Source organism: Colwellia sp. MT41, from assembly GCF_001444365.1.
GTDB lineage: Bacteria > Pseudomonadota > Gammaproteobacteria > Enterobacterales > Alteromonadaceae > Colwellia > Colwellia marinimaniae.
Window position 1 is genome coordinate 2,768,228 of sequence record NZ_CP013145.1, and the last position, 57,671, is coordinate 2,825,898.

Sequence of the window (57,671 nt, forward strand, 5' to 3'; positions counted from 1 at the left end):
ACCCCAAGCAACTGCTCTAAGCCGCTCATAATATCGGTAAGGTTTAATGCAAAATAAACACCACACAGCGCGCCTAATAGACTACCAACTACCCCATTAACCAAACCTTGAAAAATAAAGGCCAACATTATTGTTTGTGAGCTGGCACCCATGGTTTTTAAAATAGCTATATCACCTTGTTTCTCATTAACCGCCATGATCAAGGTTGAGACAATATTAAAGCTAGCTACCGCGATAACCAGCACCATGACAATAAACATCACCATGCGCACCAACTGGATATCATTAAATAAATGCCCTTGGCTACGAGTCCAATTATTAATATAAACATAATGGTCAAAATTATAGGCAACCTGTCGGGCAATTTTAGGGGCAGCAAATACATCGGCAACTTTCAAGCGTATACTTTGTGTTTCATTACTGGCATAGCCCATAACATCACTGGCCAGGGCCAGGGGAATATAAGCTAAAGTTTCGTCTATGGTGCCGCCAAATTTGAATATAGCAACCACTTCTACCTGACGAGTGATAGGTGAAGAAAAGACTTGTTTAATGTCATTACCCGCTTGTGGTGGTGGTAACAATAACTGTATTTTATCGCCAAGTTGCACGGATAATTTTTTTGCCACGCCGCTACCGATTATGATGCTGTTGCTATTATGATCAGTGACCCTTAAGCCCAACCATTTACCCGCAATAATATAATCATCAATACTCGACACCTGCATTTCAAGCTCGGCATCAACGCCACGTACTTCTACCGCTTTAAGCTGCAAGCCATGTTGCAACATGCCGGTCATTTTTATTACCGGCGCAGCAGCGAGCACTGCTTGCTCATGTTGTACTTTCTTTATACTTTGTCGCCAATTCCTTATCGGCTCGTTAACACTGACAAGCTCAACATGCGGAACAATCGACAGTAGTTTTTGTGATAACTCTCGCTCAAAGCCATTCATCGCGCTGAGCACAATAATAAGTACCGTCACCCCTAAAGCAATACCTAGGGTAGAAGAAGCAGAGATGAAAGCAGAAAAACCATTACCATGTCGGCTACGCACATAACGCCAGCCTAAAAAAATACTTAAGGGTTTAAACATATTTATCACTTACTGGTCGACTATTTTGACTTAAAACACTGTTAGCGTCATCGGTGACTAATTGCTTATTACCCTCATCGAACAAGGGTGATAATTGCCCCTGTACCAACTTCACTTGCCTATCCATACGTTTTGCCAAGACAAGATCATGAGTCACAATGACGAAACTTGTCTGAGCCGTCTTATTTAGCCTACGGATCAGTTGATAAATTTGCTCGGCGGTATCACTATCTAAATTCCCTGTTGGCTCATCAGCCAAGACTAAAGAGGGTTTGGTAACCAAGGCTCGAGCAATCGCCACGCGTTGACGTTCGCCACCTGATAATTGTGAAGGCCGGTAATCAATTCGATGACTTAAGCCAACCTGGTCAAGCATATTCTTGGCGGCTAACAATGCATCTTTAGGTTTGTCACCTCTAATCATCAATGGCATAGCAACATTTTCTTGAGCGCTAAATTCCATCATCAAATGGTGAAATTGATAAATGAAACCAATATGCTGATTTCTAAATTTAGCTCTTTCTTTGTCTGATAATTGGTGAATATCGATGCCATTGATAAGCACCTTGCCTGAAGTAGGCGTATCTAAAGCGCCGGCAAGGTGTAAGAAGGTACTTTTCCCGCAGCCCGAGCTACCCACAACGGCAAGAAGCTCACCTTTGTCAACACTGAGGTCTAAGTCTTTTAATACCTTAGTTTCGATGTCACCTTGCTTATATGATTTAGTTAGTTGACAACACTGTAATACTTTACTCATTAGTTCATAACCTTATTCATTTCGTAACACCTGCGCCGGCTGAGTGGTCGACGCTTGATATGCCGGATAAAGTGTGGCAAGAAAACTCATGACCAGTGCTGATAAAATAATAGTTAGCACATCAAAGAACTCCAACTTTATCGGTAAACTTTGTACGCCGAAGCCAAATAAATTAACCCCTATCACCAGCATTATATCGTTGAGATTCAGTGCTAATATCACGCCAATAACCCCACCTAAGCTAACGCCCCACAAACCATTAACCATGCCCTGAGTGATAAAAATCTTAATCACATCAGTACGCGCCAAACCTAATGTTTGTAATATGCCAATTTCAGCTTGTTTATCAACAACAACCATCACCAGCGCCGAGACAATATTAAAGGTAGCAACAGCAACAATTAAACTAAGCATTAACCACATCATATTTTTTTCCATTTTCACTGCGGAAAATAATGCCCCTTGGCTTTCATTCCAAGTGCTAAAACTAACGGAATGCAGAGGATTGCCTGTTTGCTTACGTAGTTGTGCACTTTGTTGCTTACTTTCAAGTGCGGTTACTACTTGCTGGGCATTAAAGGCGTCATCTAAATAAAGGCGTAATTTATCAATACCATCGCCCGTTCGCCTGAGTAATTTTGCGCCATAGCGACTGTCCACATAAACCATGGCATCATCAACTTGTGAGCCAATATGAAAAATACCTGCCACGGTAAAAACACGTTGTACCGGTATACGCCCCATGGGGGTAAAAACGCTCTTATTGGGCAGTACCAAACGCACTTCATCACCCAGGCTCACTTGTAATTTATTGGCTAATGACTGCCCTAATACTAAGGAGTAGCTTTGGGTCGAAAGATTTGCCAGACTACCGGCAACCATATGACTGCTAATAATATTTTGTCTTTCAAATTTAGGCATAATACCTTGTAGTAAAACGCCTTGAAGACCTGTTGTCGATTGAATTAAGGCCTCACTTTCCAGAAAAGGTGTCACTTGCAGCACATGAGGCTGGGTAAGAAGTTCTTTGCGTAAGCTTTGCCAATATGAGTTTTCCGTAGCACCAGTGCCTTTATCAGCATCTTTATCAGGAAAGTCACTGACAATGACATGGGGGACAATACCTAAGATGCGTTTTTTTAACTCACCTTCAAAACCGTTCATCACGGAGACCACGGTAATCAGTGATGCCACCCCTAATAAAATACCGACAGTGGAAAAGAAAGTAATAAAAGAAACAAAGCCAGTGGGGCTTTTACTACGACTATAACGTAGCCCGATGAAGATGCTAATAGGTTGAAACATTAGGTATTATTATTTTATCTGCGGCCAATTTAGAATGGTCTGTAGCATAACACAGTCACTATAATTGTCTGAGATAAATAGCCGGAGGGATAGGTATAGTTACAATTTTCTGTTATAAGTTTCAGCTATGGTATTATTTTTTTTGAACTTTTACCTTATTTATGAAAAGCACTCTCTTTTAAATGGAAACTGATCCGATGATTACTCATTCCCTTGAACAAAAATTAAGCCTATATCATGAGTTTTTTGCCATTGAGCATGACTTCTCGGTAAATATTACCACCATAAAAAAAGAGGAAGCCAGTAGTTTTGCACAATTTATGAGCCGTATGCCAATGCCATTTAAACTGTCAACTGAGATGAACTCAATCGATCAATCCGCGTTAAGATCATTACAAAGTTTAGGCAATAGCGCAGCTCAACTAGTCAGCTTCCTTAATCAACAATCACAGAAAATTGATTTACTGGTCGGCTATATTCTTAGTCAACAAGATGAAGTTCAATATAGGTACCAAGGCATAAAGTTTGGCGGTGGCGGCATTAAATTTATCGCGCCAACTGTATTTAGTATTGGCCAAATACTTGAGCTAAAAATATTTTTACTGGAAAATAATTGTGCTATCTATTGTTATGGTGAAGTAGTCGAGGTTGAGTCGGCTAATGAACAGTTTGCCTACAAGGTAACTTTTCACTTTATACGAGAAGAAGATAGAGAGATATTGGTGCGTGCCAGTTTACATGAGCAATCTAAACAATTACAAAAACTGGCGAAATTACGCAATCAAGAAAATGATCGATAAAGCAAACACTTATCTTATTTAAAGTAAAACATCTGCGACTCATTTAGAACATAAAAACTAAACACAAATTCTATTGATAGCCTGCTCTACTTCTTTGGACGTTTGTTGCTGCTGCTCGGCATGTGCGGCAACAGAATTTAAACCACTGTTGATATCATGACTTAAGGATACTACCGCTAACATAGTGTCATTAATCGATGACGTTGCGCTTTGTTGCGCCAACGTTGTACTGGCGATTTGTGATGTTAAATTATCAACATCTTGACAAGCATAACCAATTTTATCTAATGCTTTAACAACGTCAGCGGAATACTTTAACGAGTCTTGGGTTAACTTATGGCCTTTACTGATACTATTGACGGCATTGCTTGATTTAGTTTGTAAGCGCTCAACCATAGCTTGTATTTCTACCGTTGACTCTTGAGTTCGGTGCGCTAAGGCTCGAACTTCATCAGCAACAACAGCAAAACCTCGGCCCTGCTCACCCGCGCGCGCAGCTTCAATGGCCGCATTTAAGGCAAGTAAATTGGTTTGCTCGGCAATACCTTTAATAACATCTAAGACAGAGCCGATACGAGCACATTCCTCTTGCAGTAAAGCAAGCTCTTTTGCCATATCCCCCACTTCACTCGCCACAGCCTCAATAGTTTTTTGACTAATATTAGAGGAATTGACTCCTTCGGCTAAGGTTTCCATGACTGAACTAGTTGTTTCACTTACTTGTTCAGCACTGTTTGATAAACTTGATGAGGTATTGGCTACATCCTCAATCGACTCTGCCATTTGCGCAATTTGTACGCTTGAGTTTTCCACCAACTTGATTGACTCGCTCATTTGCTGAGACAACGAAGTAGACCCTTGGCATAACACTTCTGACTCTTGGCGGATAACGTTAACTACATCGGCTAAACCAACAATAAAATGACTAAGCTCATTGGTTACTTGCGCAAGATCATCATTGGCAGGATCTTTTAATGGCTCTGCTGGCGCTTCTTCGGTACTGACAACCATATCAATATAAGCATTTAAACGCAGTAATCGATTGGTTAACATATGGGTGAAAAAAAAGTAGCTCACCAGGCTTTGTAACACCACTAAAGCACTGAATATTACCACCAAGGTAAAGTTACTCACTGAGTCGATCATAAAAAAAGTGCTAAAAATAAATACTAAGCCTATGGCTAAATTGGGTATAAGGAGCTTTATCGATAGTTTACTGAGCATACTATTTTCTCTTTTGTTTTTTTTATTCATACTAGGAATTTTTATACTAAGTATTTTATATAGTAGAATAAATTACCTGTACAGCATTATTTTTGCTAGTATTTTCATCAAAGTTATCAAAAAAGGTATTAGCATCTATGTCATTAATCGCAATAATTATTATAACCCTTGCTATAGGTATTATCCCTGGAGGAATTTTGTTATTAAGAAAATCGGCGAAAAAATTTAATTTAACACCAGAGCAACTGCTAAAAATTAAGCAGCGTAACGAAATGCTTGATAAAGAAGATCAAGAAGAACAAGACAAAAAATAAGAAGAGAGCAACAGGATTAAAATAATTCGTTAATTTCGGTATAGGGTTTTAATCAAATGATAGCCAAATTTTGTTTTTATCGGTCCGTGTACTTTTAATATCGGTCTTTTAAAGACAACATCATCAAAAGCTTTCACCATTTTTCCGCGGCGAAACTCGCCCAAATCACCACCTTTTTTCTTCGATGGACAAAGGGAATATTTTTTTGCTAGTACGCCAAAATTAGCACCGTTAGCAAGTTGTGCTTTTATTTCTATCGCTTGTTGTTCAGTTTTCACTAAAATATGTAATGCACATGCACTCGCCATAGCTGTTATACCTATTGAGTTGAGATTATTGTTGTTATTATACTAGATATACTAAGAGCAATGGCACTAATTATTTGCTGGTCTAAAAATGGTCTAAAAATGGTCTAAACTGCCAATTTTACCCTTATATTTACTGCCCTAGTTCGCTTTGACTCAAGTAAGCTATTGGCTTTTAAAAGGTCCCTCATTGAACATTGACTATTTAATGAGCTCAAATACCACAAAATTACAAATAATTACTTTTACTTACCTTTTTCATGACATAATATGTCAATGAATTTAACTACTCGGCGTGACTTATACTTATGAAAACAATCCAACACCTGTTTGATAATAATAAACGATGGGCAGAAAAAATTACTAAAGAAAACCCTGGTTTTTTTAAATCTTTATCTGAACAACAATCACCCAAATACTTATGGATAGGTTGCTCTGACTCTCGTGTACCTGCCAATGAGTTACTTGGTATGCAACCTGGTGAAGTCTTTGTACACCGTAATATAGCGAACCAAGTTATTCATACCGACTTAAACTGTTTATCTGTTATTCAATATGCCGTCGATGTATTAAAAGTACAGCATATTATCGTTTGTGGTCATTATGGTTGTGGTGGTGTCAGTGCCGCCCTGGATAATAAAAGCCATGGCCTTATTGATAACTGGTTACGCCATATTGAAGATGTTTACCGTTTCCATAAAGAAGAGATGGACAAGCTTACCGATGAGAAAGAGCGGATTAATTTATTATGTGAGCTCAATGTTATCGAGCAAGTAGCCAATATATGTAAAACCACCACCTTGTTAACAGCTTGGCATAATAAACAAGATATTACTGTGCATGGCGTAGTATACAACTTACACGATGGCATTTTAAAAGATCTTAACGTGTCTGCCAACAGCAAATAAACAGGAGTATATTTAGTTAACTAGACAGACAAGCAATAAAAAACCAGCAAACTTAACTCAGTTAGCTGGTTTTTAGCAAAATATATCCTTGCTTATTTACTATAAAACGCCACGTTCAATTTGATTTAATTCAATTGATTTAAACAAGGTTGAAAAATTACCCTCACCAAAACCTTGATCATTCACTCGCTGGATCATTTCAATAAATATGGGACCGAATAAGTTTTTAGTAAATATCTGCAATAAGTAAGTATTTTCACCTTGGCTATCAACCAAAATTTGATGCTCTTTAATCTTATCTTTATCTTCTTTTACCCAAGGTACGCGGTCAAATATATCATCATAATACTCAGGCAAAATATTTAGCGTATCAATAATGTCGCTATCTAACTTATCAAGTGAGCCGACAAGATCATCCGTTATAAAAGCTAAATGCTGCACGCCAGGGCCATTATATTCTTTTAAATACTCATCAATTTGATTATTGGTACTGCCTTTACCTTCATTAATGGGTATACAGAATTTACCACAAGGTGATTGCAGTGCATAAGAGATCAATGCTGTTTTAACACCTTTGATATCAAAATAGCGAATTTCGGTAAAACCAAAAACGTCTTTATAAAAATCAGCCCATTTATGCATGGTGCCTTGACGAACATTGTTAGTCATATGATCAACCGCTAAAAAGCCTTTGTCTTCAACGATAACGGGCTCATCAATATCTTCAAAGTCGGTATCATAGATCAAACCTTTATTTTTACCTGTTCTGGCAAAGTTATCGATGAAATAGATAAGGCTATCACCAATACCAAAAATTGCTGGATAGGGAAGTTTGTTGGCTTCATTTTCTGCAGATTTTGCACCACGCTTCACCGCTTCAGTAAAAGCAAAATCAGCATCTTCAACACGCCAGCCCATAGAACAAATGGCAGGACCATGACTTTTAGCAAATTCTTTAGAAAAACCTGATTTTTCATTATTGATAAGAAAATGGATGTCATTTTGATTATAGTAATCAACATCACGTCCTTTCATTTTTTTGGTTTTAGAAAAACCAAAGCCATAAAAAGCTTTTTCCATAAAATCAGAGTCGGGGGTGGCATATTCAGTAAACTCAATACCACAAAGTTTTAATGGGTTCTTACATTCGGTCATTGTTATTTCTCTTCCAATCATATTCTTATATTAAAGCTATTATCAATGGCAAAGCTTAGAAGCGAAAGAGCTGTTAGTACGAGGCCTAATCTATGGTTGTAACAGAAATTGTACGAGTATTTTGTTAAAAACCTTGCTCACTGCTAACAAGGCTATACTGATGCTAGTAGTCCACTGTATACATTTATGTACAGTGGTAATTTGCACTAATAGAATCAGCACTACTCACTTGATATTTACCTGATAGCAAGCACTGGTGTTACTGACCTACTATGCTTTCAAGCAATAAAACAGCAATTACCATGGTTGTATATAAAATAGCTAGTTGATCTCTCATGGATTTTTCTGGGCAATTACAATTTAATTCTATAAATTTCTTAGCAAAATCAGCCAGAACAACTAACCTTAAATTATAGCAGGTGCTTTTTACTTTACCTTTACAAGCTGTTAGGTACTAACTTTTGCTAATTTATCTTAAATGGATAGTTTTTCGCTCTTTTGGAGGTAGTTATGAGTATTTTTCAACATTATCAATCACGTTATGAACAAGCCCAACAAGAAGAATTTAGCTTGCAAGAATTTTTAACTATCTGTAAAGACGATAATCTAGCTTACGCTAGTGCATCAGAACGCTTACTTCTTGCCATTGGTGAACCTGAAATGGTAGATACCGCCACAGACCCGAAACTCAGTAGGATATTCTCCAACAGGGTTATTAAGCGCTATCCTGCTTTTACCGACTTTTACGGCATGGAAGAAGCCATTGAGCAAATAGTTTCTTATCTAAAACATGCTTCACAAGGATTAGAAGAGCATAAACAGATCTTGTATTTATTAGGCCCGGTAGGCGGCGGTAAATCATCAATAGCGGAAAAATTAAAATTCCTGATGCAACAAAAGCCTATTTATGTTTTAAGCGCCAATGGCATACGTAGTCCGGTAAATGATCACCCCTTCTGCTTATTTGATGCAAATTCAGACGGTAAAATCTTAAAAGAAGAATACAATATCCCAGAGCGTTACTTGAACAATATTATTTCTCCTTGGGCGGCAAAACGCTTACATGAATATAAAGGTGATATTGCTCAATTTAAAGTGATCAAAATTCATCCTTCTATTTTGGATCAAATTGCCATCGCTAAAACCGAGCCTGGTGATGATAATAATCAAGATATCTCAGCACTTGTTGGTAAAGTTGATATTAGACAGCTTGAGCATTTTGCTCAAAATGATGCGGATGCTTATAGTTATTCAGGCGCATTGTGTCGATCCAATCAAGGTTTGATGGAATTTGTTGAAATGTTTAAAGCACCCATTAAAGTGCTGCATCCATTACTTACCGCTACCCAAGAAGGTAATTACAACCCAACTGAGGGGCTTTCAGCTTTACCCTTTAACGGTATTATACTTGCCCATTCAAATGAATCTGAATGGCAAAACTTTAGAAATAACAAAAACAACGAAGCCTTCTTAGACCGGGTATATATTGTTAAAGTGCCTTATTGCATGCGTATTTCTGAAGAAGTTAAGATCTATAAAAAACTACTTGAAAACAGCGAATTAAAAACGGCGCAATGTGCGCCAGATACTTTAGATATTCTTGCGCAATTCTCGGTCTTATCTCGTTTAAAAGACCCTGTTAACTCAAGCATTTATTCAAAAATGCGTGTTTATAATGGCGAGACTCTTAAGGATACCGATCCAAAAGCAAAATCCTATCAAGAGTACCGTGACTATGCTGGTATTGATGAAGGCATGTCAGGACTTTCTACTCGCTTTGCTTTTAAGATTTTATCTCGGGTATTTAACTTCGATAGTGCTGAAGTCGCGGCAAACCCAGTGCACTTATTCTATGTATTAGAGCAACAAGTTGAACGAGAGCAACTGCCTAAAGAAACCGCAGAGCGCTATATGGAATTTATCAAAGGCTACCTGACCCCTCAATATATTGAGTTTATTGGTAAAGAAATTCAAACCGCCTACTTAGAGTCTTACTCCGAATACGGACAAAACATTTTTGACCGATATGTTACTTATGCAGATTTTTGGATTCAAGATCAAGAGTATAGAGATGCAGAGACCGGTCAGCTATTTGATCGTCAATCTCTTAATGATGAATTAGAAAAAATTGAAAAACCAGCAGGTATAAGCAACCCGAAGGATTTCCGTAATGAAATAGTTAATTTTGTCCTACGGGCAAAAGCCAATAATAATGGTCAAAATCCACTTTGGACTAGCTATGAAAAACTACGTACTGTTATTGAGAAAAAAATGTTTTCCAATACTGAAGATTTATTACCTGTTATTTCTTTTAATGCTAAAACATCAAGCGATGACCAACAAAAACATGATGATTTTGTTAAACGTATGATGACAAAAGGCTATACCCAAAAGCAAGTACGCTTATTATCTGAGTGGTATTTACGGGTTAGAAAGTCTTCTTAAGTCGTATCTCTTGCGCAATAGGGATAAGCTAAAAAAGAGATAAGGATAATATATGGCCAATTTTATTGATAGACGTCTTAACAGTAAAAATAAAAGTACCGTTAATCGTCAACGCTTTTTAAGGCGTTATAAAAATCAAATTAAAAAATCTGTCTCGGATGCAATAAACCAACGAGGTGTGACAGATATAGATTCTGGTGAAAGCATCATTATCCCCAAACAGGATTTATCCGAGCCGATTTTCCATCAAGGTGATGGCGGTATAAAAGATAGAGTACATCCAGGCAATGATCAATATTCTCCTGGTGATAAAATCCCTCGTCCGCCGAAACAGCAAGGCCAAGGGTCTGGTCAAGGGGATGCTAGTAATAGCGGGGAAGGCGAAGATGACTTTACCTTTTCCATTTCAAAGGAAGAATATCTAAACCTTCTTTTTGAAGACTTAGAGCTACCCAACCTTGAGAAAAATCAATTAGATAAGATGATTGAATATAAAACGGTGCGCAGTGGTTTTTGCACCCAGGGTGTGGCATCAAATATAGATATAGTCAAATCACTGCAAGGATCCATTGCCCGTCGTATAGTAATGACCTGCTCAAAACGTAAAAAGTTAAAAGAGCTTGAGCAAGAACTTTTAGCGCTTAGTCAAGATACCCATGATCATATTCAACAAGAGCGTGCGTTGCGACTTGAGATTAAAACACTAAAAAACAAAATAGCTAAAGTCCCTTTTATTGATACTTTCGACTTACGTTTTCGCAATTATGCTAAGCAAGCAGTACCGACGTCAAAAGCGGTAATGTTTTGCTTAATGGATGTTTCAGGCTCGATGGATCAAGCAACAAAAGAAATGGCAAAACGCTTTTATATTTTACTTTATCTATTTCTTAGTCGTACCTATAAAAATATTGATGTTATTTATATCCGACATCATACCCAAGCGAAAGAAGTCGATGAACATGAGTTTTTTTACTCCCAAGAGACCGGCGGAACAATTGCCTCAAGTGCCTTAGAGTTAATGAATGATATTATCTGCGAACGCTATAATGATAATCAATGGAACATTTATGGTGCCCAAGCTTCTGATGGCGATAACTGGGCAGATGACTCGCCCCGCTGTCAAACAATTTTAGAGCAACAAATACTGCCTAAAAGCCGCTATTTTAGTTATATAGAAATAACCCAAAGAGCACACCAAACCCTATGGAAACACTATCAAGCAGTGGAGCAGTCTAATACTAATTTTGCCATGCAGCATATCAAATCAGTCGCTGATATTTACCCGGTATTTAGGGAGCTTTTCAAAAAGAACACACAAAATGCCACGTAACTTATTAAATGGGGTGATAGATGACAAACACTAATGATGATACCGCTCAAAAAACTAAAGTAACGCCTTTAGACGATAGTCCAGATTGGACTTTTGACTTGCTTGGACAATATCAGCGAGAGATTGCGCGTGTTGCTGACTTTTACCGCCTTGATACTTATACCAATCAAATAGAGGTGATCACGGCGGAACAAATGATGGATGCATATGCCAGTGCGGGCATGCCTCTCGGTTATAGTCATTGGACCTTCGGCAAAAAATTCATTCAAACGGAACAAAACTATCAACGAGGACAGATGGGCTTAGCTTATGAAATTGTAATAAATTCAGATCCTTGCATTTCATACTTGATGGAAGAAAACACCATGACCATGCAAGCACTGGTCATGGCACATGCTTGTTATGGTCATAACTCTTTCTTTAAAGGAAATTATTTATTTAAATCATGGACTGATGCCAGTTCAATTATCGACTACTTACTTTTTGCCAAAAGTTATATTGCCAAGTGTGAACTAAAATATGGTATCAGTGAGGTAGAAGCTACTTTAGATGCCTGTCATGCCTTAATGAGTCATGGTGTTGACCGTTATAAGAGACCACAAAAAATATCACTCGATGAAGAACTTAGAAGACAATCTGAACGTGCTGAATATTTGCAATCACAGGTAAACGCTTTATGGCGCACTGTCCCTAAAAAAGCACAGCAAGACGATGAGAAAAAAAACATATTCCCCAAAGAGCCTCAAGAAAATCTTTTATATTTTATTGAGAAAAATGCCCCTTTGCTCAAACCTTGGCAAAGAGAAATTGTCAGAATAGTCAGGAAAATATCGCAATATTTCTACCCGCAGAAACAAACTCAAGTGATGAATGAAGGTTGGGCCTGTTTTTGGCACTACACTATTTTAAACCACTTATATGATGAGGGCTTAGTCACAGATAAATTTATGCTGGAATTTTTACACAGTCATACTAATGTCATTGCTCAACCTGAATACAACAGTAAATATTATTCAGGTATAAATCCTTATGCTTTAGGTTTTAATATGTTCATTGATATCAGACGTATTTGTGAACACCCAACAGAAGAAGATAAAGAATATTTTCCTGAAATAGCGGGCAGTAACTGGCTAGATACTTTACATTTTGCCATGGAAAACTTTAAAGATGAAAGTTTTATCAGCCAATATTTATCGCCAAAACTAATGCGTGACTTTAAATTCTTTCATATTCATGATGATAGTGACAATAATTATGTTGAAATTGGTGCTATTCATAATGAGCAAGGCTATAAAAAAGTTCGTCAAAACCTAGCAAATCAGTATAACCTCAGTAATATTGAAGTAAATATCCAAATAATTGATGCAAATGTTGATGGTGACAGAGCGCTAACCCTTAGATACACGCCACACAATGGGGTAGAGCTGGGGGAATCAAAAGATGAGGTATTAAAGCACCTGCATTATTTATGGCACTTTGACGTTAAGATTGTGCAAGAAATGAAGTCAGGTGAAGATAAGATCATTGCCAGCTGTCCACAAAAAAATAAAGACGACTAGCGTCGTCTTTATTTATGTTGATGAGCAAATCTATCAAACATTAATCATTAGATAATTCTTTTAATACGTCATCCTTAAGATCTGCCCACAATTTTCCTGATTCAATACCATACTTACGTACAGCCAAAATCGCTTCATCGAATTTATTAGCTTTAGCAAGCTCTATTAACGATTGATAATAAGCCCTAGATATCTCCCTGCCTTTAGGGTGAGCAAAATACAAACTACCAATACGTGAATATAAACCTCTAAAACCATTAAGAATTAATAAATAAATAGAGTTACCTGACGCTACCACTAATGCTTTATTTAATTCATAATCAAATTGTGCAAAGGCTTCACCCGTATCTTCTACATCTAAATAACCTTGCAGGCATTCAATGGCTTTCTCAGGGTTATTTTTTAATGCCCCACGAATATAAATAGCACTGATATTGGTACGCGCTGATAATAAGTTGTCAACTAAATCAGGAATACCCTCTTGATCTAATTGTGCCAGCGTTTCGAGGATATTTAAGCTTGAGGTTTCCCAAAAATTATTTACTTTAGTCGGCTTACCATGTCGAATGGTTAACCAACCGTCACGCGCTAAACGCTGTAAGACTTCTCTAAGGGTAGTTCGCGTCACTCCGATAAGTTCAGAGAGTTCACGTTCTGCTGGTAATATAGTGCCGGGAGGAAAACCACCATTCCAAATGGATTCAACGATATATTGTTCTGCAAATCCTGCTGGGCTTTTAGCTTTTATGACCATTGACTATAATTACCTGATAATAGTTGTAAATTGAGGATGGATTTTCAACAGATTGTACCAGAAGTATAGTTATGCACAAGAGCCTTACAATTACTCGCTGGTGAAAGTAAAAACTAAGCATTCGCTTGTTATAAGTCAAATAGATAATTACTATCAATAAAATTAATGAATTTCAAAGGCTTTGTTGTATCATTATGTTAAAAGTTTGATAGAATTCCAAGCTAATAATAATCGCTAAAATTGCATACAATTTCACAGCCCATTTAGAGAATTACATGAAACAACTTTTATACGTTTTACTGGCGTTATCTGCGGTGCTCTTTCCAAGCATAGCTTTCGCTGCCGAGGCAGCACACCAAAATATTGATTTAACTAGTCACTGGATTGGCTACACCGCTATAGCAATTTTTGTTCTAGCCTATACTCTGGTTATTTTAGAAGAACAGTTGCACCTGAGAAAATCAAAACCGGTACTGCTTGCTGCCGGCCTTATTTGGATATTAATTGCTGCCTATTATAACTCTCAAGGTATGCCAGACGCTGCTGCTGTAGCCATTCGTCATAATTTCTTAGAATATACCGAGTTATTCTTCTTTTTATTAGTCGCGATGACTTACATTAATGCCATGTTAGAGCGTGATGTTTTTAATGCTTTGCGCGATTGGTTAGTACAAAAAGGCTTTAGCTATAAAACGCTATTTTGGCTAACCGGTATTCTGGCCTTCTTTATCTCACCTATTGCAGATAACTTAACCACGGCACTTATTATGTGTGCGGTAGTTTTAGCGGTTGGTAAAGATGAGCCTAAATTTATTGCCATGAGCTGTGTCAATATTGTCATTGGCGCAAATGCCGGTGGTGCATTTAGCCCATTTGGTGACATTACTACCCTAATGGTATGGCAAAAAGGTATTCTTGAGTTTACTGATTTCTTTGCGCTATTCTTACCAGCGGTAGTGAACTTTGTTATTCCTGCCTTTATTATGCAATTCTTTATACCTACAGGTAAGCCAAGTGCTATTACAGGCGAAATGACGCCGATCAAAAAAGGCGGATTAACCATAGTCGGCTTGTTTATTTTGACTATTATTACGGCAGTATCTTTCCATAACTTCCTACATTTACCACCCGTATTTGGCATGATGTTAGGTTTATCTTATTTGAAATTCTTTGGTTACTATCTTCGTCAATCAGGTCTAGGTGAAATCGACAAATCAGATTCACCTACCGGACATATAATTAATGATGATTTTGATATTTTTGACAAAATTGCCAAAGCCGAATGGGATACACTGTTCTTCTTCTACGGCGTTATTTTAGCGGTTGGTGGTTTAGGCTTTATTGGTTACTTAGGCATGGCTTCAGAATTCATGTACGGCGAATTAGGGGCAACGAATGCCAATATTATAGTCGGTCTATTATCAGCCATTGTTGATAACATCCCGGTGATGTTTGCGGTATTAACCATGAACCCTGATATGTCAGACACCCAATGGTTGCTCGTTACACTAACGGCGGGTGTCGGTGGTAGTTTATTATCTGTTGGCTCTGCTGCGGGTGTTGCGCTAATGGGACAAGCACGCGGCTATTATACCTTCTTTAGTCACTTAAAATGGACGCCGGTAATTGCCCTTGGCTACGCTGCCAGTATTTATGTGCATTTATTAATAAACTAATCGTCGCTATTAAATGCTGACATTAATAATGTCATATTAATGTCAGGAGAAAGCCAATCAGCTTTTTCTTCATGGTACCTTTTAAAAAAGCTTCTATTTGGTTAGGAGCTTTTTTTTTACTCAATTTGTTAAAGGAGCTTTTGTGAATTACTTAAGCAATATCACCACACGTCAAAAACCATGGTTACTACTGGCTATCTCAGCTATAACCCTAGAGCTATCTGCTTTATTTTTTCAATATGTTATGGATTTAGCGCCTTGCATTATGTGTGTCTATCAACGCCTTGCTATCTTGGCAATATTTGCCGCCGGCGTTATTGGCACTGTCGGTTGTCAAAATGTATTTGCCAGAACATTGGCCTACCTATCTTGGGGGGGGAGCGCAATTTGGGGGCTAATCATAGCTTTAGAGCATGTTGACATGCAAGCGAACAGCGGTTCACTTTTTTTTAGCTGCGAGTTTATTCCTAACTTCCCTACTTGGGCGCCTTTACATCAATGGCTACCCTTATTATTTGAAGCAACGGGTGATTGTGGCGAGATAAGCTGGCAGTTTTTCGGCTTCAGTATGCCTCAGTGGATGGTGGTTATTTATGCTCTTTATACCCTAGCTTTCGCTGTTGTCCTTGTTAATCGTCTTATCTGTGCGAAAAAGCCATAAGACATAAGGCATAGGTCGAAGTGAAGATAAAAAGAGCAGATGCTAGCGTTAACAGTGTCTGCTCTTTTTCTTATACGGAGTTTGCTCGTTGCTGACCTTTTTTGAGTAAGGCTATTAAGTAAACCGCATTAACGCCTGCCCATACTCACTGACCATGTTTCAAATATAGCGGCGCTGACCACCATTAGTCCACCGACCATAGTTAAAACGTTAGGACGTTCATGTAAAAGCATAAAGGCTAGTACGCTACCGTACAAGGGTTGTAAGCAAGAGATCAAGCCCGCTGTAGTTGCCGACAAATGCCGTAAACTTGAGGCAAATAGGGCGTGAGGAGTCGCAGTAAAGACGATACCAACCAATAATAGCAATAACCAGTCTCTTTCGGTTACTTGCCCTAGTGGTACCTCAATAAAAAGGCACAGCATCAAACAAGCAACTAATGTTTGATACAGCATGGTATGAGGCCCAGAATAATGGGAAAAATAATTTTTATGTAGGATATTTCTTAAGGCAAAAAATAGCGCTGAAAATATTCCGGTAACAATACCGAGAGTTATTTGATTACCTAAGCTTATTTCAGGTATTAACAAGACAATACCGACAATAACAACTACCGCCATCAGCATATCTTTTACTTTTGGCAAACTTTTATTAAACAGCGGTTCAATAAATACCGTTATTACCGGGTAAGTAAAAAAAGCAATGATACCGACAGTGATCCCGGCCATTTGCATCGCGGCAAAATAAGTAACCCAGTGTATGCCGACGACCACACCCAGTAATAAGGCTATACCATAGTCTTTCCTACTGGCTAAAGTGATTTTTTTCTTTTGCAACGTGAGCAAGGTAAAAAGCGCCAAGGCGGCTATACCCGTCCGGTACACCGTTATATCAAGCGCTGGCAAGCCAATCAACTTAGAAAAAAGCGCGGTACCACCAAAAAGAAAAACGGCGATATGTAAATAGAGCAAGCTTTGTTGCTCGACATTTACCATTGCAGGACTTTGACCGGTGTTTTTCATGATTAGGTGGGCATTATTTTAGTATGGCTTAATCAAGATCATTTAATGGCCAAAGGACAATATAATCTTCAAAATTTTCAATACTGACTTCATTATCTTTGACTATTTTCCCTCTTACCGACATACCCGCTTTATGCATTGCTGATTTTTTCCCATTATGCAACAAAGGGTGCCATGACGGCATACCTCGTCCTTCTTGTAGGCGGCGGTAGGTACAACTTGGCGGCATAAAAAACACCGCAGCAATATTATCTTGTGTTAAACGTACGCAGTCAGGCACTAACGTGGTACGTTGCTCATATTTAGAACATTGGCAAGATTTCTCATTGAGTAAATGACAAGCAATATTAGAGTAAAAGATCTGTTCTCCCTCTTTGATATGGTCGGTCGGTAAAAGCTCCTTCGCCTCATCAGTATGCTCGTCATCAATAAATTTATTCAGACAGCATTTAGCACAGCCATCACACAATGACTCCCATTCAGGGCGAGTCATTTCTGCTAGGGTTTTAGTTTGCCAAAAAGGCTGTTCTACTGTTTTTGTATTGTTCATTTACTACTACTTTCTTTACTCATTAACGTTACTAACTAACGTTGTTAATTGATTTATTTGATAGGTGGAAACTTTATCCGATCAGATAGATGGCCTACCGAGCTGACAAAATAATACGATAAATTCCAGTGCATTAAACTCTTATAGTTATCATAAGCAAGATATACCCGACCATTTTCATCATCGGGAAAAACTAACGCCGCTTTAATATCAACATTGGGCAAATTAGTACCATCGACACGTCTCACGCCAAGGGTTTGCCACTGAGCTAGTGTTCTTTCAGTTTCAGACCAGGCTTTTAGCCACTTTTTTCGACTGCCGGTATTTTTTGGAATGGCGAGAGTATTATCAAAGCCTTTAGGTAACTTAACTTGACGACCCCAAGTCAACTCATCACTCCAACCCTGTTTTTGTAAGTAATTAGCCATAGATGAAAAAATATCAGCTTTATTTTGCCAGATATCCTTTTTCCCATCACCATCGCCATCAACAGCATAGCTCAAAAAGGACGTTGGCATAAACTGATTTTGCCCCATAGCCCCTGCCCATGAACCTTTCATATCTTCAATGCTAATATGTCCTTCGTCTAAGATGGTCAGCGCAGCCATTAATTGCTTTTTAAAGAAGACTTCGCGTCTGCCTTCATAGGCTAAAGTTGATAAAGCTGATATGACATTGTAACCACCGGTAAATTTACCAAAGTTAGTTTCAAGGCCCCATAACGCGATAATAAAACGTGGTTGGACCTGGTACTTATCAGCGACTTGGCTTAATAATACTCGGTGCTCTTTGTATAAGGCCCTCGCTTTTTCTACCTTCCACTTTGGTACACGTTTAGGTAGATAAGTATCTAATGTTTCTCTACTCTCAGGTTGGCTTCTATCAGCTTTAACTGCGCGTTTATGAAACTTTACCTTGGCAAAGCTTTCTTTAATTAACGCTTGGCTAAATCCTTGTGCTAAGGCATCCGCTTTTAGGGTTATCACATAATCAGCAAAGCCTTCTGCTGTTAGCTCAGTTTTAGCCGCTTTTGCTTGATTGCTCATAGCCAGTGTTATCACGACGGATAAACCGACCACCTTTATAAGCAAGCTCATTAGAGCTCTCCTTGCTCTTTTTTAGCATCCATAGCAGCTTTATGTGCTTTTAATAAGTCTTCTGGTGGTGGCGGTAACTGTAAAAAGAAACCTTGTTCAACTAGGTTGTTTTTCACTTTTTCTAAATCAGCCAATGCTAATTTATCTTTGTTATCGAGATTAATGAGTGTAACGAGCTCTGGCGTGCCAAACTTCTTCATCAAGTCTTCCGGCACTGCAGAGAAGTCGTCACGAGTTTTAACAAAAATGTAGGTTTGGTCCTTTCGGGGACTTTTATAAATAGCACATAGCATAATGGAGACCTATAGTTAACAGAAAAATTGTATTGCTAATTTAATATATCATGAGCCTAGGATGAACCCTATAGTGACTTAAGAACATAATATTAACAAAAATATAAATGCAGCAGACTGCTGACATAAAAGGTAAGGCTATAAATAGTTTACTTATAACCTTGTTTCGCAAACGTTGTTAAAGCTTCACCAAATAACTCATTACGCCAACTTGATAATAACTCAACTTTTTTCGCACTACTGCACGCACCGTTAAGACCAAATTGCCACGTTAAGAAGTGATTGATTTGCTTTTTTGAAGCTATATTTTCTATCGCTAGGCCATTTCGTTCACTTACCTGCACTAAGAAAGCTTTTACTTTTTTAAACGTTTGTTTGTAAGCCGGGTAATCATCGAGGCGATTAATTGTTTCTGGATAGTCACTTACCTCAGTTTTATCCGCTTTAGCTAACACTGCCAACATAGCTTTACCTTTGTGGCGAATATCGAGAGCTTCCGCCCCTTCAAGGTTTAACATAGCGCTAACACTGACCGGATTACTTTGCGCTAATGCCATTAAGGTGTGATCTTTAGCAATAAAGCCAATAGGCAAGTCACGTTTCTGTGCTTGTTGAAAGCGCCAAGTTGCCAGGTACTTTAACACATTTAATTGCTTAGGATTTAAACGCCACCCCATTTTAATATTAAGATACATGTCACTTTCATTCACTGGTGTGAATTTTTTATCAATCATATTTTGCGTTTCTAGCTTTGCATAGGCTAAAAAACCCGCTTGCGTTAGTTCGGCTAATAATGTTGGGTAAAGCAAGAACAAATGATCAACATCGGCACTGGCGTAGGCTAGTTGTTTTTCCGTTAACGGCCTTTTAGTCCAGTCAGTACGTGACTCAGACTTATCTAATTCGATATCAGTGAAATGTTTTACCATAGCAGCATAGCCCAAAGATAGGCCATGCCCCAGAAATGACATCATGATCTGACTATCAATTAAATTTACCGGTTGGCAATTTCCTGCAGTCAAAAAAACTTCTAAATCTTCTGAGCAGGCATGTAACACTTTAGTGATATTGCCATTGGTGAGCAATTGCCAAAAAGGTGTTAAATCATCAATGGCAAGGGGATCAATAAGGGCAAGTTGCTCACCATCACAAACCTGAAGTAAACCAAGCTTGGCATATAGCGTACGGGTACGAACAAACTCAGTATCTATGGCTAACACTTTCGCCTTAGCGAGTTGCTCACATAACGTATTTAAGCTGAGTTGATCTTCAATTAATTGATAATGCATAATTTTCACTTCTACTACGACTACTTATGACGACGACGAGTACTTTGTTGATGGCGTTGTTGATGCTTTTTCACCGAGCGACGAATTCGACGGCTCTTAGCATTGTCCATGGCTTTTTCGTCAACTTTAACCTTACTTTCCGTTTCCAGTGTCAAGTTAACTAATTTACGATAATAGTTAACTTCTTTTAACTGCAATTCTCGCCATCCACCTAGCGGTAACTGGCGCTGCATTTCTAAATCACCATAACGCACGCGGATAAGACGGCTTACCTGTACTTCTTGGCTTTCCCATAAGCGACGCACTTCTCTATTACGCCCCTCTGATAAGACTACATGGAACCAATGATTTCGGCCTTCACCACCACTGTAAGTGATTTTTTGAAAACGTGCTTGACCATCTTCCAACTTAACGCCAGCACGTAGTCTTTGTAACATGGCTTCATCGATTTCACCAAAAACACGAACAGCGTATTCACGTTCGATCTTTTGTGATGGATGCATTAATCGGTTTGCTAGCTCACCATCGGTGGTAAATAACAACATGCCTGAGGTGTTAATATCTAAACGGCCAACGGCAACCCAACGGCCAGTTTCAAGTTTCGGTAAACGATCAAAAACGGTAGGACGGCCTTCTGGATCTTTACGAGTACACATTTCACCTTCTGGCTTGTTATACATAAGTACGCGACAGATATCTTCATCTTTGGCGGTTAGTTTAACATGGTGACCATCTAATCGAATCAGCTCAGAGCCGGTAATTCTATCGCCTAAAAAAGCAACATTACCGTCAATGCTAACCCGACCGGCACTGATCATGGCTTCCATTTCACGGCGAGAGCCCTTACCTGCACGCGCTAGTACTTTTTGCACTTTCTCTGAGTCGGTATGAGTCGCGGTTTGGAAGTTAACTTTTACCACCTTTTCCGGCTCTTTCTTCGCTTTACCTTTTTTAACTAAGCCTTTTTTAGCTAGGCCTTTTTTGGCCGAACCTTTTTTTTCAGTACCACGTGTGCCATATTTTTTATCAATAGCTGCGTCTTTAGTTGTTTTTTTCTTATCTACCGTCATTATTTTTTCTCTGTTACGTCAGTAGCAGCTCCCTTGAAGCTTACTTCTGACTCATTTTCAGGTTTCATTCACCCGTAAACGGCAATAATTAATTGCATGTTTAATTTAGGCTACTGAAATGGCGAAGGGTCACCTTCACCTATACGTATTATCTCAATACTATCATTAGAAAAATCGATTACTGTGGTTGGGTGCTCCCCTAAATGACCACCATTGACGATAAGGTCAACTTGATGTTCTAACAAATCTCGAATGTGCTCGGGATCATGCTCAGCCATTTCTCGACCAGGCATAATCAAACTGGTTGACATTATAGGCTCTGCCAGTTCAGTCAACAAGGCTTGTGCAATAGTATTATCAGGCACTCTAATACCTATTGTTTTCTTTTTAGGGTTTAACAAGCGCTTAGGTACTTCTTTACTGCCTTTAAAAATAAAGGTATATGCACCTGGGGTGTTATTTTTCAATAATCTAAAGGCGGTGTTATCTATGCGGGTATATTCTGATAATTGGGATAAATCTTTGCACACCAAAGTGAAATTATGATCCTTATCTATCTCTCGAATTCGGCAGATACGCTCTAACGCTTTTTTATCCCCTAAATGACAACCTAAGGCATAGCCTGAGTCCGTTGGATAAACTATCACGCCGCCTTGTTTAATAATGTCGGCAGCTTGTTTCATTAAGCGCCCTTGAGGGTTATCTGGGTGTACATAAAAAAACTGACTCATGAGAAATTCCTTTACTTTAAATAACTTAGACTAATTATGTTTATTGCCATTGTGCCCAAACAGGTTTAGCGCCAACAGGCATGGTAAGGTTTCGCCCTAAATCACTCCATTTATTAGGATAGTGAAAATCAGAGCCCATGGAGGCATATAAGTTATATTCTTGACAATAAGCCAGCATTTTTTTCCTTTGTTCTGGGTTCATTTGCGGTAACACCACTTCTAAGCCATCACCGGCAACCTCACTAAAATGAACAATCAAACGTCGTAACCATTTAGCAGAAAGATCATACCGAATAGGGTGAGCCATGACCGCACTGCCACCCGCTTGATGTATCGCCTGAATCGCTTCGCCAATACTACACCAGTTAGGTTTTACATAAGCACGTTGCCCTTTTGAGCCTTTTTTTCCTATGTATTTATCAAAGGCTTGTTGCATGGTATTAACATGCCCTTGTTGATGCAGTACTTTAGCAAAATGTGCCCGTGTTATGGTGCCGTCACCAGCCAAAGCTTTTGCCTCTGTATAGATAGTAGGAAAACCACATTTCGCCAGCTTCTCCCCCATGGCAATAGCACGCTGCTCTCTTGCTTCTTGCTGCTGCGCTATCAGTGTTTTTAATTCACTATTGCCTTTATCTATATTCAAACCGACAATATGAATTTCAAAGCCTTGCCATGCGGTAGATATTTCAATGCCACTTATCAATTTAAGTGTAATGTTTTTATCTTCAATATGCTTTTGCGCTATATCAAGACCGGCGGTAGTATCATGATCTGTGATAGCTAAAACATCAATTTGAAAGTTGACTGCTCTGTCTATCAAGGTTTGCGGTGATAAGGCACCATCAGAGCAATTAGTATGGCTATGTAAGTCAATACGTTTGTGGGCAAAACCTTCGGTTGCTACTATCTGATGAGGGAAATCAGTGGTTGACAGTAATGCCATAATAAGGTCTTCTATAAGGGTAATCTTAGTATTAAGATAAGTTTACTGATAACGAGTAAACAATGATACTTTTTCCTTTATTAATAAAAAATTTAATAAGCTGAAAGTACATTATAAACGGCTAATTAAAGGCACTTAAAAATGAGCACAGTAACAACTCACTTTTCATTAATTTGGTGGTGGCATAACTCGACATAATTGGGTGGTGATAATTGCGTGTATCTTAAATAAGACTAAACAAATTTCAAAAAACCCGCTTTTATTAGCGGGTTTTTACGTTAAAGCGTTCAAAATTTACTGTACAAAATGAAGTTAACAAAGGATTTCAACATGAATAGAACAAAAACATGGTTTATTTGGTGGCTGTTGCCTATTTACGCAGGTTGACAATTTTTCTTTAAATAAACCGATAGAAGTATTCAATATGACTCAAAATTTACCAAGTAAAATAAAGGGTGAAGTAATCACCATACAAGATAGTACGCACTATCAAAATGATCCATTAAGTGTTTACCAATTATTATGTCACCAACACCAACATAATATTTTATTAGAATCCGCCGAGATTGATAAAAAACATTTATTAAAAAGTTTATTATTAACTGACGCAGCAGTAAAAATTGTTTGTAACGGTAATGCGGTCACTTTCTCGGCCTTAACGTTAAATGGCGAATCAGCCATTAACTTCGCAGCAGCTCAATTAGCAGAGCATGCGCAAGTCTGCTTCGCAGATGATGAAAAATCATTTATAGCAACGTTTGCCGAAGTTGCTAGCGACCTCGATGAAAAGGCTCGTTTAAGTGCCACAAATTCCTTGCACGGCTTACGGTTATTTAATCAACTCTGCAATGAAAACAGTCATCCCTTTGCCGTATTCCTCGGCGGGGTTTTTGCCTTTGACCTGATGGCAATAACAGAGCAATTACCCGCAGTTGATATCGGTGATAACACTTGCCCTGATTTTGTCTATTACTTAGCAGAAACCCTAGTTATCATTGACCATGAATTGCAAACCACAGAAATTGTCGGCAATATTTTTAATTACCATGACGCTGAAAAAACCAAACAAAGTCAATTAGCTATATGCAAACGTGTTGCTCAAATTAAAGCAGCACTGGCTAGCTCAGTCAATGCAGAGCAAGTTGCCCCGTTAAGCCCATCCTATTCGGATATTAATGATAAAGAAAAGTTTAATGACGAGCTGCAAGTGGATATTAGCGACCAACGTTTTTGTCAGATAGTGGAGCAATTAAAAGAAAATATCAGGGCGGGTGATATATTTCAAGTAGTACCTTCTCGTACTTTTACTCTACCTTGTTTTGACCCCATCGCCGCTTACAAAGCACTTAAAATTAATAACCCAAGTCCCTATATGTTTTATTTAAAAGATAGTGACTTTTGTATTTTTGGTGCCTCACCAGAGTCTGCCTTAAAATATCAAGCCAGCAACCGTCAGGTAGAAATTTATCCTATCGCCGGCACACGCCCTCGCGGTTTTGATAAAGAAGGTAATATTTCATTAGACCTAGACAGCCGTATTGAGCTCGAGCTAAGGCAAGATAAAAAAGAATCCGCTGAACATATTATGCTGGTTGATTTGGCGCGAAATGACATTGCTCGAGTTTCCCAGCCGGGCACTCGCTATGTTGCCGATTTACTCAAAGTTGATCGCTACTCCCATGTAATGCATCTGGTTTCTCGAGTCTGCGGTACATTACAAACCGATTTAGATGCCTTGCACGCCTATCAAGCGTGTATGAATATGGGCACATTATCTGGCGCACCTAAGGTAAGGGCAACGGCGCTTATTCGAGAAATAGAAGGTAAAAGGCGTGGCAGTTACGGCGGCGCGGTTGGTTACTTAACTGGCACGGGAGAAATGGATACTTGTATTGTTATACGCTCTGCCTTTGTTAAAGATAATATTGCGCAAGTACAAGCCGGCGCTGGTGTGGTGTATGATTCAGACCCAATGAGTGAGGCCAATGAAACCAGGCAAAAGGCTCAGGCCGTTATCAATGCCATTGCCACGGCTAACACTAATGCCAAAATTTCGGCGCAGGAGCTCACCCATGACTAAATTATTTATGCTCGATAACTTAGACTCTTTTACCTATAACTTGGTTGATGAATTTCAATGTTTAGGTTTTGAGCCCAGTGTCTATCGCAACACGCTCAGTGCTGATTTTATTTTTGCTAAAATGCAGGCCCATACCCAACAAACTGCGGAGCCGGTATTACTGGTGTTATCTCCTGGCCCAGGCGAGCCAAAAAATTCTGGCTGCTTAATGGCACTGATCAAAAAGTGTGCTGGACGAATTCCAATGCTGGGTATTTGTTTGGGCCATCAAGCATTAATAGAGCACTATGGCGGTCGAGTAGACCGAGCAGACGAAGTGGTTCACGGTAAATCCTCAAATATTACCCACCATGGTTATGGCCCTTTTCAGGGGATGAAAAATCCTCTACCCGTTGCCCGTTATCATTCCTTGATAGGTAAAGATATACCCGCAGAGTTAGACGTTATTGCTGAATATAATGGTATGTGTATGGCCATTAGCAAAGAAGATGATGCCGTGTTAGCTTTTCAATTTCATCCTGAATCCATATTAACGACATTTGGTACCCCCTTGTTAAAGCAGAGTATTCAACACTTGCTTAGCCTGTCAGCATCGCTCAATAATAAAGTCACTGGAGAATAGTATGATTAGCCAACAAAATAGCAATGGCAACGCTTTGGGCGCAACGGCACTAAATTCAACAGCTAGTGTTGCAACCGATATCAGTACTATTTTGCCGACATTAGTTGCTGGCGTTGATCTTGACCAAACACAAAGTCATGACTTTTTTCAACAAGTACTGCAAGGCAAGGTAGCACCTGCGTTAATCGCCAGTGTCTTAACCGCGTTAAAAATAAAAGGTGAAACACCAGAAGAAATTGCTGGCGCGGCAATCGCTATCCGTGCAGCGGCCACTCCATTTCCTCAAGGAAACGGTGAAGAAGGTATTGTCGCCGATTGTGTTGGTACTGGCGGCGATGGTGCTAATACCATAAACATTTCTACCACAGCGGCGATTTTAGCGGCGGCTTGTGGTTTGAAAATGGCTAAACATGGCAACAGAAGTGTTTCCAGTATGTCTGGCTCTGCTGATTTATTGGAGGCTTTTGGCGTTAATTTATCCATGTCTCCTGCAACAGCCAAGCATTGTTTAGCACAAACCAACTTATGTTTTTTATATGCTCCCGCCTATCACTCTGGTTTTAAATATGCGGCGCCAGTGAGGAAAGCTATGGCTATTCGCACTATATTTAACATCTTAGGTCCACTAGTTAATCCCGCTCATCCAACTATTATGTTACTTGGTGTGTATACCCCCGCATTATTAATGCCCATTGCAAAAGCTCTACAACTTACCGGCGTTAAACGCGCTTTTGTTGTTCATGGCAGCGGACTAGATGAAATTGCTTTGCATGGTAACACTCAAGTCGTTGAAATAAAAAATGATACATTAATTGAACGTACTATTAAGCCACAAGACTTTGGCTTAAAAAATTATCCGCTTGCAGAGATCAAAGGTGGCACACCAAACGAGAATGCTAAAATCATTAAAGATATATTATCGGGTCAAGGACAGGCGGCCCACAATGCTGCAGTGATAATTAACTGTGCTGCGCTACTGTATTTACACAATAAGGCCGACTCACTCAGTCAAGCTGCGCAGCTTGCCAGTGAGGTACTGGCCTCGGGTAAAGGCTTAGCAACGTTATCAAGCCTAGTTAAGCTTTCAAATCAAGCTGTCAGCTCAAATTCAAAGGACAAAAGTACCTATACAGATCCAAAAATAAAAGCTGACACTGATACTGACACTGACACTGACAAACAGGCTGAAAAATAATATGAATAGCAGCTCGAACACTTCAGTAGAAAAAAACATTTTAGAAAAAATCGTCGACGATAAGCGTATTGAAATTGCCGCCCTAAAAAAGAGTAAGCCATTAGCCAGTTTCATTGACGAGTTAGTGCCGACGACTAAGGATATGTACGCGGCATTAACAAGAACCAAGGATAAGCCACATGCGGGTTTTATTCTTGAGTGTAAGAAAGCATCTCCGTCTAAAGGACTTATCCGTGCCGACTTTGATGTTAAAGCTATTTGCCAAATTTATGATAAATACGCGGCGGCAATATCTGTGCTAACCGATGAAAAGTATTTTCAAGGTAACTTTGACTACCTACAAACGGTAACAAAATTGGTAAAATGCCCAGTACTAAATAAAGACTTCTTTGTTGATAGCTACCAAGTTTACCTAGCAAGATACTATGGCGCGGACGCTATATTATTAATGCTCAGTGTTTTATCAGATGACGAGTACCTTGAGTTATCAGCCGTTGCTGAGCAATATAACTTAGCCGTGTTAACGGAGATTTCCACCTATGATGAACGCGATAGAGCGATAAAGCTTAATGCAAAAATGATAGGTATCAACAACCGAAACTTACGTGATTTAAGTACAGATATAGCACGTACTTTCGATTTTGCCCCAAGCTTACCTGACGATAGGATCATTATTTCTGAGTCGGGTATATATAGTAATGCTCAAGTAAGGGAATTAGCGCCAGCGGTCGATGGATTTTTAGTGGGCAGTTCGTTAATGGACCCTAATAATAACCCCTATCAAGATATTGACTTAGCTTGTCGTAAACTTATTTATGGCAACAATAAAGTATGTGGTTTAACGGATGCTAAATATGCTAGCGCGGCCGCTAATGCCGGCGCACGCTATGGCGGTCTTATTTTTGCAGAAAAATCACCCCGTTATGTAACTAAAGCGCAGGCTCAAAACATTATCAAAGCAATACCTAAGTTAGAGTATGTTGGTGTTTTTGTTAATAGCGAACGTGATGTCATTATTGATTTGGTCAAGACCTTACACTTAAGTGCGGTGCAACTTCATGGTAGTGAAGATGCTCATTATATTGATGCCCTAATTAGTGAACTGGCCGAGAATGACTGTGGTTTTTGTCAAGTCTGGCAAGCTAGTCCAGTAGCAAAAAGTGTTCCCTTACTTAATAGCAGTGTCAGTCATCATGTGCTCGATGGCCAAAGCCCTGGTAGCGGTGAAGCATTTAATTGGCAAGTATTAGCCTTAAGTGAGCAAAACTTATCAAAAAGCTTTTTAGCTGGTGGATTAAATAATAACAATATTAGTCAGGCCCTTGAGCAATTAACCCAGGTAGATTTATTTGGCCTAGACCTCAACTCAGGTGTTGAAGATAGCCCTGGTATTAAATCAAGCGAGAAGCTAGCCCAGGTATTTTCGAAAATTAGGAATTATTAACATGCAAAAAAATATGAAGAAATCCGACAAATCATCCATTAAAGAAACCTTACCCGCCTATTTTGGTGAGTTTGGTGGCATGTATGTCGGTGAATTATTAGTCCCAGCATTAGAACAGTTAGAGCAAGCTTTTATTGAGTCTCAAACCGATGAAAGTTTTTTAACTGAGTTCAATAATTTATTAACAAAGTATGCTGGCCGCCCTACGCCATTAACCTGTTGTCGAAATATTGTAAAAAACCCACTTGCTAAGATTTATTTAAAACGTGAAGATCTATTACACGGCGGAGCCCATAAAACCAACCAAGTTTTAGGTCAAGCCCTACTCGCTAAACGTATGGGTAAAACCGAAATAATCGCAGAAACAGGCGCTGGACAACACGGTGTTGCTACCGCGATAGCCTGTGCACTCCTTGGTTTGAAATGTAGAGTATATATGGGCGCAGTGGATTGTGCGCGACAACAACCCAATGTTTTTCGTATGGAGTTAATGGGCGCAGAAGTTATTCCGGTCACTGCAGGCTCTGGCACCTTAAAAGATGCTGTAAATGAAGCGCTTAGAGATTGGTCTGCAAACTATGAAAACGCTCACTACTTATTAGGTACTGCCGCAGGTCCTCACCCCTTCCCGACCATAGTGAGGGAATTTCAAAAAATGATTGGTGAAGAAGCAAAAGCACAGTTTTATGAGGAAGAAGGTCGTTTACCTGATTATGTTATTGCCGCGGTAGGTGGTGGCTCCAATGCCATTGGCATGTTCCACGATTTTATTCATGAAGAAGGTGTCAAACTGATTGGTGTTGAAGCCGGTGGTAAGGGTATTGAAACCGGTCAGCATGGTGCCACGCTTGTAGCCGGTACAAAGGGCATGTTGCATGGCAACTACACCTATATAATGCAAGATAAGCATGGCCAAATTAAAGAGTCTTATTCAGTTTCTGCTGGCCTTGACTACCCTGCAGTAGGTCCACAACATGCATTCTTGAAAGACACTGGTCGAGCACAATATGTCGCTATCAATGATGATGAAGCCTTGGCGGCATTTCAAGCCTTAGCTAGGTGTGAAGGTATTATCCCTGCGCTTGAGTCAGCTCACGCCCTAGCGCAAGCATTAAAAATGGCAGAAGCCGCCACGACAGAAACTATTTACCTCGTTAATCTATCGGGACGTGGCGATAAAGATTTAGCGCATGTCCAGGCTATTATTTCACCTGATAAAGTATCATCAACGACAAAAGTTAAACATAGAGGAGAGGCATAATGTCACACTCAAATATCCAGCAAGCAGGTGCACGTTATCAAGCTTCGTTCGCGACCTTAAAAGAAAAAAATGAACAGGCTTTCATCCCTTTTGTTACGATTGGCGACCCTAATGCTGAGCAATCTTTTGCTATTATCAAAAGCTTAATTGATGCTGGAGCAGATGCGCTGGAATTAGGTATTCCCTTCTCTGATCCAAGTGCTGACGGTATAACGATTCAAAGAGCGGCACTGCGTGCTTTAGGTGCGGGGATTAACACCGACATATGTATTGATATATTAAAGCAAGTACGAGCATACGCCCCGCAAATACCTATTGGTTTATTACTTTATGGTAACCTAGTTTTTGCCCGTGGTATTGATAACTTTTATCGCGATATGAGTGAAGCTGGCGTAGATTCTGTGTTAATAGCTGATGTACCCATTCGCGAGAGCGAGCCATTTCGAGCTGCGGCATTAAAATATGGTATTGCTCCTATTTTTATTGCGCCACCAAACGCAAGCGATGAAACCTTACGGGCAGTGTCCTCATACTCACGGGGTTATACCTATGTCTTAAGTCGTGCTGGCGTAACCGGTGTAGACAGTACGGATAGCCCCAAAAATACTGTCTCTAGCTCAGCTAATAAGTTAATTGAAAGCTTGCTAAAATACCATGCAGCCCCCCCTATCTTAGGTTTTGGCATTTCCACACCACAACAAGTTAAAGATGCCCTTAAAGCAGGCGCACTTGGTGCGATCAGCGGCTCGGCGGTAGTTAAAATAATTGAGAATAATTTAGCAGATAATAGCAAGATGTTGACGGAATTAAGCCACTTTGTTAGCGAGATGAAAGCGGCAACGAGATAACTAAGCTTTATACCCGTTATGCTATAAAAACTAAGCATTAGTCGCCACAATAAAAAAGGAGCAATACACTTGCTCCTTTTTTATGGCCCACTTTTGATTCCATAAACTTTAAACTCTGAGTATTCGCCAAGATAAAAATACAATAACGAGAGTTAGACCAATAAACAACAAGGCAAAAAGATGATACAGGCTTCGCTGCACTTTGTTTTTTATGCGGGAAAATATGCCGGTTGAAGCGGTATTTATACTTGGGACATTGGCAAAGACAGAAAGCAGTATATTAAAAAGTAGTAACCATATGCAGCCAAAAAAACTTAATAGAGCATAAGGACTGGTCGGTTGCTGTTGTGAGGTTGATTGCTGTAATTGGCTAAAAATGAGACCAACAAGGATTGCAGCCAATAGATAACTCAATTGACGAAAAGGTTGCAACTTGCTAGCAAGTTTTGCTAATAATTCTAACATGTTTTACCCTAGCTAAAAGTTACTCGAACATTCATTAAGATAAAACTTTTATCAAGGTGTTGGCTACCTATTGATAGTAGTTACCCTGCATAAGCTATAGCAACAATCGAGCATAAATCACCAACTACACATAAAAAATGCGACTCATTAAGTCGCATTTCTAAAACTAGCTTAATAAGGTGCGTCCTGCACACAAATTTAATGATCTCACTTCTTCCTTGAACGACTATCCCTAGCATATCCTTTATGAGTCCACTCATATCCATTTTGGTAACTGTTAAGCGCCCATTCAATCATCCTTAATTTGTGTCTTCCTGACAATCATCTCCTTAGTTAACACTCCTTGATGGTAGCCGTCCCTAACTACTCGATGCAGACCTGGGTAATCCAAAGCCACACCATTGTTCATATCATCCTTAATTAGCGTCTTCCTAACACCGTTCCCTGAATTAATCGTCCTTAACTAATCTCCCTATTTATACATCCATTTAAGTAGCCATCCATAACTACTGTCTTGCTGACCTTGGTAATCCTAACCAAGCCACATCCTTAAACATATCATCCTTAATTAGCATCTTCCTGACACCGTTCCCTGAATTAATCGTCCTTAACTAATCTCCCTATTTATACATCCATTTAAGTAGCCATCCATAACTACTGTCTTGCTGACCTTGGTAATCCTAACCAAGCCACATCCTTAAACATATCATCCTTAATTAGCATCTTCCTGACACCGTTCCCTGAATTAATCGTCCTTAACTAATCTCCCTATTTATACATCCATTTAAGTAGCCATCCATAACTACTGTCTTGCTGACCTTGGTAATCCTAACCAAGCCACATCCTTAAACATATCATCCTTAATTAGCATCTTCCTGACACCGTTTCCTGAATTAATCGTCCTTAACTAATCTCCCTATTTATACATCCATTTAAGTAGCCATCCATAACTACTGTCTTCCTGACCTTGGTAATCCTAACCAAGCCACATCCTTGTTCATATCATCCATAGTAGCATCCTGCTACTAGACCTCGTCCTTAAAGCCTCCTTGTTAAACCTTTTTATAAATAGCACCAAAGTATTATTTATAATTAAAGCATCCAGCTTTAGGCTCTCCCTATACGCTACACAAGCATCCCTACTCATATCATCCTTGACTTGCATCCATTGCATCCTATTGACTCAACTCAATCCGTAAGTTATGTTTACTGTCCTCAGTAAGTCCTTATGTCGCTGCAATTCCATTTTAGCAACATGCATCGTCCCTAATCACGTTACAAGTAACGCTGAAGCCCCCTGCTCCTTGTCTTCCTGACATGTTTAATAGTACACCTAAATTTCATTTATCGATGCGTATTAACAAGCAAACTCTAAATGTAAAAACAATGTAACAAGCGATAATTCATGTAAACATACAAAAAACAATATGTTACAGATCAACCATTCCACATTGCAGCAGAAATTGCCAATATATCTCACAAAGCTGTAAGACATGTCTTACAAAAAAAATAGCACTTTGTCGGTGCTATTTTTTATTAAGGGAATTACTTGAGAGAGATAAGGCCTAATATAGCCTTAAAATATGCCAATAAAGTGCAGCTATTCCACTTTATCTCGATAGTGAACCATTACCGCACCACACACGTTTCCTACCGATACCTCTTTAACCGTTTGGTAATCAACATGCTTAAAAAATTCTTTAAATTTTTCTGAGGTAGCATAAACGGCTACCCCTTCACTATCTGGGTGTTCATCCAAAACAGTATTGACGGCGGCCATTAAGTAATGACCAAAACCATGCTGCTGATGCAGAGGATGAACAGCAATAAATGATAGGAAATGGAAAACCTTTAAGGGGACAGCAGCCAAGACAATTTGTTCTTTTTTCATCATCTGCTTAGTACTAAAGTAACCGGCATTTAATAGCATTTTAAGACGCCAATGCCAAAAACGATCAGTTGCCAAGGTTTCATCTGGGCTGTTAATACAGGCGACACCAACCATAGATTCCCCGAGATACAAACCAATCATGGGTTGTTTTGCTTGCCAAAAAGCATTGAGTTCTTCTCTAATAGCACCACGAAGACGTTGCTCATAATCTTCTTTATCGCTATTAAATATCTCTAAAAAAACGGGGTCATCATGATAAGCTTGATATAAAAGTGACGCTGCTAATTTCAACTCATGAGCACTCAAATAAGTCGCTCGAATATTAACGTTTTGGTCTAAATTGTCATCAATACTATTTTCTACCGATTCGGTTTCACTCATTATATTCTCCTACTCTGACGGTGGATTATTTGCTAACCTAACAACTCACCATAGCAGCATAATTTCAAACAGGTCAAATATAATTCGTTTAACTACCATGAAAGCCATATAATTTAGATAAAAAAATACCCCGCTAAGCGAGGCATTTAAGTAATAGTAATAATAGATAATTAGTTAGCTTTTACCTGTTGAGTTTTCAAAAAATCGCCACCATTACCGGTTTCAACTAATTTGCCATTAATAAACTGTAAGAAAGTACATTCATCTTTTGTTGTTAAACCATCTTTATGTTTACGTTGGGTACGATAATATAAAACACGCACCGTATCATCGCCGTCAGTATAAGTCTCAGAAAAATCAGCGACACCTAAGTTTGCCTGCATATCCATAAAAGAAGCACCCAATTGAACGTTAGCAATTTTTTTACGGTTGTTGTAGGCACGATCTTTACTATCGCTGACAAAACCATGATCAATACCATCATCGTTTATTTTAATAACACAACCAGATAATGTCATTGCTAGTGGTGCAGCAATGAGTAAAGCAAGTATTGATTTTTTCATATCTATATTCCCTAGAGGTAAAATGTAATTGTTATAATAATCCTTTACTCAGAATTGCAAAAAACAAGCCAACCACATAAGTCATTGAATAGATGATATTTTTTAAAATACATCAATGAAGTTGCAGACATTTTTAGTTATATTGGCTAAAATATAGTTAAATTAATTAATTATTTTTAATCAGTAAGTAAAATGACAATTATCGATGAAATTTTAATCTGTGCAAACCAACTTGCCAATGCAGGCAAAAAACCAACCGTAGCCTTGGTAAAAGCAAAGCTGAGCCAACGGACTCCGTTAGCCACATTAATCACCACATTAAAAAACTGGCAACACCAACCCGACTTTATTGCACCAGTAAGTGTTAAAGAACAGCAAGTTAGTCAAGACAAATCGAGCAACGATAACACTGCCCTACTAGACTCTCTCGTTGAAAATGGCGCGGTAAAGAAAATAATTCAGCAGTCATTAGCGCAAGAGTTAACCGAGATAAAAAATGAATTAGCGGAAGTAAAACTGCTTATCAAAAACTTAACTGAGCAAGTCAATCAAAAAAAATAACATCTTAGCTCTTTATTTTAGTATCAGTAACTAAACTCTTTGGCGTTAATTGACCGATAAAGCTGACTAATGAATCACTGAGTTTTTTATGTGGTTGACAACCGACACGTTCCACCCAAACTTCACCATTAGTATTATCGACAGAGATAATCATATCTTCTTCATCGGTAACAGCAAAGAACACGGTTTCAGCCTGCTTTAATCTTTGCTTCATTAAGATATGACCAATGATATTCTCTTGTAAACGGTCAAAATCTTCCCTATTCCAAGCAAAAAGCAGTGATAACTGCCCTTCACTACACTCTGCTACAATTTCGCCACTGAAAATAGTGGTGAAATAAGTCTTTATATCCGGATGTAGTTCAAGATCTAATGCCGACTCAACATTACTAAAAGATAGCGTCTCGGTATTTTCATCCGTGACTGACTCAGTTTTCACCGCCACGGGTTGCCAATAATGATGACTATCATCATGTGGACCTAATTCACAAGGTGATAACCATTGCTCATCATGCTCTCTGGTAGGTAAATGTCCAAATTGCTTGATGTGTTGTTGGCTAAAGTCTTTACTAAAGGCTAAAAGTGATTGCGCTAAAGTTTTATTTGTAGATGTCATATAAAGAAAAGATCCTTTAAAATAGCAAGATACTAGCTCACTACTGAAAAATTTATGGCCAATTATCAAAATGCAACGGAACTAAGCAAGTTAACACTGGGTAAAAGTACAGAATATTGCAGCGAATATACCGCAGAATTGCTACAAGGAGTACCTCGAAGTTTAAATAGAGATGACTTAGCTCTAGATCCAAACAATTTACCCTTTATTGGCGAAGATGTCTGGTATGGCTATGAACTTTCTTGGCTCAATGAAAAGGGCAAACCGGTAGTTGCAGTCGCTGAGTTTCGCTTTGCTTGTACCAGTGACAACATTGTTGAGTCAAAGTCTTTTAAGCTGTATTTAAATAGCTTTAATCAAACACGCTTTGCCAGTATCAAAGACGTTGAGCAAATATTAATTAAGGACTTATCAAACATTGCCGGCTCGCCAGCAAAAGTACGTTTATTTGCGGTCGATCACTGTCCCGCTTTAGCTATTGCAAAAAAACCAGATAATTGTATTTGTATCGATGGTGCAGATATCAGCATAGATAACTATCAATATGATGCACAGTTACTAGCTCAAGCACAAAAAAAAGATAAAAGTGCTAAAGTTGAGGAGCATTTAGTTAGTCATTTATTAAAGTCTAATTGTTTAATTACCAATCAACCTGATTGGGCAAGTATTTATATTCACTACCGCGGTAAAGCCATAGATCATGCCACACTATTAAAATATTTGATTTCCTTTCGCCAGCATAATGAGTTCCATGAGCAATGTATCGAAAGAATATACTGTGATTTGCAAAAATTTTGCCAACTTGATGAGCTTACCGTTTTCGCACGCTACACTCGACGCGGAGGGTTAGACATCAACCCGTTTAGAAGTAGTCATACTGAGCAAGCCCCTTTTGCCAGAACCTTACGTCAATAACCCAGCTTACTTTCTGCGAAAAGCATTAAAGCGAAATACTATTTCGCTTTAATGCTTATTTTTCACTCTGGTGTTTTTTCTGGCAAGTCAAGACCAGTCCAAGCCTTAAAAAATAGCTTTTGCTGCTGACTGGCCTTTGCTATAACAATAATTTTTAATTTATTTTTAGCGATAGCGCTAAGTTTAACCTTAGTCGTTATTAGTTTATCTCGGCGAAAATAAGTGAACTCAATGGTTTGCTCTGCTTTAAAGTCTTTTAGACGATTAACCAGATCCTTATCTACTATGCGTAAGCCATCTACCGCGACAATAACATCCTCTGTGGTTAAGCCAGCATGCCAGGCCGGACTGTCTTGCTCTACGGAAGAAATAACTAAACCCTGAGTACCATATTTAGTGTTAAGGCCAGTCCATACCTTAGTTTGCTTGCTCGACTTATCCTCACCAGTTTTAGCATAACTCATTGCCAGTCCTGCTTTAGCCAGTAATAAACTAAAATCTATTTTTGCTGTACCGTGAATATTGTCTTGCCACCAAACTTGATAATTGCTACCCGTCACTTGTTTTAATATCTTAAGCACATCCGCTTCTTTATAACTTTTTGGTAGGCGATGTTGTTGGTATAGCTGGTTATGCACATTACGATAGCTTTTACTTAAGTCTGTTTTATTGAGAATATCAAAATCTAATAACCAAGAAGCTAGAAATCCTTCAGCATAGATATTGACACTATGATTATTACCATAATCGCCACCCTCGCTGATCCAAGCATCAAAACTTGCTTGTGCCACGGTTTGACTTGCTTGACCAGGTTTATGCATATACGCAGTAATTCGCTTAGCAAGTGCGCTAAAAAATTCATCTGTCGTCATTAAATTCCCGCGTAATAACAGTTGGTATTGTAAATAGCTGGTTGAACCCTCGACTAACCATAACAAATTAGAATAATTTTCTTGCTGATAATCATAAGGCACTAGACCGTGAGGGCGATACTGTTTTACATTCCAAGTGTGAACAAATTCATGAGCAACAACGGCAATAAAGCTGAGATAGTCTTTACGGGTCGAAAACTTAAAACGCGAACGTTGGATGATGGTTGAATTAACATGCTCAGTTGCACCACGAGCACCACTCGTGGCATGCACCATAAAAACATAGCGTTTGAACGGATAACCTTGCCAAATATGCTTACTTTGTTTTACCAATACTTTTATATCTGCTACCATTTTGACGCTGTCATAATTACCTTCGCCCCAAATAACCAGCTGATAAAGTCGACTGTCAACACTAAACTCATGATGTTCGTTAATACCCGTTTCAATGGGTGAATCAACTAATTGATCATAGTTGGTAGCAATAAACTGATGGCTATTATCACCTGACTCTAAGCCAGAAAAACTACGCCACAATTTAGGGACAAAAAGCTGGACAGTATGTGGCAAACTTCGACTTGCCTCAGTGTACATAACCACGGCTGAGCTATCTAAAAAGGCATGACTATCATCTATATGGCGAGTTCTTTGCGCCAATTGATTGGCATACACTTGATAATTTAAGTGAATTTTTTTATTTTTACTACCACTTACTTGCCAAGTATGTTTATCAATTTTACGCCAACTAAGCACATTACCCTGGCTATCCTTAGCGATAAAATCACGAATGCCATTCGCTAAGTTCAAAGTCTGATATCGTCCGGTACGCCAGGTAGGTAAATAGAAATTGACCTGCTCTATATTACTTTTGTCAAATTGAAGCTCTACCTTAGCTAGGTGATGCTCGGGCTGCTCGATGATAATATTAACTTTTACGCTCGCATGAGCAGATATTAGTTGTGCAATAAATAAAGATATTGCTATTATTACTTTTATTTTATAGTTAAACACGCAAATAGGTTCTCTCATTATGGGTAGACAAGGTGGTCACTCTAACATCTAGCGATTTTAACAACGAATAAATACTCAATGTTATAAAAAATCAACATGGGCCAATAAAAGTTGTTTTTTTACCTCTATGTTGATAAATAACGTTATTATAGTGAAAAATATCATATACTAAGAACAACGTAAGTGCCCTAAACACGTTTAATGGCTAAACACTAAATAAAGTAAATCACTTAGCACTAGACATCACTCTACATTAGGATAAATCGGATTTATGAATGACAGTTCTGTTGCCAAAAAGCAATTAGTTGCATTGAAACGAAAGCTTGATAGCGCAATTGAGTCTCGTAATTCACTAGAAGAAGATGCTAATCTGCATTCAAGTCTGCTCATTCAATTCATTACTAAATTATCCCTAGTTTCTAAAGGTATTGATCTTGAATTAGACAACCGCTTAGCTCAGTTAAGAATGTTATTCAGTAAGTCAGCCCCCCTTAATGACATAGAAGCAAAAATTGTCGTTATAAGTAAATTATTACAGCAACACAGCATAACCAATGAAAAAAACATTGTTCACCTGCATGACCAATTTAATCAAGCAGGTGAGAATTTACAAAAAATCAATGGCTTACCTGGTGATTTACGCAGAGAGCTACGCGGGTTATTAAGCAAAACAAAAGAAAGTAAAGACGCTTTAATACAATATGTTCCGTTACTAAGTCAATTGTTAGCTTTTTATGATCACGCCCTAAAAGCTAAAAATGCGCCAACTAAACAAGGTGTTTTACCGTCTGCTCAGCTTATTTTACCGGTAAGTCAGTCAAAAAATGACCTCGACTTAGCACTTTTTGACAGCAGTATCCTTGAAAAAATATCAGTGTCACTTAGTACCTTGCCCTTATCTAAAGGCCACACCAATGAGTTATTAGCGATTAAGAAAAAGCTAATGACAGATAAGTCTAGTGATGAAGTACTCCTTCACCTCATCGACATATTTGATGTCATCGTTGCCGACTTTAAAGATGAACAAAATAGTGCTAAGAATTTTTTAACCCGCCTGAGTGCGACGCTAACAACGGTGCAAAGTGCAGTAAAAGAAACTATTGTTACACAAAAAAAATCGCAGAAAACCAACGAAAAAATAAACCAGAAGTTACAAAGCCAACTGGTTGATATGACGGGTACAGTCGAAAAAGCATTATCACTAAATCAAGTAAAAGAAGACATAAATGAAAAACTGCAGTTTATCGCCAGCACCTTGGAGCAAAAATCAAAATTTGAACAACAAAGTCACCAAGAACTAGCGGACAAGCTCAATGATATGTCTGCTAAGGTAGATCAATTAGAACAACAAAGCCGAGTGTTTGAACATAAACTGATCGAGCAGCAAAGAAAGAGTATGCAAGATGCGCTGACCAAACTGGCAAACCGAGCTGCCTTTGATAATTATTTTGCTAAAGCTATGGTACGTTTTCACCATAAACCGTTCCAGCTAGCCTTAGTGGTACTGGATATTGATGATTTTAAAAAAATTAATGACACCTATGGTCATACGGCAGGCGATAAAACGTTACAAGTCATTGCCAATACCATAGTAAAAAATGTCAGTAAAGGTGTTTTTGTTGGCCGCTATGGCGGTGAAGAGTTTGTCTTAATTTACTCTCAAGCCCAAGAACAGGCCTTAACTCTTGAGCTGAATGCGCTAAATAAATACATAGCTCGCCTACCATTTAAGTTTAAAAGTAATAAAGTTAGTATTACCCTTTCAATTGGCGCAACCCATATAAGAGCTGATGATAACATTCACATCGCTTTTGAACGTGCTGACCAAGCAATGTATAAAGCAAAAAAACAAGGAAAGAATCAAGTTATTTACGTTAAGTAGCTAGCTAAAATAGCTGCTTCAACACATCATAAAAAATAGCGATATTTTTATCAGAATAATGACTGATAAAAATCAGCATAAAAAGGAGTGAGTTATGCATACTCAAATTAACCCTGTTGGTAATATGAACTTGCTATCACAAGCCGAAGTAGATCAGTTACAAAAATCGGTTAGTAGCACCTTATATACATTATATCGAAATTGTTCTCTCGCCGTACTTAACGCCGGTTCAAATACTGATGATGCTGAAGAAATATATCAAAAATACCTTACCTTTGAAATACAGGTATTAAGGCGAGAACGCGGGGTAAAAATTGATTTAAAGAATCCTCCCATTCATGCTTTTGTCGATGGCAAAATCATCAGAGGCATCAGAGAACATCTTTCGGCCGTATTACGCGATATCCTTTTCCTTAATAGCCGTTATAGAACTATGCCAAGCTCGTCAGAAGCAATTACCGATGCAACTTTCGATATCCTCAGAAATGCCAATGTTATCTTACCTGAGACTGAGCCTAAGTTAGTTACTTGCTGGGGCGGTCACTCCATCAAACACAATGAATATAAATATACCAAAGATGTCGGTTACCAACTGGGTTTACGCGGCTTCAACATATGTACCGGTTGTGGCCCAGGGGCAATGAAAGGCCCGATGAAAGGCGCAACAATAGGACACGCAAAGCAACGTAATAAAGATGGCCGCTATATTGGCTTAACCGAGCCAAGTATTATTGCTGCTGAGCCACCCAACCCAATAGTGAATGAATTGGTTATAATGCCTGATATTGAAAAGCGTTTAGAAGCATTTGTGCGCATGTCACATGGAATTATTATTTTTCCTGGCGGCGCAGGGACTGCCGAAGAATTGCTGTATATTTTAGGTATTATGCTCAATGAAGCAAATTCTGAGCAACAATTACCGATTATCCTGACCGGTCCGGCCAGCGCCATTGAGTACTTTCATGAAATAGATGATTTTATTGGTGCCACCTTAGGTGAAAAAGCACAATCGTTATACCAAATAGTGGTGGACGATGCCGCTAAAGTCGCTCAAGTAATGAAAAGCGGCTTAAACAAGGTACTTGCCCACAGAAAAAAAACGGGTGATGCCTTTCATTTTAATTGGTCACTGATGATAGCCGAAGACTTTCAACATCCCTTTGAGCCAACTCATGAAAACATGGCAAATCTAACGATTAGCTATAAACTGTCTACGGCTGAGTTAGCGGCTAACCTACGTCGCATTTTTTCTGGCATAGTTGCCGGGAACGTTAAGTCAGGAGGCATCAAAGCAATTCGAGAATTTGGTCCTTTCGAAATATCTGGGGATAAGAAAATAATGGCATTAATGGATAAACTACTGGCCTCTTTTGTCAGTCAACAGCGGATGAAATTACCTGGCAGTGAATATATTCCATGTTATAAAGTTATTGAGGCTTAACATTGTCCGCTCACTTAATACTCATTGATGCGCTAAATTTAATTCGCCGTGTGTACGCCGTACAAGAGCGCCCCTTTATGAAAATAAAACAGCAGCACTGCGATAAGTTATCGGCTAACACACAAGAGCAAGTCTTATTTAACACTCAAAAGAATTGTGTAAATGCGGTGATTAAAATTATCAAGCAGCTTGAACCAACACACGCACTAGCCGTTTTTGATAGTCAACAGCCCTGTTGGCGCTACCAGATTTTTGCTGGTTACAAAAAAGGCCGTAAAAAAATGCCAGAACACCTTGCGCAAAAACTAACCGCTATACAAGATGCATTTATGGAGCAAGGGGTTGATTCACTCACCTCTGTAGAAGATGAAGCAGATGATCTTATTGCTACTTTAGCGGTAAAAATGGCTTTGCACGGGCAAAAGGTTACTATCATTTCAACAGATAAAGGTTTTCTGCCTTTACTTAGTCCTAACATTCATCTTTATGATTACTTTAATCGCCGTTATTTGGATGAAGAATATGTCCAACAAAAGTTTGCTATTAAGTCTTCGCAACTGATCGATTTTTGGACATTAACAGGCGACAATACCAATAAAATTGCTGGGGTAAGTGGCATTGGCCAAGTTAATGCGGCTAAACTAATTAATCAATATGGTTCCTTAAAGGCCATAGTTAACGCCACAGACCTAAAGGAGTCGCTAAAAGAAAAATTACTACAAAGCGATGAGCAAATGGCTTTAGCCAGAAAGCTGTTAACGTTAAAAAAAGATATCCCTCTTGGCTTTAATTTAAAAGATATCCGCCTAACAACACCTTCATCATCTCCCAGAATTAATGTTGATATAATAGCCATTAATAGTGATAGCAACTCATTATAACAAGATAAATAACTATGAATAAAAAAATAATTGGCAGAATATTACTTGCACTAACCGTTTATGGCATCTTTGTCGCCCTAGTTGTCACCTTTTATGATGACAGCCCAGATCAAATGAAATGGAAAGACAGAGAAGCCTATAATCGCCAATTTATTGCTAAGATAAAATTAGAACAATTTACTTTTGAGCAAGCATTAAGTCAGTTAGGTAGCCCAGACATTACTGAAGCCAGAACGGTTAATGAGGTAAACTATCAAGTCATGTTTTACCGTACTCAGCATGTAAAATCTGATGGCATAACCACGCAAGATGAATGCTCCTTCTTGCTTTTTGTCAACGGCACACTCAAAGAAATTGGTTTAGGTAATAATTACCCTGAGCAATGGGGCATTATTAAAAACCACCTTAACATAAGAAAAAACCTAGCCACTATAGACTAAAGTCAGATTGAACCTGACTTAGTAAACCTCTACTATTCCTTGCTAGTTTGCAAAAAGACTTTGGCTCTTTTTTGCCGGTAACGATAAAAACTTTCAAGCTCGCATACATAGCATTACCATGATATAAAATGGCTAATAAAGCACTGAGCTGACCACTTAGTCACTCGGCTTTACATGAGTAAATGTTTCTCCACTAGCATTACACAATTAATTTAATGTATGTCATTGTTAATTAGAGCATAAAAAACATGACGTATTATTCTACAGTATTCCTTAAAAATAGGATGACAAGGTGAACTTAATGACTAAAAAAACCATCACGGTAATTCCTGGCGACGGTATCGGTCCAAGTATTATCGATGCCACGATTAAAGTATTAGATAAAGTAGGCTGTGATTTTGAATATGAATTCGCAGATGCTGGTTTAACCGCCTTAGAAAAACATGGTGAGTTAATACCAGAAGAGACCATTACGCTTATTGAAAAAAATAAAATCACCTTAAAAGGTCCGTTGACGACCCCCGTTGGTGAAGGTTTTACCTCAATCAATGTCACCTTGCGTAAACAATTCAAATTATACGCAAACCTACGCCCAGTATTGTCATTTAAGGGCACGAAGGCACGTTATGAAAACATTGATATTATCACCGTACGTGAAAATACCGAAGGCATGTATTCAGGTGTCGGCCAAGTCATCTCAGATGACGGTAATAAAGCCCAAGCCATGAGTATAATTACGCGTGATGGTGCTGAAAAAATAGTAACCTTTGCTTATGAAACCGCACGTAAAGAAGGTCGTAAAAAGGTAACCGTTGTTCATAAAGCCAACATTTTAAAGTCAACCTCAGGTTTATTTCTAAAAGTTGCCCGTGAAGTTGCTCTGCGTTACCCAGAAATTGAGTCAACTGAAATGATTGTTGATAACTGCTGTATGCAATTAGTGATGAACCCCGAGCAGTTTGATGTCATAGTAACAACGAACCTCTTTGGTGATATTATATCTGATTTATGTGCGGGTTTAGTTGGCGGCCTTGGTATGGCGCCAGGCGCTAATATTGGTGAAGATTGTGCCATTTTTGAAGCGGTACATGGTAGTGCACCGGATATTGCGGGTAAGAACTTAGCGAACCCAACGTCAATGATGTTAGCTGCTATTCAAATGCTAGAGTATTTAGAGATGAGTGACAAAGCAGAAAAAATCAGAGCGGCCATTACCGATGTGATTGCCTCGGCTGATAGAACAACCGGCGATTTAGGTGGAAGTCATGGCACTACCGACTTTACCCAAGCGGTACTTGAGAGGCTATAACGCTTAGCGTCTTAAGCGTAACTGTCTAAACAAAAAAGCTATCTAGTTAATGAATAAACTGGATAGCTTTTTTATTTGCTAGCTTGTTAAAAAACAACGCTAGCGATTACTCTTTTTCTTTAAGCGGCGCTGGAGAAAGTAAACGTGCATGGACAGTGATTTCTTCACGATCATAATACAGGTGCTTGGCATAAAGTTCATATTTGACATTATGTTCGTCAAAGGCATCTTTAATGGCTTGTAAGTCATTAGTAACTTGTTGATAACGGCCCTTCATTGGCAATTTCAAGTTAAACATCGCCTCTTTACAATACCCCTTAAGTAACCATTCACTCATTAGTTTAGCGACTCGTTGCGGCTTCTCTATCATGTCACACACCATCCAATGGACATTGTGCTTCATTGGTATGTATTTAAAGCCATCCATCATCTTATGTTTGACTTGTCCTGTTGCCATTAAAGACTCGGCCATGGCACCATTGTCGATGGCAGTAACCATCATACCACGGCGCACTAATTGATAAGTCCAACCGCCTGGGGCTGAGCCTAAATCGACAGCATGCATACCTGAAGTTAACCGTTCACCCCACTCATCACGAGGAATAAAGAATAAAAAGGCTTCATCAAGTTTCAAGGTAGAGCGACTTGGTGACGCACTAGGAAACTTTAATCTAGGAATGCCCATCACGTGTGGTGAGCTATTACGCACTAATGAAAAACCTAATATTACTTCTTGTCCGCTTAGAAATAGCGCATGTAAAATGGCGCCATCGGGATCATCAGCTGAATTGTTACCTTTCTGGGTCAGCAATTTCTTTTTACGTAAAGCTTGGCGCAAAGGCACAGACAGCTTGCGACAAAATTTACTTAACTCCTTGCCATCATTATCATCCGCCATTTCCATACGTAAATCGCTATATTGCCATTCAGTGCCCAAGGCTTCAATGATTGCTTCAACACGATTATAATCAGGCAAGGCGAGTGTATCAGTGACTGTGACAAACCATTGACGGGCAAAAATAAGTCGCTTAAGAGGCAACTTATTCATTAATGCTTCACCGTGTTCACTTTCTTGTAAGTGAAAAAAAACAATGCCTTTATTTTTCTTTAGCTCTAAATAGCCATACATTTCATTCCAAGCAGCTTTTTCTTGGATTTCTGCACCACACTCTTTTTCAAAGCCTGGACGACAAAATAATACGATGGAAGTCATATGTTGTTTTTACCTTGTATATCTAACGACCTTTTAAAACGCTATATTCGTCAGAGTATTAACAGTACAAATACTGTAGTTAAAAATTATTTTTACCTTCAAATGCTAATAATAACCAAGCTAGCGCAAAGGCAATACCACCAAAAGGGGTTAACTTACCGATAACAGCAAGTTCAAAAAATGATTTAATATAGATTACGCCACAAAAGCACAAAATCCCTATGACAAACGCAATACAAGCACTAAGTAGCACTTTAGATGATTTAGCTGTTTTCAACCAAACCAAGGTCGAAAATAACGCAAGTGTATGAAAAAATTGATATTGTAATGCTGTTGCTAAGCTAGATTGAACCTTTACTGGTAATGCTTGACCGCCATGAGCCAGCCAAGCGCCGAATAGTACAGAAAAACAGCCACTGATACCAACAAAAATCATCATAGTTTTCAGTAAAACCGTGCTGCTCTTAGATTTAACTTGCTGCTTGATCATATTAGTACTGTTCATCATCTTGCCTTATGCTCAACATTGTTAGCGACTATTAACTGGTCAATAAAGTCGACAATTTCCTTAACCGCGCGCTGCATATGTCCTTGATAAGTATAACCCGACTTAACTCTTGGCTTTAAACTGTGATCGCCATCAGGTAAAAACACACAGGTACAGTGCTCAGGCAGCTGGTAGCTGATAATTTCTTCTTTCGTGCCTAAAGCATCACGCTCACCTTGTACGATTAAAATTGTTTTACTGGCAGTAAATAAAGGTTCAAGGCGCAGTTTTTCTGGTTTTTTAGCTGGATGAAACGGGTAGCCTAAACAAAAGACAGCGGATATTTCACTGAGTAAATTAGCCTTTAATACCTCTGGATCAGCAACTAAGCTCGCCGCAGCGCGTGACCCCATAGATTTTCCGCCAATAAATAAGGGCAGCGCCTGACTTTTTTGCTGTGCAAGCACATGCTCAATAACGGCTTGATAGCAAACCAACAGCTTGGGCATTCTATCTGGGGGGTATTTTATCCCTGTTAGTGCCCTTTTATCCATAAAGGGGAAATTAAAACGCACAACATTAATAGCCGCGTTATTAAGTAACCGTACTATTTCAGCCATAAACTCATGAGACATATCTGCACCCGCGCCATGAGCAAATATAACTTGCGCCCTAGCACATTCGACCGTGTCAAAAATCATATTAATATCATTGCCATCGGCGCTGGTGATTACTTGCTGCTTTACCGGTATCTTGGCCATTAATTTATTTGTCCATCGGTGATTAGCTCTTGCTCTGCTTCGACCATATCTAACATCCACTTTCTAAAGGCCGCGATTTTACCGATGTCTTGCTGATTTTCACGACATACGATGAAATAGGCGTTTTTACTCACTAATACATCGTTAAAGGGACAGACTAAACGTCCCGAATCAATATCCGGCTTAGCTAAAACACTGTAAGCCAAAGCAACCCCTTGACCGTGTAAAGCGGCTTGTAAAACCATAGCAGAATGACTAAAAATAGGTCCATGATTCAAATTAGCCCCTTTAACACCAACTTGTTTAAACCAGCGTTTCCAGTCCCGGCGAGAGGTATCATGGAGTAAATTATGCTTTGATAAGTCGTCTAATGATAAAAGAGCCGGTTTACCATTGGCAGCATGCTCTTGCATTAATAAGGGCGAGCAAACGGGGATAAGGTATTCGGTATGCAATTTATCAGCATGGATATTGGGCCAACGTCCACGTCCATAATATATAGCAACATCGACATCTTCTGTCAGTGAATTCTCTGCTTGATCTACGGCTTTAATCCTAACATCAATATCTTCATGTAAGGCATTAAAAGTAGTTAACCGAGGAACTAACCATTGGATGGCAAAGCTCGCCTGTGAACTGACTGTTATCGACCCTTTCGCTCCACGAGCTAACAAACGTTCGGTCGCTTCATGTAGTGAGGTAAAAATATCTTTTATATCTAAATAATACGACTGACCTTCCTCCGAGAGTAATAAAGCACGGTTTTTTCGCATAAACAATTTAATACCTAAGTACTCTTCTAATGATTTAATTTGATGGCTTATTGCCGCTTGCGTGACAAAAAGCTCTTCTGCTGCTCGCGTAAAACTGAGCTGCCTTGCCGATGCTTCAAATGCTCGCAAAGCTTTTAATGGGGGGAGTATATTAGCCAAAAGTCACCTACAAATTTTAAATATTATTTATAATATATGCACTATAACACTGCATAAAAACTTACCAATCAAGCATAACAATTATTCATTAGTTTTTCTAATACATAACATCAATTTAAGTCGTTTTATTTCCTTTAACAACTTGTGTATTATTCACACCGTAGATGAAGGACATCATCTCAACGTTTTATAAAACTCAGGTATAGCGTGTGTTCCCAACCCACACGCTTTATTTTGAAGAGTAAAACCAGCGCGAGAAAAGGTCCTAATATATCTACAGGGAATAAAAATTTATTATTAGGTTATATACAGGACAAATAACATGAAACTAAGCATTAAAAAAACTAACTTACTTGCCGTATTATTCGCCACCACTTTATTGAGTACTGCAGCCACTGCTGCCTTACCAAAAACTGCACTAATTAAAGCTGAGCCAGTGAATCAAACTCAACTGACTAGTGCTGCCCATAACAACCTAAAGTTTTCGTTAACACCAGTTACCATTAACTATACTATACAGTCAACAGACTCAGGCTTTGCCAAACAAAAGCACATGGCTAATCAAAATAAGTCAGTTATTTTAACTAAAATAACATTAATTGCAGATTAATTAGATTAATTGCAGATTAATTAGATTAATTGCAGGGCGATTAAATTTAGCCTGCATCTTAACATATGCCAAAATGCAAGCCCATTTAGTGAAGTACAACCTTAGTGTTCGAGATCACAAATAAAAAAAGGTGTCCTAGGACACCTTTTTATTGCTTTCAATTTATGGGTTTACCTTGTTGTTTACTTATTACCACCCTAGTTAGCCGAGTTAACATCCGCTAACCCTAACGTGCTAGGGTATTAATCAGTACTTAGTGGAGTAAAACCCTTCACTAAATCATCTATCGCTTTCATTTGAACTAGATAAGGCTCTAATTTATCAAGTGGTAATGCACAAGGGCCATCACATTTAGCAGCACTAGGATCAGGATGTGCTTCAATAAACAAGCCAGCGATACCTATTGCCATACCACTGCGGGCTAACTGTACGGCTTGAGCACGACGGCCATCAGCACTATCACTGCGTCCACCCGGTTTTTGTAGTGCGTGGGTGGCATCAAATATAACCGGCGCGTAATTTTTCATCTCGTCCATTGCTAGCATATCAACGATAAGATTGTTATAACCATAACAACTGCCTCGCTCACACAAGATAATGTTGTCATTGCCAGCTTCAGCGAACTTGGTAATGATATGTTTCATTTCATGGGCAGCAAGAAACTGCGGCTTTTTAACATTAATGACAGCGCCGGTTTTCGCCATGGCGACCACCAGGTCGGTTTGTCTGGCTAAGAATGCGGGTAATTGAATTACATCAACAACTTCACTCACAGGTAATGCTTGGTACGGCTCGTGTACATCAGTGATAATAGGTACATTAAAGGTAGACTTTATTTCTTCAAAAATTTTCAGACCTTCATCTAAGCCAGGGCCTCGGTAGGAGTTGACCGAAGAGCGATTTGCTTTATCAAATGAGGCTTTAAATACATAAGGGATGCCTAGTTTCTGCGTAACTTCAACATATTTTTCAGCAATTCTCATGGCAAGGTCTCGTGACTCAAGCACATTCATACCGCCGAATAATACGAAGGGTCGCTCATTAGCAACCTCGATCCCCTGAACCGAAACTGATGTTATTGTCATAAATTATTCCTAAATATAAAAAAGCGTAAAATACCACTGTATTTTACGCTTTTAGTAAAAGTACTATACCCAAGCGACTTCAATATGCTCGTTTCAGGACATCTGAGCGATTCATGATCAAGGCGCGTATTTTATTAATGGTTATTCCCTTAATTACATACGCAACGATGAACATGATTTTCTCAGATGTCCCCGTAGGGCTGGTTTAGAAACGCTTTATCCATCGTTATTGATTTCGATAATAGAATAACTATTCTCTTCAATCAATGCCTGCCTAAAGACGTTTCTAATTCCAGCTGAATCCTGCATTTTGAGGTGGCTTGGGTATTAAGTAGCCGTTAGCTTACTGTAACATCTTCATTAGTTAAACATTAACTACCAGCGACTATTCTTAATAATTGTCCACATATCCACGCCATATAGGTGCCTAAAGCATAACCTAGGACAGCAAGTAGTACTCCTACAGGTGCTAATGACGGATGGAATGCCGAAGCAATTACTGGTGCTGATGCTGCACCACCGATATTCGCTTTACTGCCGACCGCTAAGTAAAAGATTGGCGCTTTGATAATTCTACCGACGACAAATAATAAAATAATGTGAATCGCCATCCAAATAAGACCAATAACTACATATTTAGGTGCTTCGGCAATTTGCGTGATATCCATATGTAAGCCGATGGTGGCAACTAAAATATATAAGAAGCAGCTACCCACTTTTGAAGCACCGACATGTTCAAGCTCTCTTACTTTAGTAAATGACAAGCATAAGCCGATAGTCGTTACTACGAGAATAATCCAGAACAATTTGCTATGTAAGCTGAATTTTTTCAACTCTGGGTAGTTCAGTTGGAAAAATGGTACCAATAAGTCAGCGACAAAATGCGCAAAACCAGCCGCACCAAAAGCGACGGCAATAATAAGCATTAAATCTTTTAGCTCAGGCGTTCTTTTATGCTTTCGTTCATTGGCTTCCACTCTGGCAATAAGTTTGTCAATACCTGAGGTATCAGCGCCACTTTTGGCATCAATAGCCTTATGGTTAGCCGCAATGTACAGCAAACAAGCCATCCAGAGATTTGCCACGACAATATCTACCGTGACCATGATGGTAAATATTTTACCGTCAGCTTCAAAAATTTCTTTCATCGCCAACATGTTTGCACCACCACCAATCCAGCTTCCGGCAAGGGCAGCCATACCACGCCAAACAGCTTCAGGACCAGTAACACTAATTAACTCAGGCCAAATAGCAGAAACTATTAATAAAGAAATAGGGCCGCCAATAACCACACCAACCGTACCGGTTATAAACATAATTAGCGCTTTACTGCCAAGACCAACAATAGCTTTAATATCGATACTTAAGGTTAACAGTACTAAACATGCGGGTAGCAGAAAGTATTTGGCCACGTAACCCACTTTACTAACTTCGGCGCTAACGATGCCAAAGGTATTTAATAAAGAAGGCAATAAATAGCACATTAATAACGCCGGTACATATTTATAAAATTTTTGGCAAGCGCTATTTTTACTATTAGAAGTATAAAACACAAAGCCTAGAATAAGTGTCAAAATCCCCAGTACTACCGCGTCATTGGTAATGAGTGGCGCATTCGCCACAATATTGTCTTGCATCATTTTGCCTTTTTATATTTATTTTTTGATGAAGTGAACATTTTAATGAAGGACGTTATTACCGACATCAATTTTTTCAAGTTGAATTTTTAATATTTTGGCGGCGGGATCTTGAGGACATTGCTCAACGAAGTAGCGATAATCATCCACAGCCACTTTAAAGCAATCAAGTTGGTGTAGCAAAAAACCACGGTCTCTTCGTTGCAGTGGATCGTCTGGGTTTAATGATAAGATAACATCAACACACGTTAATGCCTTATCAAAAGCCTGCTCTCGGATCAGAGCGTTTTTCAATGCTGAAAGATGCTCAACTAAGGCGACATGATCATCAATAGCGACTAAGTCTTGCTCTTCAGGGTCGCCTTCGAGATCATCTAAACGTAAATCAAGTTCAGCCCAATCGAGTGACTCGCCAGTTACCGCGTCAAAAATAATAGCATATTGCTCATCACAGCACAGGCGTACCATGATTTTATTCGGAATAAACACCAAATCAGTTTCAAAGCCACAAGCACTAATAATTTCTTTGACCACAACCGCCTTAACCATGGGCGACATAGCACGTTGATTTAACGATGTTGCTACCCGATAAGCAGAAATAGGCCAACGAGTCTGATAGCTGTCAATAAATAAATGTTGATAGTACAATTCATTAAGCAAAGCTTCAGCTTTCTCTATAGGTGATTCAATTTCACTAACGACAGCAATACATTGACTGATAATTGTCTCTAAACTATCTAGTGATGCATACATTTTGACAATTTCTTGGTCGCTATCGGCAAAAATATGTTCTTCAAGTAAAACAAGTTTTTGCAGCAAATCTTTATCTTTAGATTTTAATTCTGATAAAAACAATTCATTCATAACAGCTTATTTATCCGACTCCATATTATACTTATCTGGTAGACCTAGTATGCACACTAACACTTAGCTAAAAAAGAAGGCTTCTCGTGTCATGGCTAAACGTACAATCAGCATTACCCAAGCTATTGCACCTAAATAGCCTATAATTTGCATCGGCTTATTACGCGCTAATTTCAAGGTGTAATATCCGGTCAAAATATAAGCAAATAACGCTAAAATCTTTTCAGCTAGCCATAATTGTTCCATGGGGTTGAAATGTAGTTTTACTGCGAGGGTAATACCGGCAATCAGTAAAAAAGTATCAATAACATGAGGGCTGATTTTCAACCACTTGCTATCAAGCTTTTTTGAGGCCATTAAGGTCAAAATAAAACGATAGGTAAATAAACTAACGCTAAGTACCGCAAGGGCTATATGTAAATGTTTCAAAGTTATTCCTTTTATTAAACTATTTTGCGCATAGTGTAGCGACTTTAGGTTAATAAATCGTTTTAAAGTGTAACCCTAGACTATAAATCGGCTATTTATACTGATTATCTAGATTAATGCCTAGGCAAACGAGCCCAAGTAATACGTTCATGACCATTAAAGTCTCTGACTGTTTGTACGTTATCATACCCTAAGCTGGTTAAAACATCTCGCACCGCTTCCCCTTGTTGGTAACCATGTTCAAAGAAAAGTGCTCCTTGAGCTTTAAGAAAATTTAGTGCTTGTTGCGCTATGTGTTTAATATCGCCGAGACCTTGCTCATTAGCCACCAAAGCTGATTTAGGTTCAAATCGCACATCACCTTGACTTAGGTTTTCGTCCAAGGCATCGATATAAGGCGGGTTCGACACTATAACATCAAACTTGCGCTCATTAACCGCACTAAACCAGTTACTTTGAAAGATATTGACTTGCGTCAAGTGTAAATCTTCAGCATTTTGCTTGGCTAGTTTCACCGCCTCAATATTAAAATCAATAGCATCAATTTTCCAGTTCGGTTGCTCAGATGCTAACGCCAGGGCGATTGCACCTGTTCCTGTACCGAGATCTAAGCAGTGCAATGACTTTACTTCACCAAAATTATCAAGTACTAATTCAACCAAAATTTCGGTGTCTGGACGTGGAATAAGTGTTGCGGGTGAAACTCGAAAAACGAGTGACCAGAATTCCTTTACCCCTATAATATAGGCAATAGGCTCACCAGACATCCGTCTTTTTAATAAGGCTAGGTAATGTTGTTCATCTTGTTTAACAAGCTCTCTTTCGGGCCAGGTAAGCAAGTAGCTGCGCTCTTTATGCAACACAAAAGCCAAGAGGATTTGTGTATCAAGTTTAGCACTGTCGGAGAAGCAAACTAATTGCTCACGACCATATGCTATCCAATCGGCTATAGTACTATTATTCACTGGCGTTAACAAAATAGAGTTAATGTTTTCCGGCTAATTCAGCTAATAAATCGGCTTGATTTTCCTGCATTATCGGCTCCATAATCAAGTCTAAATTACCTTCCATAATTTCGCCTAGGCGATATAAAGTTAGGTTAATACGGTGATCACTCATGCGACCTTGCGGAAAGTTGTAGGTACGAATACGCTCAGAACGGTCACCACTGGCCACTAAATTACGACGTGATGACTCTTCCTCACTACGGCGTTCTTCATCTGCAGCCTGTTGCAGACGCGCTTGCAGCACTGACATTGCTTGCGCTCGGTTTTTATGTTGTGAGCGCTGTTCTTGACACTCAACCACAACACCTGATGGAATATGGGTAATACGAATAGCTGAATCCGTTTTGTTTACATGCTGACCACCCGCGCCTGAGGCACGGAAGGTATCAATTTTCAAATCGGCTTTATTAATTTCAATGGCATCTACTTCAGGAACTTCAGGCATAACCACCACAGTACAAGCTGAGGTATGTACTCGACCTTGAGACTCAGTTTCTGGTACACGTTGCACACGATGGCCGCCAGATTCAAATTTCAGATGGCCGTAAACGCCTTCACCATTAACTTTCATGATCAGTTCTTTATAACCGCCCTGCTCACTTTCACTGCTGTTCATTACTTCAATTTTCCAGCCTTTCTTTTCTGCATAACGGCTGTACATTCTAAATAAATCACCAACAAAAATAGCCGCTTCATCACCACCGGCGCCGGCACGAATTTCAACAAAACAGTTGTTATCGTCATTAGGGTCGCGTGGGAGTAATAAAACTTGTAATTCATCGGCAATCTTAGCAATCATTTTTTTAGTTATTTTGTATTCTTCCTGTGCCATTTCTCGCATCTCAGGGTCTTCATCTTTAAGCATCATCTCAGCAGCGGAAAAATCATCTTCCGCTATTTTATAATTATTAAAAACTGAAGTCACCGCGTCGAGTTGCTTAAACTCTTTAGATAATTCACGGAATTTGTCTTGATTAGCAATGGTTTCTGGATCGGATAATAAAGCTTGCACTTCTTCGAAACGCTCGACTAGCACTTCAAGTTTTTGATAAACTGATGATTTCATTAAAATGTACTTATATTTCAAATAAGGAAAACTAAATTATTGCTATTCTATCACAGTAATAACGCAATCCACCATGCTCGATAAAAAATGTCACTTGCGGCTAACGGACTGAGTAAACAATACTTAGGTTAACAAGATGACTTGGCTATATAGCTAAGATAATGACTAAAGTACTAGTCTTGGGGATCAATATTAAAGATATCACGTAAATAAAGTAGTTTATCCAGTTCGCCACCTTGAGCGGCAGACTGGAGCGCACTGGTTGGTGCGTGCATGAATTTGTTGGTGAGCTTAGTGGCGAGTTCCCCTAAAACAGCCTCAGAATTTTTACCATTTCTTAATTGGCTAAGGGCTTTTTCGAGTAAAACATCACGGTTGTCTATACATTGTTTACGATAACTAATAACCGTATCTTGGGTGTTTAAACCTCGTAACCAAGCCATAAACTTATCAGACTGGCTATTAACAATACTTTCTGCTTGTACAGCGGCTTTACGTCGATTTTCAATGTTCTTCGAGATAATGCCTTCTAGGTCATCTACGGTATATAAAAAAACATCTTCAAGTTCTGACACTTGCTCTTCTATATCACGAGGTACGGCGAGATCAACCATAAAAATAGGTTGATGTTTACGCGATGCTAAAGCTTGTTCAACCATACCTTTACCAATAATGGGTAAAGTGGAACCAGTAGAGCTGATAACAATATCAGCATGACACATATGATCAGGTATTTGCGCTAAGGTGATGACATCTGCGCCAATTTTTTTAGCCATATTCTCAGCACGTGCCAATGTTCGGTTGGCCACGGTGATTTTTCCGACATTATTTTCATAGAGATGTTTAGCAACTAATTCTATCGTTTCACCGGCCCCCACTAGCAGGACTTTAGTTTTTTCAAGACTGCCAAAAATATGTTTGGCTAAGTTTACTGAAGCAAAGGCAACAGATACCGCACTAGCGCCAATATCAGTCTCTGTTCGAACTTGCTTGGCTACGCCAAAGGTACGTTGAAATAATCGGTCCATAACCAAGGACATTGAGCCGGCAGCTTTAGCTTGGCTGTAAGCTTGTTTCATTTGTCCAAGAATTTGTGGTTCACCTAAAACAAGCGAATCTAAACCACAAGCAACACGCATCATATGATTAACGGCTTGCTTATCTTTATACCAATATAGGCTGGGTAAAATTATTGAGGCGGGTACGTTATGGTAATTTTCTAACCATTTAATAATACGTTGTTGGGTAACTTCAAAGTCGCCATCTTGTACTAGGTATAACTCTGTTCTATTACAGGTAGAAAGTATGGCAACTTCACGGCACTGTACTGCGTCAAGCATTTCTTGTAGGGCGATGGAAAGCTTATCTGGATTAAAAGATATTTTTTCTCTTACCGCTACTGGCGCAGTTTTATGATTAATTCCAACAGCAACTATCGACAAAGTAATAAACCTATTGTGTAAACATTTCTGACAAGTTTTAGTCAACTTGTTTTAACTCGTGCCGCAAGTATAACTCAAGATCCGCATATAAAATATGATCTGTGATAAAAGACCCTAAAAATAATACTGCTATTTACAAAGACTAAAAAGCTATGTTCAAATAACAATTATCATCGCTTGAAAGAATTACCGTCAATGATTAAATTTTTTAATACTGCCCTTTATCCACTTTACTTATTTCCCCTGGCCTTATTTACCCTGATATTTTCAGGCTGTAGTACCTTGCCCAGCAAAGAAACGCAATTGCTAATTACACAAACACCTCAACAAAGAATTGCTAAGCTAGCGCAATTACAACAATGGCAGATAACAGGGAAAATAGCATTTTTGGCGCAGAATTCACGTAAGAGCGCGACATTATCTTGGCAAGTTGACGAAAAGAAAGGCACTCAACAGCTAAATTTAACCAGCTATTTTGGCATTAATGTCTTACAACTCGAATCTTATAATAATCAACATAAGATTCGCGTGGATGGAAAAACCTATCATGGTAATAATTTAGCAGCGCTTATTCTCAACATTACCGGCTTATCATTACCAACAAAAGCGTTAAGCTACTGGCTTAAAGGTATCCCCTACCAAGAAAATGATAGTATTAGTTACCATAAAATAACACAGCTACCACAAACCTTATCAAGCCATTATAATAATGAGCTATGGCTAGTCAGTTATAGTAACTATAAGCATATTAACGGCTATAACTTAGCAACTAAATTTTCAATTAAAAAAGAGGATTTGTTAATTAAAATTTCGGTCAATCATTGGTCAGTGACTGGTCAATAGCCGATCAGCAACCACGCTTTGTCACTCACTTACTATAAGCAGAATTTCTACATGACTTGCTCTTCTCAACCTAATTCATTTCTCAATAAAGCCATTGAATTCCCTTCTCCGGCAAAAATTAATTTATTTTTACATATTGTTGGACAGCGTGATGATGGTTACCACAATTTAGAAACACTCTTTCAATTTATTGATCATAGTGACATATTAACCTTAACAGTCACTGACAAAGCCAGCATAGATTTATTAACGCCTCTTGAGGGGGTTAATTATGACGATAACTTAATTGTAAAAGCGGCCCAGTTATTGAAAAGAAAAACCAAGACACCTTTTGGCGTTAAAATAAGTATTAACAAAATACTACCAATGGGTGGCGGCTTGGGCGGTGGTTCATCCAATGCAGCTACGGTTTTAGTTGCGCTTAATACCTTATGGCAGTGTCAATTATCAACAAGTGATTTGGCAATATTAGGCCTGAGCCTTGGTGCGGATGTACCTATCTTTATTTATGGTTTTGCCGCCTTTGCCCAAGGTATTGGTGAAAGACTTACCGCCATGGATCCCGAAGAACCTTGGTATTTAATTACTAAACCTGAATGTAGCATTTCCACTCAACAAGTTTTTACCGCAGTAGATCTGCCTCGAAACACCAAGAAACTATCCCCTTCAGCCCTTGATACCACTGACTTTCTCAATGATAACTTCCATAATGACTGCCAATCATTAGTAATAAAACATTATCCTGAGGTTGCCAAGTTACTGGCTTGGTTGGTAGAATACGCCCCCTCAAGAATGACAGGAACAGGTGCGTGTGTTTTTACGCGGTTTTCTAGTCAAAAGAGGCGTGTTCATTGCAAGCGAAACTCCCCAAAGGAGTGAGCTCATTTGTCGCGCGGGGACTTAATAAGTCGCCCTTATGTTCTGTGATGACAAGGTTGTCACTGAACAAGTAAACAATTAAAAATATTTGCGAACTTAACTAAATCGGCTATTTTAAAACGTGCTATGGTGCGGAAAATAACTGCTACAGTTTAGTAAGCGTTATACTGCTTAATGATTATATCTTATATCAAAAAGCCTAATATTAATGTCAAATGTTTCTGAGGAATCTACAGTGCCTGACATGAAGATTTTTGCGGGTAATGCCACCCCTGAACTGGCCAAGAAAATTTGTGATCGCCTATATATGCCTCTCGGCGATGCGACAGTCGGTAGTTTTAGTGATGGTGAAATTTGTGTTGAAATACATGAAAACGTCCGTGGTGCTGATGTTTTTATTATTCAATCGACCTGTGCTCCAACCAATAATAACTTAATGGAATTAATTGT

Annotated in this window: 55 protein-coding genes and 1 pseudogene (2 of these 56 running past the window's edge); 25 read left to right on the forward strand and 31 right to left on the reverse strand. The window is 38.9% G+C overall.

Features of this window, described 5'->3' with window-relative positions:
• The 3 genes in view from lolE to CMT41_RS11865 are tightly spaced (at most 12 nt apart) and all read right to left on the reverse strand, a layout consistent with a single transcriptional unit that may run on beyond the window.
• Window positions 1-1,097: the 5' portion of a lipoprotein-releasing ABC transporter permease subunit LolE gene (gene lolE, locus CMT41_RS11855; protein ID WP_058027378.1), read on the reverse strand. The gene continues 172 nt to the left of window position 1, outside the view; the window shows 1,097 of its 1,269 coding nt (coding positions 1-1,097); the start codon lies at window positions 1,095-1,097; its stop codon lies off the left edge, out of view.
• Window positions 1,090-1,854: a lipoprotein-releasing ABC transporter ATP-binding protein LolD gene (lolD, locus tag CMT41_RS11860; RefSeq protein WP_058027379.1), complete on the reverse strand. Its 765-nt coding sequence runs from the start codon at window positions 1,852-1,854 to the stop codon at window positions 1,090-1,092. Before lolD ends, lolE begins: the two co-directional genes overlap by 8 nt.
• 12 nt (window positions 1,855-1,866) lie before the next feature.
• Window positions 1,867-3,159 (reverse strand): lipoprotein-releasing ABC transporter permease subunit, encoded by a 1,293-nt coding sequence (locus CMT41_RS11865; protein WP_058027380.1) that lies wholly within the window; start codon window positions 3,157-3,159, stop codon window positions 1,867-1,869.
• Window positions 3,160-3,356: 197 nt separating this feature from the next.
• On the opposite strand from CMT41_RS11865, the gene CMT41_RS11870 reads away from it, so the two are divergent.
• Entirely contained in the window at window positions 3,357-3,959 is a 603-nt protein-coding gene (locus tag CMT41_RS11870; protein WP_058028220.1) for a PilZ domain-containing protein, read from the forward strand.
• A gap of 57 nt (window positions 3,960-4,016) precedes the next feature.
• On the opposite strand, the gene CMT41_RS11875 is transcribed toward CMT41_RS11870, so the two are convergent.
• The gene (locus tag CMT41_RS11875; RefSeq protein ID WP_083494278.1) at window positions 4,017-5,213 is read right to left on the reverse strand and encodes a methyl-accepting chemotaxis protein; all 1,197 of its coding nucleotides are present in this window, start codon (window positions 5,211-5,213) and stop codon (window positions 4,017-4,019) included.
• A gap of 107 nt (window positions 5,214-5,320) precedes the next feature.
• Here CMT41_RS11875 and CMT41_RS18725 point away from each other — a divergent pair, with 107 nt between their 5' ends.
• Window positions 5,321-5,497, forward strand: a complete 177-nt coding sequence (locus CMT41_RS18725; protein WP_082606539.1) for a DUF2897 family protein — start codon at window positions 5,321-5,323, stop codon at window positions 5,495-5,497.
• Between the two features lie 29 nt (window positions 5,498-5,526).
• Here the strand turns inward: CMT41_RS18725 and ppiC are convergent, their stop codons facing one another.
• Window positions 5,527-5,805 (reverse strand): peptidylprolyl isomerase PpiC, encoded by a 279-nt coding sequence (gene ppiC / locus CMT41_RS11880; RefSeq protein ID WP_057181515.1) that lies wholly within the window; start codon window positions 5,803-5,805, stop codon window positions 5,527-5,529.
• 305 nt (window positions 5,806-6,110) lie between these two features.
• Between ppiC and can the strand changes: the two genes are divergently transcribed.
• Window positions 6,111-6,710 (forward strand): carbonate dehydratase, encoded by a 600-nt coding sequence (gene can, locus CMT41_RS11885; protein WP_057181516.1) that lies wholly within the window; start codon window positions 6,111-6,113, stop codon window positions 6,708-6,710.
• Between the two features lie 99 nt (window positions 6,711-6,809).
• On the opposite strand, the gene hppD is transcribed toward can, so the two are convergent.
• On the reverse strand, window positions 6,810-7,865 hold the full coding sequence (hppD, locus tag CMT41_RS11890) for a 4-hydroxyphenylpyruvate dioxygenase (protein WP_058027382.1): 1,056 nt from the start codon (window positions 7,863-7,865) through the stop codon (window positions 6,810-6,812).
• Window positions 7,866-8,375: 510 nt separating this feature from the next.
• On the opposite strand from hppD, the gene CMT41_RS11895 reads away from it, so the two are divergent.
• From CMT41_RS11895 to CMT41_RS11905, 3 genes are read left to right on the forward strand one after another with little or no spacing between them, the layout of a single operon-like run.
• A complete protein-coding gene (locus tag CMT41_RS11895; protein ID WP_057181518.1) occupies window positions 8,376-10,310 on the forward strand; it encodes a PrkA family serine protein kinase in 1,935 nt (644 codons plus the stop codon).
• 52 nt (window positions 10,311-10,362) lie between these two features.
• Window positions 10,363-11,640, forward strand: a complete 1,278-nt coding sequence (locus tag CMT41_RS11900) for a YeaH/YhbH family protein (protein ID WP_057181519.1) — start codon at window positions 10,363-10,365, stop codon at window positions 11,638-11,640.
• Window positions 11,641-11,660: 20 nt separating this feature from the next.
• Complete coding sequence (locus CMT41_RS11905) at window positions 11,661-13,199, forward strand: SpoVR family protein (protein WP_057181520.1); 1,539 nt, start codon at window positions 11,661-11,663, stop codon at window positions 13,197-13,199.
• A 40-nt stretch (window positions 13,200-13,239) separates the two neighbouring features.
• On the opposite strand, the gene fadR is transcribed toward CMT41_RS11905, so the two are convergent.
• Complete coding sequence (fadR, locus tag CMT41_RS11910; protein WP_057181521.1) at window positions 13,240-13,953, reverse strand: fatty acid metabolism transcriptional regulator FadR; 714 nt, start codon at window positions 13,951-13,953, stop codon at window positions 13,240-13,242.
• Between the two features lie 275 nt (window positions 13,954-14,228).
• On the opposite strand from fadR, the gene nhaD reads away from it, so the two are divergent.
• Together nhaD and dsbB are read left to right on the forward strand one after the other, a co-directional pair.
• Entirely contained in the window at window positions 14,229-15,629 is a 1,401-nt protein-coding gene (gene nhaD / locus CMT41_RS11915; protein WP_057181522.1) for a sodium:proton antiporter NhaD, read from the forward strand.
• Between the two features lie 142 nt (window positions 15,630-15,771).
• Entirely contained in the window at window positions 15,772-16,290 is a 519-nt protein-coding gene (dsbB, locus tag CMT41_RS11920; RefSeq protein WP_058027383.1) for a disulfide bond formation protein DsbB, read from the forward strand.
• A gap of 128 nt (window positions 16,291-16,418) precedes the next feature.
• On the opposite strand, the gene CMT41_RS11925 is transcribed toward dsbB, so the two are convergent.
• The 8 genes from CMT41_RS11925 to rnm form a co-directional block, all read right to left on the reverse strand.
• The gene (locus tag CMT41_RS11925) at window positions 16,419-17,312 is read right to left on the reverse strand and encodes a DMT family transporter (RefSeq protein ID WP_083494279.1); all 894 of its coding nucleotides are present in this window, start codon (window positions 17,310-17,312) and stop codon (window positions 16,419-16,421) included.
• A 28-nt stretch (window positions 17,313-17,340) separates the two neighbouring features.
• On the reverse strand, window positions 17,341-17,862 hold the full coding sequence (locus CMT41_RS11930) for a YcgN family cysteine cluster protein (RefSeq protein ID WP_057181524.1): 522 nt from the start codon (window positions 17,860-17,862) through the stop codon (window positions 17,341-17,343).
• Between the two features lie 53 nt (window positions 17,863-17,915).
• On the reverse strand, window positions 17,916-18,959 hold the full coding sequence (locus CMT41_RS11935; RefSeq protein WP_057181525.1) for a lytic murein transglycosylase: 1,044 nt from the start codon (window positions 18,957-18,959) through the stop codon (window positions 17,916-17,918).
• Complete coding sequence (locus CMT41_RS11940) at window positions 18,959-19,252, reverse strand: YcgL domain-containing protein (protein ID WP_057181526.1); 294 nt, start codon at window positions 19,250-19,252, stop codon at window positions 18,959-18,961. Before CMT41_RS11940 ends, CMT41_RS11935 begins: the two co-directional genes overlap by 1 nt.
• Before the next feature lie 149 nt (window positions 19,253-19,401).
• Window positions 19,402-20,541: a ribonuclease D gene (rnd, locus tag CMT41_RS11945; protein WP_058027384.1), complete on the reverse strand. Its 1,140-nt coding sequence runs from the start codon at window positions 20,539-20,541 to the stop codon at window positions 19,402-19,404.
• A gap of 20 nt (window positions 20,542-20,561) precedes the next feature.
• On the reverse strand, window positions 20,562-21,611 hold the full coding sequence (gene rluB / locus CMT41_RS11950; RefSeq protein WP_058027385.1) for a 23S rRNA pseudouridine(2605) synthase RluB: 1,050 nt from the start codon (window positions 21,609-21,611) through the stop codon (window positions 20,562-20,564).
• Window positions 21,612-21,721: 110 nt separating this feature from the next.
• Entirely contained in the window at window positions 21,722-22,342 is a 621-nt protein-coding gene (locus CMT41_RS11955) for an L-threonylcarbamoyladenylate synthase (protein ID WP_057181529.1), read from the reverse strand.
• Window positions 22,343-22,382: 40 nt separating this feature from the next.
• Entirely contained in the window at window positions 22,383-23,288 is a 906-nt protein-coding gene (rnm, locus tag CMT41_RS11960; RefSeq protein WP_058027386.1) for an RNase RNM, read from the reverse strand.
• Window positions 23,289-23,712: 424 nt separating this feature from the next.
• Here rnm and CMT41_RS11965 point away from each other — a divergent pair, with 424 nt between their 5' ends.
• From CMT41_RS11965 to trpA, 6 genes are read left to right on the forward strand one after another with little or no spacing between them, the layout of a single operon-like run.
• Window positions 23,713-25,368, forward strand: a complete 1,656-nt coding sequence (locus CMT41_RS11965; RefSeq protein ID WP_058027387.1) for an anthranilate synthase component 1 — start codon at window positions 23,713-23,715, stop codon at window positions 25,366-25,368.
• Window positions 25,361-25,990 carry an aminodeoxychorismate/anthranilate synthase component II gene (locus CMT41_RS11970; RefSeq protein WP_057181532.1) on the forward strand — a complete coding sequence of 210 codons (630 nt, stop codon included), beginning with the start codon at window positions 25,361-25,363 and terminating at the stop codon, window positions 25,988-25,990. The genes CMT41_RS11965 and CMT41_RS11970 overlap by 8 nt, the downstream gene beginning before the upstream one ends.
• Window position 25,991: 1 nt before the next feature.
• On the forward strand, window positions 25,992-27,185 hold the full coding sequence (trpD, locus tag CMT41_RS11975) for an anthranilate phosphoribosyltransferase (protein ID WP_058027388.1): 1,194 nt from the start codon (window positions 25,992-25,994) through the stop codon (window positions 27,183-27,185).
• A gap of 1 nt (window position 27,186) precedes the next feature.
• Window positions 27,187-28,629: a bifunctional indole-3-glycerol-phosphate synthase TrpC/phosphoribosylanthranilate isomerase TrpF gene (trpCF, locus tag CMT41_RS11980; RefSeq protein ID WP_058027389.1), complete on the forward strand. Its 1,443-nt coding sequence runs from the start codon at window positions 27,187-27,189 to the stop codon at window positions 28,627-28,629.
• Between the two features lies 1 nt (window position 28,630).
• On the forward strand, window positions 28,631-29,890 hold the full coding sequence (trpB, locus tag CMT41_RS11985; RefSeq protein WP_082606541.1) for a tryptophan synthase subunit beta: 1,260 nt from the start codon (window positions 28,631-28,633) through the stop codon (window positions 29,888-29,890).
• Complete coding sequence (gene trpA / locus CMT41_RS11990; RefSeq protein ID WP_057181535.1) at window positions 29,890-30,738, forward strand: tryptophan synthase subunit alpha; 849 nt, start codon at window positions 29,890-29,892, stop codon at window positions 30,736-30,738. The genes trpB and trpA overlap by 1 nt, the downstream gene beginning before the upstream one ends.
• 108 nt (window positions 30,739-30,846) lie before the next feature.
• On the opposite strand, the gene CMT41_RS11995 is transcribed toward trpA, so the two are convergent.
• From CMT41_RS11995 to CMT41_RS12010, 3 genes are all read right to left on the reverse strand, one after another.
• Window positions 30,847-31,203 (reverse strand): hypothetical protein, encoded by a 357-nt coding sequence (locus CMT41_RS11995; RefSeq protein ID WP_058027390.1) that lies wholly within the window; start codon window positions 31,201-31,203, stop codon window positions 30,847-30,849.
• Between the two features lie 1,600 nt (window positions 31,204-32,803).
• Window positions 32,804-33,475, reverse strand: a complete 672-nt coding sequence (locus CMT41_RS12005) for a GNAT family N-acetyltransferase (protein ID WP_058027392.1) — start codon at window positions 33,473-33,475, stop codon at window positions 32,804-32,806.
• 170 nt (window positions 33,476-33,645) lie between these two features.
• Entirely contained in the window at window positions 33,646-34,038 is a 393-nt protein-coding gene (locus CMT41_RS12010; protein WP_057181539.1) for a DUF3192 domain-containing protein, read from the reverse strand.
• A 192-nt stretch (window positions 34,039-34,230) separates the two neighbouring features.
• Here CMT41_RS12010 and CMT41_RS12015 point away from each other — a divergent pair, with 192 nt between their 5' ends.
• Window positions 34,231-34,599, forward strand: coding sequence for a hypothetical protein (locus CMT41_RS12015; RefSeq protein ID WP_058027393.1), 369 nt, complete (start codon window positions 34,231-34,233; stop codon window positions 34,597-34,599).
• A 4-nt stretch (window positions 34,600-34,603) separates the two neighbouring features.
• Here CMT41_RS12015 and syd read toward each other — a convergent pair whose 3' ends face one another.
• Window positions 34,604-35,215 (reverse strand): SecY-interacting protein, encoded by a 612-nt coding sequence (gene syd / locus CMT41_RS12020; protein ID WP_057181541.1) that lies wholly within the window; start codon window positions 35,213-35,215, stop codon window positions 34,604-34,606.
• A gap of 54 nt (window positions 35,216-35,269) precedes the next feature.
• On the opposite strand from syd, the gene queF reads away from it, so the two are divergent.
• The gene (gene queF / locus CMT41_RS12025) at window positions 35,270-36,130 is read left to right on the forward strand and encodes an NADPH-dependent 7-cyano-7-deazaguanine reductase QueF (protein ID WP_057181542.1); all 861 of its coding nucleotides are present in this window, start codon (window positions 35,270-35,272) and stop codon (window positions 36,128-36,130) included.
• 62 nt (window positions 36,131-36,192) lie between these two features.
• Here queF and CMT41_RS12030 read toward each other — a convergent pair whose 3' ends face one another.
• Complete coding sequence (locus tag CMT41_RS12030; protein ID WP_058027394.1) at window positions 36,193-38,031, reverse strand: M61 family metallopeptidase; 1,839 nt, start codon at window positions 38,029-38,031, stop codon at window positions 36,193-36,195.
• Window positions 38,032-38,284: 253 nt separating this feature from the next.
• Here CMT41_RS12030 and CMT41_RS12035 point away from each other — a divergent pair, with 253 nt between their 5' ends.
• The 5 genes from CMT41_RS12035 (at window position 38,285) to CMT41_RS12055 (ending at window position 43,966) form a co-directional block, all read left to right on the forward strand.
• Window positions 38,285-39,895 carry a GGDEF domain-containing protein gene (locus CMT41_RS12035; RefSeq protein ID WP_058027395.1) on the forward strand — a complete coding sequence of 537 codons (1,611 nt, stop codon included), beginning with the start codon at window positions 38,285-38,287 and terminating at the stop codon, window positions 39,893-39,895.
• 94 nt (window positions 39,896-39,989) lie between these two features.
• Entirely contained in the window at window positions 39,990-41,336 is a 1,347-nt protein-coding gene (ppnN, locus tag CMT41_RS12040) for a nucleotide 5'-monophosphate nucleosidase PpnN (RefSeq protein WP_057181545.1), read from the forward strand.
• Between the two features lie 2 nt (window positions 41,337-41,338).
• Window positions 41,339-42,217, forward strand: a complete 879-nt coding sequence (gene xni / locus CMT41_RS12045; protein ID WP_058027396.1) for a flap endonuclease Xni — start codon at window positions 41,339-41,341, stop codon at window positions 42,215-42,217.
• 14 nt (window positions 42,218-42,231) lie between these two features.
• Window positions 42,232-42,657, forward strand: a complete 426-nt coding sequence (locus CMT41_RS12050; protein ID WP_057181547.1) for a DUF3192 domain-containing protein — start codon at window positions 42,232-42,234, stop codon at window positions 42,655-42,657.
• A gap of 301 nt (window positions 42,658-42,958) precedes the next feature.
• Window positions 42,959-43,966 carry an isocitrate dehydrogenase gene (locus CMT41_RS12055; RefSeq protein ID WP_058027397.1) on the forward strand — a complete coding sequence of 336 codons (1,008 nt, stop codon included), beginning with the start codon at window positions 42,959-42,961 and terminating at the stop codon, window positions 43,964-43,966.
• A 106-nt stretch (window positions 43,967-44,072) separates the two neighbouring features.
• On the opposite strand, the gene rlmM is transcribed toward CMT41_RS12055, so the two are convergent.
• The 4 genes from rlmM to CMT41_RS12075 form a co-directional block, all read right to left on the reverse strand.
• Window positions 44,073-45,179: a 23S rRNA (cytidine(2498)-2'-O)-methyltransferase RlmM gene (gene rlmM, locus CMT41_RS12060; RefSeq protein ID WP_057181549.1), complete on the reverse strand. Its 1,107-nt coding sequence runs from the start codon at window positions 45,177-45,179 to the stop codon at window positions 44,073-44,075.
• 79 nt (window positions 45,180-45,258) lie between these two features.
• On the reverse strand, window positions 45,259-45,687 hold the full coding sequence (locus CMT41_RS12065) for a DUF423 domain-containing protein (RefSeq protein ID WP_232299951.1): 429 nt from the start codon (window positions 45,685-45,687) through the stop codon (window positions 45,259-45,261).
• Window positions 45,684-46,427, reverse strand: coding sequence for an alpha/beta family hydrolase (locus CMT41_RS12070; RefSeq protein WP_198149745.1), 744 nt, complete (start codon window positions 46,425-46,427; stop codon window positions 45,684-45,686). The genes CMT41_RS12065 and CMT41_RS12070 overlap by 4 nt, the downstream gene beginning before the upstream one ends.
• A complete protein-coding gene (locus tag CMT41_RS12075; RefSeq protein ID WP_057181551.1) occupies window positions 46,427-47,359 on the reverse strand; it encodes a transcriptional regulator GcvA in 933 nt (310 codons plus the stop codon). The genes CMT41_RS12070 and CMT41_RS12075 overlap by 1 nt, the downstream gene beginning before the upstream one ends.
• 322 nt (window positions 47,360-47,681) lie before the next feature.
• On the opposite strand from CMT41_RS12075, the gene CMT41_RS12080 reads away from it, so the two are divergent.
• On the forward strand, window positions 47,682-47,969 hold the full coding sequence (locus CMT41_RS12080) for a hypothetical protein (RefSeq protein WP_057181552.1): 288 nt from the start codon (window positions 47,682-47,684) through the stop codon (window positions 47,967-47,969).
• Between the two features lie 242 nt (window positions 47,970-48,211).
• On the opposite strand, the gene kdsA is transcribed toward CMT41_RS12080, so the two are convergent.
• From kdsA to hemA, 7 genes are all read right to left on the reverse strand, one after another.
• Window positions 48,212-49,054, reverse strand: coding sequence for a 3-deoxy-8-phosphooctulonate synthase (gene kdsA, locus CMT41_RS12085; protein WP_058027398.1), 843 nt, complete (start codon window positions 49,052-49,054; stop codon window positions 48,212-48,214).
• A gap of 371 nt (window positions 49,055-49,425) precedes the next feature.
• A complete protein-coding gene (locus CMT41_RS12090; protein ID WP_057181554.1) occupies window positions 49,426-50,691 on the reverse strand; it encodes a DUF819 family protein in 1,266 nt (421 codons plus the stop codon).
• 42 nt (window positions 50,692-50,733) lie between these two features.
• Window positions 50,734-51,555, reverse strand: a complete 822-nt coding sequence (locus CMT41_RS12095) for a SirB1 family protein (RefSeq protein ID WP_058027399.1) — start codon at window positions 51,553-51,555, stop codon at window positions 50,734-50,736.
• A 63-nt stretch (window positions 51,556-51,618) separates the two neighbouring features.
• Window positions 51,619-51,984 carry a SirB2 family protein gene (locus CMT41_RS12100; RefSeq protein ID WP_057181556.1) on the reverse strand — a complete coding sequence of 122 codons (366 nt, stop codon included), beginning with the start codon at window positions 51,982-51,984 and terminating at the stop codon, window positions 51,619-51,621.
• 113 nt (window positions 51,985-52,097) lie between these two features.
• Window positions 52,098-52,949: a peptide chain release factor N(5)-glutamine methyltransferase gene (prmC, locus tag CMT41_RS12105; protein ID WP_058027400.1), complete on the reverse strand. Its 852-nt coding sequence runs from the start codon at window positions 52,947-52,949 to the stop codon at window positions 52,098-52,100.
• Between the two features lie 19 nt (window positions 52,950-52,968).
• Window positions 52,969-54,057 (reverse strand): peptide chain release factor 1, encoded by a 1,089-nt coding sequence (gene prfA / locus CMT41_RS12110; protein WP_058027401.1) that lies wholly within the window; start codon window positions 54,055-54,057, stop codon window positions 52,969-52,971.
• 173 nt (window positions 54,058-54,230) lie between these two features.
• Window positions 54,231-55,499, reverse strand: a complete 1,269-nt coding sequence (gene hemA, locus CMT41_RS12115; protein WP_058027402.1) for a glutamyl-tRNA reductase — start codon at window positions 55,497-55,499, stop codon at window positions 54,231-54,233.
• Window positions 55,500-55,694: 195 nt separating this feature from the next.
• On the opposite strand from hemA, the gene lolB reads away from it, so the two are divergent.
• From lolB to CMT41_RS12130, 3 genes and pseudogenes are all read left to right on the forward strand, one after another.
• Entirely contained in the window at window positions 55,695-56,342 is a 648-nt protein-coding gene (gene lolB, locus CMT41_RS12120; protein ID WP_058027403.1) for a lipoprotein insertase outer membrane protein LolB, read from the forward strand.
• 51 nt (window positions 56,343-56,393) lie between these two features.
• Window positions 56,394-57,295: pseudogene (ispE, locus tag CMT41_RS12125) on the forward strand (4-(cytidine 5'-diphospho)-2-C-methyl-D-erythritol kinase).
• Window positions 57,296-57,456: 161 nt separating this feature from the next.
• Window positions 57,457-57,671 carry the 5' end (the start) of a ribose-phosphate pyrophosphokinase gene (locus CMT41_RS12130; protein ID WP_057181562.1) on the forward strand. The gene runs 730 nt beyond the window's last position, so the window shows 215 of its 945 coding nt (coding positions 1-215); the start codon lies at window positions 57,457-57,459; the stop codon falls past the right edge of the window.

What these genes read in the sequence shown, in the direction of transcription:
- rlmM (WP_057181549.1), bottom strand. Translation starts at nt 45,179, where the DNA reads ATGACTTCCATCGTATTATTTTGTCGTCCAGGCTTTGAAAAAGAGTGT.
- CMT41_RS18725 (WP_082606539.1), top strand. Translation starts at nt 5,321, where the DNA reads ATGTCATTAATCGCAATAATTATTATAACCCTTGCTATAGGTATTATC.
- CMT41_RS12055 (WP_058027397.1), top strand. Translation starts at nt 42,959, where the DNA reads ATGACTAAAAAAACCATCACGGTAATTCCTGGCGACGGTATCGGTCCA.
- CMT41_RS11900 (WP_057181519.1), top strand. Translation starts at nt 10,363, where the DNA reads ATGGCCAATTTTATTGATAGACGTCTTAACAGTAAAAATAAAAGTACC.
- CMT41_RS12035 (WP_058027395.1), top strand. Translation starts at nt 38,285, where the DNA reads ATGAATGACAGTTCTGTTGCCAAAAAGCAATTAGTTGCATTGAAACGA.
- CMT41_RS12095 (WP_058027399.1), bottom strand. Translation starts at nt 51,555, where the DNA reads ATGAATGAATTGTTTTTATCAGAATTAAAATCTAAAGATAAAGATTTG.
- CMT41_RS11875 (WP_083494278.1), bottom strand. Translation starts at nt 5,213, where the DNA reads ATGAATAAAAAAAACAAAAGAGAAAATAGTATGCTCAGTAAACTATCG.
- ppnN (WP_057181545.1), top strand. Translation starts at nt 39,990, where the DNA reads ATGCATACTCAAATTAACCCTGTTGGTAATATGAACTTGCTATCACAA.
- prfA (WP_058027401.1), bottom strand. Translation starts at nt 54,057, where the DNA reads ATGAAATCATCAGTTTATCAAAAACTTGAAGTGCTAGTCGAGCGTTTC.
- syd (WP_057181541.1), bottom strand. Translation starts at nt 35,215, where the DNA reads ATGACATCTACAAATAAAACTTTAGCGCAATCACTTTTAGCCTTTAGT.
- fadR (WP_057181521.1), bottom strand. Translation starts at nt 13,953, where the DNA reads ATGGTCATAAAAGCTAAAAGCCCAGCAGGATTTGCAGAACAATATATC.
- CMT41_RS11895 (WP_057181518.1), top strand. Translation starts at nt 8,376, where the DNA reads ATGAGTATTTTTCAACATTATCAATCACGTTATGAACAAGCCCAACAA.
- CMT41_RS12070 (WP_198149745.1), bottom strand. Translation starts at nt 46,427, where the DNA reads ATGGCCAAGATACCGGTAAAGCAGCAAGTAATCACCAGCGCCGATGGC.
- queF (WP_057181542.1), top strand. Translation starts at nt 35,270, where the DNA reads ATGGCCAATTATCAAAATGCAACGGAACTAAGCAAGTTAACACTGGGT.
- CMT41_RS11865 (WP_058027380.1), bottom strand. Translation starts at nt 3,159, where the DNA reads ATGTTTCAACCTATTAGCATCTTCATCGGGCTACGTTATAGTCGTAGT.
- CMT41_RS11925 (WP_083494279.1), bottom strand. Translation starts at nt 17,312, where the DNA reads ATGAAAAACACCGGTCAAAGTCCTGCAATGGTAAATGTCGAGCAACAA.
- CMT41_RS11995 (WP_058027390.1), bottom strand. Translation starts at nt 31,203, where the DNA reads ATGTTAGAATTATTAGCAAAACTTGCTAGCAAGTTGCAACCTTTTCGT.
- CMT41_RS11905 (WP_057181520.1), top strand. Translation starts at nt 11,661, where the DNA reads ATGACAAACACTAATGATGATACCGCTCAAAAAACTAAAGTAACGCCT.
- trpCF (WP_058027389.1), top strand. Translation starts at nt 27,187, where the DNA reads ATGAATAGCAGCTCGAACACTTCAGTAGAAAAAAACATTTTAGAAAAA.
- CMT41_RS11940 (WP_057181526.1), bottom strand. Translation starts at nt 19,252, where the DNA reads ATGCTATGTGCTATTTATAAAAGTCCCCGAAAGGACCAAACCTACATT.
- CMT41_RS12030 (WP_058027394.1), bottom strand. Translation starts at nt 38,031, where the DNA reads ATGAGAGAACCTATTTGCGTGTTTAACTATAAAATAAAAGTAATAATA.
- CMT41_RS11870 (WP_058028220.1), top strand. Translation starts at nt 3,357, where the DNA reads ATGATTACTCATTCCCTTGAACAAAAATTAAGCCTATATCATGAGTTT.
- can (WP_057181516.1), top strand. Translation starts at nt 6,111, where the DNA reads ATGAAAACAATCCAACACCTGTTTGATAATAATAAACGATGGGCAGAA.
- rluB (WP_058027385.1), bottom strand. Translation starts at nt 21,611, where the DNA reads ATGACGGTAGATAAGAAAAAAACAACTAAAGACGCAGCTATTGATAAA.
- CMT41_RS12010 (WP_057181539.1), bottom strand. Translation starts at nt 34,038, where the DNA reads ATGAAAAAATCAATACTTGCTTTACTCATTGCTGCACCACTAGCAATG.
- CMT41_RS11970 (WP_057181532.1), top strand. Translation starts at nt 25,361, where the DNA reads ATGACTAAATTATTTATGCTCGATAACTTAGACTCTTTTACCTATAAC.
- trpB (WP_082606541.1), top strand. Translation starts at nt 28,631, where the DNA reads ATGCAAAAAAATATGAAGAAATCCGACAAATCATCCATTAAAGAAACC.
- trpA (WP_057181535.1), top strand. Translation starts at nt 29,890, where the DNA reads ATGTCACACTCAAATATCCAGCAAGCAGGTGCACGTTATCAAGCTTCG.
- CMT41_RS12015 (WP_058027393.1), top strand. Translation starts at nt 34,231, where the DNA reads ATGACAATTATCGATGAAATTTTAATCTGTGCAAACCAACTTGCCAAT.
- CMT41_RS12090 (WP_057181554.1), bottom strand. Translation starts at nt 50,691, where the DNA reads ATGCAAGACAATATTGTGGCGAATGCGCCACTCATTACCAATGACGCG.
- kdsA (WP_058027398.1), bottom strand. Translation starts at nt 49,054, where the DNA reads ATGACAATAACATCAGTTTCGGTTCAGGGGATCGAGGTTGCTAATGAG.
- lolB (WP_058027403.1), top strand. Translation starts at nt 55,695, where the DNA reads ATGATTAAATTTTTTAATACTGCCCTTTATCCACTTTACTTATTTCCC.
- nhaD (WP_057181522.1), top strand. Translation starts at nt 14,229, where the DNA reads ATGAAACAACTTTTATACGTTTTACTGGCGTTATCTGCGGTGCTCTTT.
- lolD (WP_058027379.1), bottom strand. Translation starts at nt 1,854, where the DNA reads ATGAGTAAAGTATTACAGTGTTGTCAACTAACTAAATCATATAAGCAA.
- CMT41_RS11935 (WP_057181525.1), bottom strand. Translation starts at nt 18,959, where the DNA reads ATGAGCTTGCTTATAAAGGTGGTCGGTTTATCCGTCGTGATAACACTG.
- hppD (WP_058027382.1), bottom strand. Translation starts at nt 7,865, where the DNA reads ATGACCGAATGTAAGAACCCATTAAAACTTTGTGGTATTGAGTTTACT.
- ppiC (WP_057181515.1), bottom strand. Translation starts at nt 5,805, where the DNA reads ATGGCGAGTGCATGTGCATTACATATTTTAGTGAAAACTGAACAACAA.
- CMT41_RS12065 (WP_232299951.1), bottom strand. Translation starts at nt 45,687, where the DNA reads ATGATGAACAGTACTAATATGATCAAGCAGCAAGTTAAATCTAAGAGC.
- trpD (WP_058027388.1), top strand. Translation starts at nt 25,992, where the DNA reads ATGATTAGCCAACAAAATAGCAATGGCAACGCTTTGGGCGCAACGGCA.
- CMT41_RS11965 (WP_058027387.1), top strand. Translation starts at nt 23,713, where the DNA reads ATGACTCAAAATTTACCAAGTAAAATAAAGGGTGAAGTAATCACCATA.
- CMT41_RS12050 (WP_057181547.1), top strand. Translation starts at nt 42,232, where the DNA reads ATGAATAAAAAAATAATTGGCAGAATATTACTTGCACTAACCGTTTAT.
- CMT41_RS11955 (WP_057181529.1), bottom strand. Translation starts at nt 22,342, where the DNA reads ATGAGTCAGTTTTTTTATGTACACCCAGATAACCCTCAAGGGCGCTTA.
- CMT41_RS12005 (WP_058027392.1), bottom strand. Translation starts at nt 33,475, where the DNA reads ATGAGTGAAACCGAATCGGTAGAAAATAGTATTGATGACAATTTAGAC.
- rnm (WP_058027386.1), bottom strand. Translation starts at nt 23,288, where the DNA reads ATGGCATTACTGTCAACCACTGATTTCCCTCATCAGATAGTAGCAACC.
- rnd (WP_058027384.1), bottom strand. Translation starts at nt 20,541, where the DNA reads ATGCATTATCAATTAATTGAAGATCAACTCAGCTTAAATACGTTATGT.
- CMT41_RS12080 (WP_057181552.1), top strand. Translation starts at nt 47,682, where the DNA reads ATGAAACTAAGCATTAAAAAAACTAACTTACTTGCCGTATTATTCGCC.
- CMT41_RS11930 (WP_057181524.1), bottom strand. Translation starts at nt 17,862, where the DNA reads ATGAACAATACAAAAACAGTAGAACAGCCTTTTTGGCAAACTAAAACC.